The organism is Sphingomonas sp. G5, assembly GCF_052660795.1.
The window spans coordinates 2,046,101-2,103,771 of record NZ_CP109660.1; the positions used below are offsets into that span (position 1 = coordinate 2,046,101).

Here is a 57,671-nt window from a genome sequence, read left to right on the forward strand (position 1 = left end):
TTCCACGCGTACGAGGTGGACGGCCCGTGGTGGCGGAAGCGGCTCGTCCGACCGACGCTGATCGGTGATTGCCACGTGGACTTCGTCGATCTCGATGTCCGACGAACCTGGCCGGACGCTTCCCACCGGAACGACATCAAGGAAGGGCCGGTCTTCGAAGCGGAGGGCTTCGACGAACTCGATCAGGGGCGGTTCACTCTGCACGGCGTGGCGTTCTCCACCGTCAAAGTCGACCCGACCGACAGCCCGAACGAGTACCGCGCTCACTTCCGTTTCGTCGACGTCGCGCGCTAACCGCCGCGAGCCGCCGAGCCGGTGAGAGGCCGAGCCGTCAGCTCCGCAGCACCAATTCGTCGCCGACGTAGAAGAGGGCGACGTCGATCTGGTCGAGGTCGATGCCGTGCTTCGCGTGATACGCCTCGCGATAGAGCTCGAGCTGCAGCATGCGTGAGCGACGCTCGGGCTCGCTGGTGGGCGGGCGACCCGTCTTCCAGTCGACGATCTCGTACCTCTCGCCGCGGCGGTATACGGCATCCAGCTTGCAGATGACGACGTGCGCGCGACCGTCGAGGCGCGTCGTGACGAAATCGATCTCGGTCTCGACCTCGAGGGGTTGCAGCCCCGCCCATTCCGAGCGTTCGAAGCACTCCCGCAGCCGCTGCAGTTCGGCCGCGTCGGATGCGGAAGCTCCCGCCTCGTCGTCGTCCCATAGGCCGTCGTCGTCGAGCCCGACACCCGCGCCGACCAGCCCGGAGCGCTGCTCGACCCACGCGTGGAAGAGCGTGCCGAGGCGGGTCTGTCGATACGGCCGCTCTGGCAGAGGCCGATGGAGGTCTTCGACCGCGCGGCCGTAGTCGGCGACGAAGTCTTTGAACCGCGACGCCGGGATCCGTGTCGGGGCGGGCGTGTGCACGGGTCGCAACCGGTCCGAGCGCTCCGCGAGCAGGAGCTCGAGATCGTCGTCAGCGTGGGCCGGAGTACCGGCGCGCGCAGCGGCGACGGCGCTGACGGCGGCCGAGATCGCGGTGCGTCGCGCCCCGAGCGGGTCGAGCGGCCAGTGCAGCAGGCGCCGCTCACCGTCGTACGGGTCCTCCCCCGCCTCGTCGACGGTCAGCTCGATGCCGAGCGCCTCGGCGGCCTCGTCCAGGAACACACTGGGCCGACGAGGGCGCTTCGTGCCCGACCAGCTCGACCCCGAGAGCATGAGATGGTCACGCGCCCGCGTGAACGCCACGTAGGCGAGACGCCGGTCCTCGTCGAGCTGCCGAGCCCGGTTGTCGACGACGAACGCATCGATCGCCGCCTTGAGATCCTGCTGCGTCTCGGCCCCACGCCACCCGAGCACCGGGAGCCACGCGGAATCGCCTCGGAACTCCGCGGGGAGGATGCCGAAACCCAACCACCCCTTCGTGTCACGCGGCAGCGACGGCAGCTCGTCGGTCACGAGTCGCACGACGGCCACGGCATCCCACTCCAAGCCCTTCGAGCCGTGGATGGTGAGCAGTTGCACGACGTCGTCTTCCGGCGGCTCGGTGCGCGGGGCGAACTCGTCGGCCCGTTCGGCATGATCGAGCCACGCCAGCAGACTGGTGACGGAGCCCGATTCGTCGGCCGCCAGGAACCCGCGGATCTCGTCGACGAAAGCACGCAACTGCGCCGAAGCGATGCGGGCGGGACCGCGGGCTTCGTTCGCGGCGAGTTCGATGTCGAGACGCAGCTCGGCCTCGATCAGTCGGATGAGCTCCGGGATCGGAGCCCCGACACTCCGGCGGAGCGCGGCGAAGACCGCCCCGGCTTCGCGGAGACGAGCGCGCCCCTCGGGGGTGATGTCGGTGAGCCACCCGTGTCCGTCGGTCTGGCGGGTGACGAAATCGAGAGCGTCGACCAGTGACGCGCGATCGGCGCCCGGTGTCGAGCGCAGGCGGTCCACGACCTCGGGGGCCAGCGGCCGCAGGCCGACGTCGTGAGTGGCCAATCGCCGCGCGAGCTGCGCGAGGGCGCGCAGATCGGCGAGCCCCACGGCCCACCGCGGGCCGGACAACAGCCGGATCAGCGCCGACCCCGCCTCGGGGTCGCTGAGAACCCGCAGCACCGACACCACGTCGACGACTTCGGGGGTCGTCAGCAGACCGCCGAGCCCGAGGATGCGATGCGGGATGCCTCGCCGTCCGAGGGCATCGCCGAAACGCACCATGTGCTTCTTGCTGCGGAAGAGCACGGCGCCGGTCGTCGCGCGTCCCTCTGCGGCGCGGGCCGCGCGGACGCCGACGAACCATGACGCGATGCGGTCGGCCTCGGCATCGAGGTCGTTCTCGAAGGCGATCTCGACGACGCCGTCCGGAGCCCCGGGACGCGCGCGCAGCTCTTCGACGGCCACGGCCGCACGACGAGCGAGGGGCGCCAGCACGGCATTGGCTGCGTCGAGCACCCGGGCGCTGTTGCGCCAGCTGGTGAGAAGCGCGAAGCGCCGGCATCCGCCGTCGCCGGCGAAGGCCGCGGGGAAGCCGCCCAGGTTTCCCGCGCTGGCGCCGCGCCACGCGTAGATCGCCTGGTGCGGGTCGCCGACGGCCATGACACCGGTACCCCCGAAGAGCGTGGCCAACAGGTCGGTCTGGACGACCGAGGTGTCCTGGTACTCGTCGAGCAGCACGACGCGGTAGCGCCCCCGAAGTTCTTCGACGACCGCGGGATGCTCCTGCGCGATGCGCAGGGCACCGGCCACCTGATCCGCGAAGTCCATCACGCCCAGGCGCGCTTTCTCACGGTCGTAGTCGGCGGCGAGGCGAGCGAGCAGGGAGAGCGCCGACACGCGCGACGCGGCCTCAGCGACCTCTTTGTAGACGGTGACGCGCGCCGAGGTCGACGGACGATCGACGATGCGGCCGAACTCGTCGGGGAACGCCGCCAGCTCGTCGAGATCGACGAGGTTGTCGACCCCGTCGCGCGCGATGCGCAGGGCCGCATCGATGATCGTACGAGGCGACTCCTGCCGTTCCTCGAGTCGCGGGTCGTCGGAGGCGAACACGACGCGGCGCATGAGCAGCCAGGCCGCCGATTCAGAGAGCACGGCGGCCTCGGAGTCGCGACCGATGCGCAGACCGTGCTCGCGCACGATCGCATCGGCGAAGCTGTTGTACGTCGACACGGTGGGCCGATGCAGCAGCTGGTCGCCGTCATCGAGATCGTCGTCGACGCTGCCGACCTCGGCGGCGAGGGCGTCGAGAACCTCGCGGCGCGCGGCGTCTGCGCGCGCTCCCTCGAGCTGCGCCAGCTCGGCGAACACCGCAAGGCGCCCGGCTTCGTGCAGAGCCGGGAGAGCGCTCACCAACCCGCGCGTCTCGAACTCCGACAGTCGCTGCAGTCGGCGCTGGATCCGCTCGGCCAGCTCACCCGCGGCTTTGCGCGTGAACGTGAGCCCGAGCACCTCGTCGCGTCGGACCAGTCCGTTCGCGACGAGCCAGACGACGCGACCCGCCATGGTCTCGGTCTTGCCGCTGCCCGCGCCGGCGACGACGAGGGCAGGCGCCAGGGGCGCCTCGATCACGGCGGTCTGCTCGACCGTGGGCGGAAACTGCCCGAGAGCAGCGGCGATCATCGCCGCCGACAGGACCGCGCTCACGATGCGCTCACGGCCGACACCGTGTGGATGCGGCACAGCCCGTACGAGAACTCGTCGCGGCAATGCACCTCGTACGGCGCCGCGAAGCTCGTGCCGCGCATCACCTCGACCGCCCGCTGCACGCGCTCGACGAACTGCCCGCGCTGCGCGTCGTCGAAAGGTTTCTGCGTCGGCTCGGCGTAGTCCTTCTTCGCCGCCGTGGGCCGGAGCACGAGGAGCTTCGCGCCGCCCGACGGCATCCCCGCGACCTGCTCGATGGCCCCCGACGAGAATGCGAGCTGGTACGCGGCGAGCTGCGGGTTGTCGGCGACCTTGGCATCCGTCTGCGGTTCGCTCTTGCCCGTCTTGAGGTCGACGATCACGACCTCGCCCGAGGGCGTCACCTCGACGCGGTCGATGTCGCCGCTCAGCACGGCGCCGTGCTCGCCGGCATCCGGGATCGGGATCGGCACCTCGAAGTGTCGCTCGGCTCCGATCAAGCGTCCCCCCGCGTCGTCGAAACGACGGAGATACGAGGCCAGCCGGCGGACGAGTTCGCGCGCTCGCGTACGTTCGGCCCGCTCGCGCCAGACGGCGTCGAACGCCAGCTCACCCCAGCGTTCGTCGACGACGGCCCACAGATCGTCTTCGGACGACGATGCCGACGTCTCGAGCGCCGCGTGGATGATCGTGCCGATGCCCGCCGTCGTCCCGCCTCTGTCGCCGCCGAGGTCGGCGATGACCCAGTCCAGTTCGCACTCTTCGAGCGCATGCAGACGCGACGGCGAGACGCGGACGTCTTCGCGCGAGAGATCCCGCAGCGGCGCCGACGAGGTGGGAGCCGCCACGCCGTACCACTGCTCGGGAGCGGCTCCCGCGACGCCCGCCGCCGCGAGAAGAGCGAGCTGCCCCGCCGCGTGCGCACGCTCGGCAGGGCTGACGCGTGGGACCGTGAGCGAGCGGCGATGCCGCGCCACGAGACCGCGGAGCGACAGAGGATGTTCGGGGATGGATGCCGCCGGCTCGGGCGTCGGGAGCATCTCGAACAGCACACTGGGACCGGTGTCGTCGTCGTCGACCGCGGTGACCACCAGCAGCGCGCCGGCCCGGCTGAGGGCGCGAACGAACAGCCGCAGCTCGTCGTGCATCGCCGCACGGCGGCGATCGAGCATGCCCGCGGCGGGAAGATCGGGGTTCTGCATCGCGTCTGCGAGCCGCCAGGTCTCGAGCAGCCCGCCGCGCAGGCGGGTGTTGGGCCAGACGCCGTCCTGCACCCCGGCGATGACGACGGTGTCGAACGCCGTGCCGGCCGCGGCCGCGGGGGTCAGCACCCGGACCGTGTCGACCACCGCGGGCTGCTCGATGCGGTCTTCGGCGACATCGCTGTCGAGCACAGCGCGCAGGAAGACCGAGGCCTCACCGTCGGGCTCGCGCTCGGTGAACCGCTTCGCTGCGTGGAACAGTGCGACGACCGCGTCGAGGTCGCGATCGGCCTGCTCGGCGATCGGGCCGTGTCCGCGCACCGCCTCGCGCCAGGGTCGCGATAACCCGCTGCGCTCCCACGCGGTCCAGAGCAGTTCGTGCGGGGTGGCGTGCGCCCGCGTCTGCGCGCGGAGTGCGGCGAGGGTCTCGCCCAGCCGAGCGGCGCGGCGGGCCTCACGGGTGTCGACGGCCTCGAGTTCGAGCGGGAAGCGCACCCCCGACACGAGGAGTTCTGTCGCCGTGCGGGTACCGCCGGCGCCGACCTCCTCGTGCCGGAGCGCGGTGCGCAGGCGTCGCAGCTCGATCGGGTCGAGCCCGCCGAAGGTGCCGAGCAGAGCGTCGACCACCTCGTCAGCGATCCACTCCGCGGGATCCTTCATACCGAGTTCGACCAGCCCCACGAGATCGCGGACCGGGCGCTGCATGCCCAGGGCGAGGCCGGGGCCGCTCGCGCGCGCGGGCACCTCTCGCGCAGCGAGTTCGGTCTCGAGCGTGGCGACCTGCCTCGAGTCGTGCGCGATCACGGCGCACGAACCCCACGGCACGCCCTCGAGAACGTGTCGCTCGCGCAGCAGGCGCGCGATGGCGTCGGCCTCTTCCGCGGGCGACCGCAGCAGGTAGGTGCGCACCGAGCCCTGAGGCGCGGCACCCGAGGGAGCGCGGCGATGCGCGACCACCCCGGCCGCACCGATTTTCGTCACCACGCGGCGCACGAGATCGACCTGCTCCGGCGTGCCGCGATGGGGCTCACCGAGCGCGGCGGTGGTGCCGAGCTCGCGAGCGAGACGGGCGAAATTCTCGGGCGTCGCCCCTCGGAACGCCCCCGACCCCACGTCGGGATCACCGAACGCGACCACCCCGATACCGAGCGCACGACACGCGCGCAGCAGATCGATGCCGCCCGCGGTGAGCTCCTGGGCGTCGTCGACGAGGATGCAGCGCAGCGTCGCGAACCGCCCGAGAAGCCCGCGATCCACCAGGGCGTCGTCGAGGACGACGACGGCCTCTCGAGCGAGGTCGGCCGCGTCGCGGTGCGTGCCGCGCATCGCGGAGCGCACGGTGCGGTACTCGTCGGCGAACGAGGCGACCGACGCCCAGACCGGCAGGTCGAACCTCTGCGCCATCGCGATCAGGTCGTCGGAGGCGATGCCCAGGTCGGTGCACTCCGCGAGGAAGGCCCGGAGGTCGCCGCGGAAACCGCGGGTCGCGCGAACGGCGGGCCCGAGCCACGCGGGCCAGCGCGACGCACCCTCGAGCTCATCGAGGGCATCGCCCTCGAGCAGATCGCGGATGATCTGGTCTTCGTCGCCCCCGGTGAGCAGCTGCGGAGGCTCGAATCCGCGACGCACCTCGGCGCCACGGACGATCTGGAACGCGAACGAGGCCACCGACCGCGCGAGAGCGCCCGAGGTCGCCCGCTCGACCGCGAGGGCGAGCGGATCGCGCAGAGCCGTCGCCGCGGGCCGCGTGGGAGTGAGCACCAGGACCTCGTCGGGATCGACTCCGGATGCCACCAGCTGCCGCACTCGAGCGAGCAGAGTGGTCGTCTTGCCCGACCCCGGAGCCCCCACGACCACACCGCTCGCGGTCGCGGGCCAGTCGACGACGACGCGCTGCTCGGCGTCGAGGACACCTCCCCGGGAGGGAGATGCGTCGAGGGCGACGGCATCCGGGATCTGCATGTCTCCACGCTAATCGCGACCTCCGACATCGCCGGGTGCGACGCCGCGACGGCACCCGGTCGGGTCGTCGATGCGCCACGCGTTCGCCGTCCGCGAAGCGGCCCCTCCCGCGGACTGCGGTGTCGGAAGCCTGCCCTAGAGTCGAATCACGCGCCGGGCCGACCGCGGCCCGCGGGGAAAGGACGCATCGTGGAGATCCGCATCGGAATCACCAACACCGGCCGCGAGCTGAACTTCGAGACGAACGAGAGCTCGGACGCCGTCAAGTCGGCTGTCGCCGCTGCGCTCGACAACGCCGCCAGCCATGTCTCGTTCACCGATGTGAAAGGCAACTCCTACCTCGTCCCGACCGCCAACCTCGCGTTCGTCGAACTCGGCACCGAAGAGTCGCGTCGCGTCGGCTTCGTCGCCTGACACGGCCGACCCGTGCAGATTCTGCTCGGACTCGTCATCGGCGCGGTCATCGGCCTGGTTGCGCATTTCGCGCTGCCGCACCGTCACCTCCGCGGTGTCGCGCTCGCCCCTCTGGCGGGGGCGGCCGCGGCCGCCGTCGTCTGGACCGCGCTCACCTGGGTCGGTCTCGGAGCGGACTCGCCGATCCTGTGGATCGTCGCCGTCCTCGCGCCGGCCGTCACGACCTTCGCCCTCGCGTCACTGCTCACCCGGTCACGTCTAACGCGCGACGAAACCGACCGGGTGCGCCTGGGCGTCTGATCGATCTCGACAGATCGTCGGATGCCGTCACCCGACGTCCGCGATCTCGCCCGCAGGTTCGCGGGCTCTCCTCGACGGGACTCGATCACCCGCGCGACCATGACGCTCGCTACGCGGCGAGCCCCATGGCATCCATGCGCCTGGCGTGAGCGCCCATCAGTTCGCTGAAGACCGGCTCGACCTTGGCCTCGTCGGCGCGATCGAGGTGGCCGTGGCGCAGTGCCGCACGCGCGACGAGCAGGGTGTCGCCGACGAGACGGCGGCCCCAGAGAGCCAGCAGCCAGCGCCACTCCTCGTCGCTCTCGATCGTGGCGCCGAGGATGTCGACGATCGCCTGACGGTCGTCGTCGGCCTGCAGGATGCGCGCCACCCGGCGGCCGGTGTCGCCATAGCTCGACGAGAGCGCGAGGTAGAAGTCGTCGAGGAGTCCCGCCGTGATGTGCACGGTGAGCATCGTCTCCTGCGGGCGCACGCCGTGCGTGTTGCGGCGGAAGGCGTCGAGCGACTCGCGGAACGGCAGCATGAGCTGCGTCGGGTCGGCCCCGCGCTCGCGGATCAGGGCGACGAGCTCCTGGTGCTTGATCAGTGCCGCTCCCGCCGCGCGCGAGAGCGACTCCTTCTCGGCGAGCTCGGGTGTCAGGGCGATCAGCTCGCTGAGCGTCTCGAAGAACCCGAGCTGCAGGTACGCGGCTTGACCGAGGAACGTCTCGACGTCGGGGGCGAGCTCGGCGAAATCGACGCGCATGGCCTCACCGAGGTCTCCGCGCGAGCGCAACTGGAGCGTACGACCCACCGGGCGCTGTCGGCGACGGAACCACTCGAACACGTACGACAGCCTAGGCGTCGGGGGCTTCGGAAACACGCCGGGTAGAGTGGACGAGTCCCGGCGACGGATCGGGACCCCGCGCCTGTGGACGAGTGAGGCGTGGATACGACTCCCCCAGGCGGTCTCTCGCCGCCGGAACAGGCACGCACCATGACGACTTTCGCCGATCTCGGCGTCGACCAGGACATCGTCGATGCCCTCGCGACGAAGGGCATCATCGACGCCTTCCCCATCCAGGAGCAGACAATCCCCCTCGGCCTCCCCGGCCAGGACATCATCGGCCAGGCCAAGACGGGTACCGGAAAGACCTTCGGCTTCGGCATCCCCGTCGTCCAGCGTCTCGGCCCCAACCCCGAGCCCGGCGTGAAGGCCCTCATCGTGGTCCCCACCCGCGAGCTCGCTGTGCAGGTCTACGAAGACATGGACATGCTGACCTCGAACCGCCCCACCAGCGTCGTCGCCATCTACGGCGGCAAGGCGTACGAGGGCCAGATCGACCAGCTCAAGGCCGGCGCGCAGATCGTCGTCGGAACCCCCGGTCGCCTCATCGACCTCGCCAATCAGCGCCTGCTCGACCTGTCGAACGCGACCGAGGTCGTGCTCGACGAGGCCGACAAGATGCTCGACCTCGGCTTCCTCGCCGACATCGAGAAGATCTTCTCGAAGGTCCCGCCGGTGCGTCACACACAGCTCTTCTCGGCGACCATGCCCGGCCCGATCGTCGCGCTGGCCCGCCGCTTCATGTCGAACCCCATCCACATGCGCGCCAACGACCCCGACGAGGGCCTCACGCAGGCGAACATCAAGCACCTCGTCTACCGCGCACACTCGCTCGACAAGGACGAGGTCATCGCCCGCATCCTCCAGTCGGAGGGTCGCGAGAAGGCCGTCATCTTCACCCGCACCAAGCGCGCCGCCCAGAAGCTCGTCGACGAGCTCGGCGACCGCGGCTTCAACGCCGCCGCCGTCCACGGCGACATGAGCCAGGAGGCGCGAGAGCGCTCGATGGCCGCGTTCAAGGCCGGCAAGAAGGACGTGCTGATCGCCACCGACGTCGCCGCCCGCGGCATCGACGTCAACGACGTCACCCACGTGATCAACCACACGATCCCCGACGACGAGAAGACTTACCTGCACCGCGCAGGACGCACCGGCCGCGCCGGCAAGACCGGCATCGCGGTGACCTTCGTCGACTGGGACGACCTGCACAAATGGGCGCTCATCAACCGCGCCCTCGAGTTCGGGCAGCCCGAACCCACGGAAACCTACTCGTCGAGCCCGCACCTCTACACCGACCTGAACATCCCCGAGGGCACGAAGGGTCGTCTGGTGACGGCTCCCAAAGCCGTCGCGCCCCGCGCCGAGAAGAAGAGCGAGGGCCCGGATGCCGAGGGCACCCGCGGTCCGCGTCGTCGCCGCCGCGGCGGATCGTCGTCGGCTGAGGGCGCTGCCCCCGCCGGTGAGGCCGCCCCGCGCGAAGAGGGTGGCGCCGGCACGCACGACGGCGCCGGCAAGGAGCACCACGACGGCAATGCGGCGCCCCGTCGCCGCCGTCGTCGTCGCGGCAGCGGAAGCTCGGGAACGCCGACGGCCCCCGTCGCCTGACGCGCCTTCGGCGGAGACGGCGCCGATCCCCGCACGGGGGTCGGCGCCGTTCGCGGAGATAGCGGCATCCGGCATCACCCGGCGTCGTTCACTCGGTGCGGTCCGGCACAGCCACGTGCGCGGTGCCGCCGCGCAGTCTCCGCACCCTCGCATAAACGCGATCCACGCGCATAAACACGCGCTCCTCGCGTTTATCGGCGCCAACAGCGTTTATGCGTGGCTCACCACGCCCCGCCCGCCCGCGCCGCCCCCGGCACCTGCTCGCACCACATCCGCAGCCCGCGCCGCCCAACGCGCGCCCGCGCCGCGCAACGCGCGCCCGTCCGCGCCACACGACGCCGGCCTCGCCCCACGCGACGCCCGGGCATCCCCACGCGGCGCGCACCCATCCGCGCCCGGGCATCCCACACTCCGCGGGGCAGCCACCTACGGGAAGACCGGCGACGTCCCGCGTCCGCGGGTGAAGATGCGCTCCACCATGTCGTCGGCCGTCGTGTTCTCGCCCGGGATGTTCGGTTTTCCGAGGCCGTGATAGTCGCTCGAGCCGGTGACGATCAGGTCGCGGTCGGTGGCGAGATCGGCGAGCAGAGCCGTGGGCTCGGGGAGGTTCTCGCGGTGAGCGAGTTCGAAGCCCGCAAGGCCCGCGTCGAGCATCGCGTGCAGCACACTGTCGGGAAGCAGAGATCGTCCCGCAGGGTGGGCGATGATCGGCACGCCGCCCGCCGCCACGACGAGTTCGACCGCCGTCACCGGGTCGGGCGCGTACAGCGCCACGTAGTAGTCGCCGGAGGGGTGCAGGATGCCGGCGAAGGCCTCGGTCCGATCGGCGACGATGCCGCGCGCGACGAGGGCGTCGGCGATGTGCGGACGCCCCACGGTCGCGCCGTCGGTGGTCTGGGCCACGATGTCGTCCCAGGCGATGTCGTAGTCGTGCGAGATACGCTCGGCCATGATCTGCGCCCGGTCCAGCCGCGAGGAGCGGATGCGGTCGGTCATCGACCGGAGATCTGTGTCGTCGGGGTCGACGAGGTAGGCCAGCAGATGGACGCTGCGCCACCGATGCCGGGCCGACAGTTCCATTCCGGGGACGAACGTCATCCCGAGAGAGGTCGCGGCCTCGGCGGCCTCAGCCCAACCCGACGTGGTGTCGTGGTCGGTCAGGGCCGCGGTGTGCAGCCCGTGGCGGTGGGCTGCCGCCATGACCTGCGCGGGCGGCTCCGTACCGTCGGAGTGCGAGGAGTGCAGGTGCAGGTCGCTCGGACCCTCGAATCGCCGTTCACGCTGCACCCGTCGAGCGTATCGTCCCGCATTCGCAGAGGCGGCGCCCATGCGGCATCCGTGGATCTCTCAGACGTCTCCCCTATCGTCGGGTGCGTGCGTCGTCTGGTCGGTCTCCTGGTCGCGCTCGCCTTCGCGGCGGGTGCCGCGGTGCTCACGTGGCCTTCGGCGTTCGGCATCGAGCGCACGTTCCCCCTGGCGCAGATCATCTCGTTCCGCGCGCCGCTGGCGGCCGCCTTCGTGGCCGCGGCCCTGCTCATGCTGCTCTTCGCGCTGATCCGTCCGATCCGTGCCCTCGCCTTCGTCCTCGCGATCGTGTTCGGTCTCGCCGGCGGAGCCAACGTCTCGCTGCTCGCGCAGCGCGGCCTGGGCTCCGAGGATCTGCCCGCGAAGACGGCGTCGAGCCTGCGCATCATGACGTGGAACACCGCGGGTTCGGCCACCTCGGCCGAGTCGATCGCGCAATTCGCGGTGGGAATGCAGGCCGACGTCGTGACCCTCCCCGAGACCACGATCGAGACGGGTGCCGAGGTCGCCGAGCTCATGCGCGACATGGGCCAGCCGATGTGGGCGCATCACGCGGAGTACGGCGAGTACGGCATCACCGGGTGGGATGCCACCTCGACCACCGTGCTCATCAAGCCCGAACTGGGCGAATACTCCGTCATCCAGTCTTCGCTCGACGGCTCGAGCAACACCTCGACCGTCCCGAGCGCCGTGGCCATGCCCGTGTCGGGCGACGGCCCGATCATCGTCGCCGCCCACGCGGTCGCCCCGCGCGAGGAGTACATGACGCAGTGGCGCAGCGACCTGCAGTGGCTGGCCGACCAGTGCGCGACAGACAACGTGATCCTCGCGGGCGACTTCAATGCGACCCTGGATCACATGACCGGGATGGGGGTCGACGGCGGCACGCTGGGGCGCTGCCACGACGCGGCATCCGAAAGCGGCAACGGCGGCGTAGGCACCTGGCCCACGAACGCCCCCGCGCTGCTGGGCGCGCCGATCGACCACGTCATGGCGACCCCCGACTGGACGGTCTCGGCGTCTGTCGTCATGCGCACCCTCGACGGCTCGGGCAGCGATCACCGCCCGATCGTCGTGCAGCTCGAACGCACGGGCGGCTGACCGGGCGCACCTGCAGCGCTCCGGAAGCCCGACCGGATGCCGCTTCTCCGGCCGGCAGCCGACGGTCGCGTGTCGCGCTCCGGATCGTCGACCGGATGCCGGCACCCCGGCGCGCCGACAGGGACGACGCCCCGCGATTTCCCCGCGCCCGGTCCACCCACCCACCGCCTGCGGCCTCGTGCCGAACCGACCGTCGTGCGCGCGGCGCCCGACGGTGCGAGACTGGAACGATGGACGCCCCCTCCACCAGCGACACGACCGCGACGACCGCCGACCGCCAGATTGCCGACTCGCCGACTGCGGAGCCGCAGCCCGACGCGGTCGAACTCGACGCCCCCAGCAATCGGAAGGCCCCGTTCCCCCGCGGCTTCCTCGAAACGATCTCGACCGGCTGGGCCGAGCACCCCGCCGAGCTCCCCCAGCCGCGCGAGCAGGCCGCCTGGGCCGCGCGTCGCCGCGCCCGCGTGTCGGAGGCGTTCCCCGGTCGGCGCGTCGTCGTGCCCGCCGGTGGTCTGAAGCAGCGCAGCAACGACACCGACTATCCCTTCCGCGCGCATTCCGCCTTCGCGCACCTCACCGGCTGGGGGCGCGACGCCGAACCCGACGCCGTGCTCGTCTTCGAGCCGCGCGACGAGGGTCACGAGGCCGTGCTGTACTTCCGCGAACGGGCCGATCGCACGACGGCGGAGTTTTACTCGGACGCCACGGTCGGCGAATTCTGGATCGGCCCCCGCCCCGCCCTGGACGGCGTCGCCGCCGACCTGGATCTCGCCACCGCACACCTCTCGGACTTCCAGCCCGGTGACCACGACCTCACGGTCGACGTGGACGACGAGGTCACGCGTTTCGTCTCCGAACTGCGTCTGATCAAGGACGAGTACGAGCTCGCCGAGCTGGCGCTGGCCGTCGAGGTCACCGGCCGCGGGTTCGACGACATCGTCGCAGAGCTCCCCCGCATCATCGAGCACCCGCGCGGGGAGCGCGTGGTCGAGGGCGTGTTCCACCAGCGCGCGCGCTCCGACGGCAACAGCGTCGGCTACGACACCATCGCCGCCTCGGGGCCGCACGCCTGCTACCTGCACTGGACGCGCAACGACGGCGCCGTCACGCCCGGCGACCTGATCCTCGTCGACGCCGGCGTCGAGGTCGACAGCCTCTACACCGCCGATATCACCCGTACGCTGCCGGTCTCGGGGACGTTCACCGACATCCAGCGCCGTATCTACGAGACGGTCCGCGAGGCCGCCGACGCCTCGTTCGCCGCCGCGAAGGTCGGCGTCCCCTTCCGTCGTCTGCACGAAGCCGCGATGGAGGTCATCGCCGCGCGGGTCGCCGAGTGGGGTCTTCTCCCCGTGACGGCCGAAGAAGCACTGGACGCCGACAAGGGCGGTCAGCACCGCCGCTACATGGTGCACGGCACGAGCCACCACCTCGGCATCGACGTCCACGACTGCGCTCAGGCCCGCCGCGACATGTACTACGACGGTCTGCTCGAGCCGGGCATGGTGTTCACGATCGAGCCGGGTCTGTACTTCCAGATCGACGACCTCACCGTTCCCGAGGAGTACCGCGGTATCGGCGCGCGCATCGAGGACGACATCGTCATGACGGCCGATGGCCCGGTCAACCTGTCGGCGGGCATCCCCCGCACGGCGGACGAGGTCGAGGAGTGGATCGCCCGGCTGTCGCGATGACGTTCACGCCGCCGGCATCCTTCACCACCCGGCCGACGCTGCGCGGCACCTTCGGGATGTCGGCGTCGACCCACTGGACGGCGACGGCCACCGCACAGGCGGTGCTCGAACGCGGCGGCAACGCGTTCGACGCCGCGTGCGCGGCGGGCTTCGTGCTGCACGTCGTCGAGCCGCACCTGAACGGCCCCGGGGGCGATCTCGTCGCGCTCGTGCGCCCGGCCGGTGCGTCCGAGCCGTCCGTCCTGATGGGTCAGGGGCCGGCACCCGCCGCGGCCACCCTGGAGCATTTCCACGGACGCGGGCTCGACCTCGTCCCGGGCGCCGGCGGCCTCGCTGCAACGGTGCCCGGGGGTGTCGACGCGTGGCTGCTGCTGCTGCGCGATCACGGGACGTGGGAGCTCGGCGACGTCCTCGCCTTCGCGACGCGCTACGCGCGAGACGGCCATCCGCTGGTCGCGGGAGCCGCCGCCACGATCGGCCGGGTCGCCGACCTGTTCCGCGCGCACTGGTCCTCGTCGAAAGACCGATGGATGCCGACCGGCGAGCCGCCCGCACCCGACACGGTGGTCCGCAACCCGGCCTGGGCCGACGTGCTCGACTCGCTCACGGCCGCGGGGACCGGCGCCATCGATCGGGAGTCGCGCATCGACGCCGCGCGCGAGCACTGGATGACCGAGGTGCTCCCCCGGGCGGCGACTTTCCTCCGGGAGCCGCACCGGCACGCCGACGGTCGCGATCATCCCGGCATCCTCGATGCCGAAGACCTGGCGTCGTGGCGGGCGACGTTCGAGCCCGCCGTGTCGGTGTCGTTCCGCGGGTGGGACGTTTTCAAGGCGGGAGCGTGGTCGCAGGGCCCGGCGCTGCTGCAGACGCTTCGACTGATCGAGGACGCCGACGACGTCGACCCCGGGTCGGCGGACGGCGCCCACCTGTTGCTCGAGGCGCAGAAGCTCGCCTATGCCGACCGCGACGCGTGGTTCGGCGACACCGACGACGCCGTTTCGGTCGAGGCCCTGTTGACCGACGAGTACATCGCGGCCCGACGCGCGCTCCTCGGTGCCGACGCGTCGCTCGATCTGCGCCCCGGCTCCCCCGATGGTCGCGAACCGGTCCTGCCGGCTCTGCGGACGACGCACGCCATGGCCTCGGGCTCGACCGGCGAGCCGACGGTCGATCGCTCGGGCCAGACCCGCGGCGACACGTGCCACCTCGATGTGATCGACCGGTGGGGCAATGCGATCTCGGCCACCCCGTCCGGCGGTTGGCTGCAGTCCTCCCCCACGATCCCCGAGTTCGGGTTCTGCCTGGGCACGCGACTGCAGATGGTGTGGCTGGAGCCGGGGCACCCGGCATCCCTCGTCCCCGGTCGTCGTCCGCGGACCACGCTCACCCCGACGCTGCTGACCCGCGGCGACGAGGTCATCGCGATCGGCTCCCCCGGCGGCGATCAGCAGGACCAGTGGCAACTGCCGGTGCTTGTACGGATGCTCGTCGGCGGCTACTCCCCGCAGCAGGCGATCGACGCCCCGACCTTGCACACGACGGCGCTCGTCGACTCGTTCTGGCCGCGCACGTGGTCACCGGCGGGTGCGGTGGTCGAAGACCGTTTGGGCGACGATCTGATCGCCGAGCTCGAGCGGCGCGGGCACCGCGTACGCCGGGCCGGTGACTGGGCGTTGGGCCGAGTGAGCGCGGTCGGCCGAGACGCCGAGGGACTGCTGTGGGCCGCCGCGAATCCGCGGGGCGCGCAGGGGTATGCAGCCGGGCGCTGAGCCCCCGTGCCGTGCCCGCCCACACGTGACCGGTCGCGCAAGCGGACGGCCGCCGCAGAAGCGAGGTCCTCGTCTCTCCCGAGCGGGGCGGGATTCACGCGCGACGCGCACCGACCGATGAATGGTTTCGACCGGACGGCGGGGGCATCCGCCGGGCTGCGCCGATCAGGCCCCGCGCGCGAAGTCCGCGACGACGAGCGCCAGACCGGCGCCGATCTCATCGGCGGGGCGGCGGGCGCCTTTCACCTCGAAAGAGTGGTTGCCGCCCGCGATCCAGTGCACCTGGGCGTTGCGACATGACGCAATCACCTCGTCGAACTGGTCCCGCGGATCGATGAACGGGTCGTTCTCGCCCTCGACGAACAGCTGCGGCACCGAGATCGCCGACAGGTGCTCGCGGCGCGGTTTGTCGGGCCGCCCGGGCGGGTGCAGGGGGTAGCCGAGGTAGACCAGCCGGGCGGGAGCGATCACACCCTCGGAGGTGGCGACGGATGCCATGCGCCCGCCGTACGACTTGCCCGCGGCGACGTAGCGGCCGGGGGCGGCCGAGGCGAGCCAGGCCTGCACGCCCGCCCAGGTGGCGACGGCGTGCGTCGCGGGACCGGGCATGCGCCGGCCCGCCTCGACATACGGGAAGACGAAGCGCAGGACGGAGATGCCCTCGGCGACGAGCGCATCGGTCAGACCGGCCAGGAACGGATGCTCCATGCCGGCACCCGCGCCGTGCGCCAGAGCGACGGTCGCCGAAGAGTCAGGGGCCGCGGACCACAGCCCCGATACCTCGGTGCCGCCCGTCGGCAGCGCGACGGCGATGCGGACGGCCTCGGCGCTCACCGCTCGGTCGGGGCGGGGTGCTCGTCGGAGCTGTCTCGAGCGTCGGCGGGGCGCTCTGCGTTTTCCCGGTCCCCAGCGGTGCGCTCGGACGGGGGCGCGATCCGCTCGCCGTACCGCGGCGGCTCGTCGTCGCGCGGGGAGGGAGCCTGAGTCGGGGCGGGCGGACGCGGCGGAGCGACCGGCGCAGCGGTGCCCGGAGCGACGCGCTCTCCGTACTGCGGAGGAGCAGTGTCAGATGCCACCGGACGCGAGACGACGGCGCCTCCGCCGACGGCCGAGGGCCCGACGATCCCGCGGGCCTTGTGGACGCTCGGGGCCGCGACGCACACGTCGTAGTGGTCGGCGGCGACCTGCATGACCGAGGCGAAGTCGCGGCGGCGACGCACGATCGAATAGGTGCCGATGCTGAGGATCATGCCCAGCGCCATACCGACCAGCAAGACACCGATGAAGGCGGAGATCTGCACGGTCGGCATCCCGAGCACGAAGATGAAGGCGAACAACAGGCCCAGCATGAGGCCGTTCAGCGCCCCCGAGCGGGCCGCCGTGGCGTACCCGAGCCTGCCGGTGATGCGTTCGATCGATCGCAGGCCCGAGCCCACGATCGCGATGTCGCGCGCAGGCACTTCTCCGGCGATCAACGAGGACACGGCTTTCTGCGCCTGCTCGTAGGTCGGGAACGAGGCGATCTTCTCGCCGACCTCGTCGCGACCGGCACCCGGACGCTGCGCGAACATACTCATTTCACCATCCTGTCATGCGCGCCTGACCGTTCCACCGGCGTTGCATAGGAGGCGCGGACTACGCTGGACCAGTGAGCACGCAAAGGGTATTCGTCGCCCGCTTGGCGGGCTGCACGGTGTTCGACCCGGCGGGAGACCGTCTGGGTAAGGTGCGCGACGTCGTGGTGATCTACCGCGCCTCCGCCGCACCGCGCGTCGTGGGGCTCGTCGTCGAGATTCCCGGACGACGACATGTGTTCGTGTCCATCGGACGCGTCACCTCCATACAGGCCGGTCAGGTCATCACGACCGGCCTCATCAACGTGCGCCGTTTCCAGCAACGTGGTGGCGAAGTGCGTGTGATGGCCGAGATGCTCGGCCGCCGCGTCAGCCTGGTCGACGGTTCCGGTACTGCCGTGATCGAAGACGTCGCGATCGAGCGCAACCGGCTCGGCGAATGGGACGTGGGGCAGCTGTTCCTCCGACGCCCGCGCACGAGCGCGTCGCCCTTCGCCAAGGGAGCGACGACCTTCGCGGCCTGGGGCGAGGTGCGCGAGAACCAGACGCCCGGCGAGGCGCAGTCCGCCGAGCAGCTGGTCGCGACCTACTCCGAGCTCAAGCCGGCCGACCTCGCCAACACGCTGCTCGACCTTCCCGAGGAGCGACTCATCGAGGTCGCTGAGGAACTCAGCGATGACCGACTGGCCGACGCCCTCGAAGAAATGCCCGAAGACGAGCAGGTTCACATCCTCGAACAGCTGGGCGATGAGCGCGCCGCCGACATCCTGGATGCCATGGAGCCCGACGACGCGGCCGACCTCCTCGGTCAGCTTCCGGAGTCGCGCTCCGAGCAGCTGCTCGACCTGATGGAACCGGAGGAGGCCGACGACGTCCGCGCCCTCCTGCAGTACGGCCCCGACACCGCCGGTGGTCTCATGACGCCGGAGCCCATCGTGCTCTCGGCCGACGCGACGGTGGCCGAGGCCCTGGCCCTCATCCGCCGGCACGAGCTGCACCCCGCCCTCGCGGCATCCGTCTTCATCACCCTGCCCCCGTACGAGACGCCCACCGGGCGGCTGCTCGGGACGGTGCACTTCCAGCGCATGCTGCGGTACCCGCCGCACGAGCGCCTGGGGGCGATCATCGACGACACGCTGGAGCCGGTCACCGCCGACGCCACCGCGGCCGAAGTCGCGCGCCTGCTCGCGAGCTACAACCTCGTGTCGCTCCCCGTGGTCGATCAGGCGCACCGCCTCGTCGGCTGCGTGAGCGTCGACGACGTGCTCGACTACCTGCTGCCCGACGACTGGCGTACGCACGACAGCGACGATCCGAGACCCCGGACGACCACGAGGTCCACCGCGACCTCGAGCATCCCCCAGATCACCCCGCAGACCCCGAGGAGGCGCTGATGGCACGCACCAACCGCAAGCCCGCTCTCGACGCCCCGCGCGGCCGCACCGGCGTCCTGGCCCCCCGCGCCCCGCAGCCCTCGCGTGACCGCTTCGGACGGTTCACCGAGTGGGTCGCCCGTGCGATGGGGACGCCCACCTTCCTGCTGTCGTTGACACTGTTCTGCGTGGTGTGGATGGGCTGGAACTCGATCGCGCCCGACGAGTTGCGTTTCGACTCCGCAGCGATCGGCTTCACCGCGCTGACACTCGTGCTGTCGCTGCAGGCCTCGTACGCCGCCCCGCTGATCCTGCTGGCGCAGAACCGGCAGGACGACCGCGACCGCGTGCAGATCGAGCAGGACCGGCAGCGCGCCGAGCGCAACCTCGCCGACACCGAGTACCTCGCCCGTGAGATCGTGGCGCTGCGCATGGCGGTGCGTGACCTGACCGACGAGGTCATCACGAAGGACACGCTGCGGGCCGAGCTCAAGGCCGCCCTCGAGCGCCTCGACGAGCACGACGACGCTCCTCGGCCCGCCTCGTGAGCGACGCCCTCACCGAGAGCGTTCGCGCAGCGGTCGCCGCCGTCACCGATCCGGAACTGCGGCGTCCGCTGGGCGAGCTCGACATGGTGCGCGACATCGCCGTCTCGGGCACGACCGCCGAGGTCGGCATCGCCCTGACGATCGTCGGCTGCCCCGCCGCGGATCGCATCGAGAGAGACGTCCGGGATGCCGCGGCCTCGGTCGCGGGCATCGAGGCGGTCGAGATACGGGTCGGCGTGATGTCGCCCGATGAACGGAAGGCGCTCACCGCGAAGCTGCGCGGCGGACGCGCGAAGCGCGAGATGCCGTTCGGGCCGGATTCGCTGACGCGCGTGATCGCCGTCACCAGCGGCAAGGGCGGCGTGGGCAAGTCCACCGTCACCGCGAACCTCGCCGTGGCCCTCGCGGCGAAGGGGCTGCGTGTCGGGCTGATCGACGCCGACGTGCACGGCTTCTCGATCCCCGGGCTGCTCGGGCTCGTCGACGCCGACGGCCTGCCGCCCGCCCCCACCAAGCTCGACGACCTGATCCTGCCGCCGGTGGCGTACGGGGTGAAGGTCATCTCGATCGGCATGTTCCTGCGCCGCCCCGGAGAAGATGCGGCGGGCGCTGTCGCGTGGCGCGGACCGATGCTGCACCGCACCGTGCAGCAGTTCCTCACCGACGTGTTCTTCGGCGATCTCGACGTCCTGCTGCTCGACATGCCACCGGGCACCGGAGACGTGGCCATCTCGGTGGGCCAGCTTCTCCCCCACGCCGACGTGCTGGTCGTGACGACCCCGCAGGCCGCGGCCGCCGAGGTGGCCGTGCGCTCCGGCCTGGTCGCTCGTCAGACCGGCCAGCGCCCCATCGGGGTGATCGAGAACATGGCCGCGATGACACTCCCCGACGGCACGGTGCTCGATCTGTTCGGCGCCGGCGGCGGCGCCGAGGTGGCCCGCGCTCTCTCGAGCGCCGATGCAGACGTGCCGCTGCTGGCATCCGTGCCGCTCAGTCCCGCCCTGCGTGCCGGCGGAGACGATGGGCGCCCGGTGGTGCTGTCGCACCCCGACGACCCGGCCGCGCGCGCGATCGACGCGGCGGCATCGGCCCTGGCCGTTCGTCCGCGTGGCCTGGCGGGCAAGCCGCTGCGACTCGGCGTCTGACCCGAGCCGCTCCCGTCACGAGAACAGGGCGCCGCCGCGAGAACAGGGCGTTTCGCGCCGAATCGGCCTGTTCCGGTGACATCCCCTGTTCTCGTGACACGCCGTCGTCCGACGCCGCCCCAGGCGGAGGATCCTGTCGAAGCCACCGCGCAGACCCCGCCCTTCGACAGGCGGAGGAACCTCCACCCGATTCAGAGATGACTGCCCGGGTCGGCCGCCGAATCCGCGTCAGGTCGCCTCGTCGTCGAACGGCGGCCGCTCACCCGCCACGAAGGGAGCGGATGCCGGCTTCTCGCGCGCCGCGAGGGCTGCGGCGCCCGCGGCGCGCATGGTCGCCGTCGGGGTGTCGTCGAGCAGTGCCTCTCGAATGATGCGGCGCGGATCGTACTGCCGCGGGTCGAGCTTCTTCCAGTCGACGTCGTCGAACTCGGGGCCCATCTCGTCGCGCATGCGCGTGCGGGCACCCTGCAGCGTCTCTTTCGCGCGCTTGGTGAACTTGGCCAACGCTTCCGCATAGCGCGGGAGGCGCTCGGGGCCGACGAGGACCGCCGCAATCACGCCGATCAGCATCAGCTTCTCGATCGTGAGGCCGAAGAACATGCGTCCAGATTACCGGCCTCGCCTAGGGGGTGAGCGACCATCCGCCGTCTAGCCTGATCTGAGGAGGTCCACGTGAGCGGTCATGAGGCGAACGAACGGTTCGTGCAGGAGTCGACGGTCGAGCCCGAGCACATCGCTCGCGCCCGGGCGCACGCACTCGAGCTCGGAGCGGCGCCGATCAGCCCCGCGGTCGGAGCGCAGGCGGCCGTGATCTCGGCGGCATCCCGCGCTCTCAACATCGTCGAGGTCGGCACCGGCGGCGGGGTCTCGGGACTCTGGCTGCTGCACGGCTCCCCTCGCGCGACCATCACGACGATCGACAGCGAGCCCGAGCACCTCGGAGCCGCACGGTCCGCGTTCCTCGACGCCCGGGTACCCGCCGCACGGGCCCGGTTCATCACCGGTCGGGCAGCGGATGTCCTCCCGCGCATGAACGAGGCCTCGTACGACATCGTCTTCATCGACGCCGATCCCGAGGGCGTCATCGAGTACGTCGAGCACGGCCTGCGCCTGGTGCGCGCCGGTGGCACGGTCCTCATCCCGCGAGTGCTCGCGCACGGTGCGGCCGACCCGGTTCGCCGTGACCCGGTGACCACGGCCTACCGCTCTCTCATCCAGGAGGTGCAGTCCTCCCCCGCTGTCATCGGCGCGCTGTCGACCACCGGCGAGGGTCTGCTGCAGCTCACCACACGGCCGCCCGAGGACTGAGCCTCCCCCAGTGCACGAAGAAGGCCGGCCCCCGCGGGGACCGGCCTTCTCTGCGTCGATGGGCGTCACGCGGTGACGACACCACCGAGCACGTCGTAGAGTTCCTTCGCCTCGGCGTCGTTCACCGAGACGACGAGTCGCCCGCCGCCCTCGAGCGGCACGCGCACGATGATCAACCGGCCCTCCTTCACGGCCTCCATCGGTCCGTCGCCGGTACGCGGCTTCATGGCTGCCATCGCGGCCCCCTTTTCGTCGTTGGTCTGCCTGAGAAGTTTACCGGTATCCCGCGTGGCGAGTCGTACCGAGCGGGCAGCAAGGGTCGACGGGCCTCAGGGAATCTGCCAGTACGCGTTCGCGAGGGCGTACATGTTGTAGATCCACCACCACTGTCCGAGCAGCGCCACAGCGAGCACCGCGAGCCTCCACCCGCGGGACCGGGGCACCGCCAGAGCCCCCCAGAGCGGCGAGATCGGCACCAGCAGCCGGAAGATACTCGACTGCGGGAAGAACACCAGCAGCAGGTAGACCAGGTAACTCGCCGACCACAGCCGTACTTCGATGCCGAGGCGCTTCACCTGCGGCGAGAACAGCAACAGAGCGGCCACGGCCAGCACGAGCAGCGCGAGGAACACGTACCCGGTCACGGCGCCCAGCCCCCAGCGGGTGAACCAGAACCCGGCGGCCTGCACGAACCCGTCGAAGGGGACGAACCCGCCGTTCGAGTCCCCGAGCCAGTTGCGTCGCCAGGCCAGTTCCGTGGCCAGGTACGCGCCCGGGTCGCCGGTGACGAACCCCGCGATCGCCTGCCACGCGAATCCGACGACGACCGAGAGCCCGCCGAGCGCCACGAGGTGCGCGATGTCGCGTGTCGGCAGCGGATCCGCGCGTCGACGGAAGAGTCGATGGATGCCATAGAGCCCGAGGAACAGGGCGAAGGCCAGGATGCCGGGACGCGTGAATCCCATCGCCGGCACGAGGAGGTACAGCCAGGCCCACTGGCGCCGCTGGACGCACCGGAGGGCGAGGAAGAGGAAGAAGAGGAACAGCGCCTCGGCGTAGCCCACCTGGAACAGGGCGGCCAGCGGCCCGCACGCGAAGAAGATCACGGCCCACATCGCGGCCGACGCGCCGATGCGTTCGCGCAGCAGCGAGTGCAGCACGAGACAGGCGCCGTAGCCCGCGGCCAGCGAGATCGCGACGGCCCCCGCGCCCCACGACCCGAGCAGGAAGCCCAGTCCGGCCGAGAGATACGAATACAGAGGCATGAACGCCCAGGCGTTCTCGGCGACGTGACCGCCGGCGGCGAGCGGCAGGTCCACCGGGTACCCCGAGACGGCGGCGAACCAGTACCACTGCGCATCCCACCCCAGGGCGAGCTTTTCGAGCGAGGGGGCGATTCCGTAGCGCGAGCCCGGGCCCGACAGCGCCGACGCGAGAAGGAAGAAGCCCGTCGTGACCACGCGCGCCACGGCGTAGACGATGGCGATACGTGCCGCCACGGGCAGGCGATCCGCCCATCCGACCCGCGTGCGCGTCGTGGCCGCGGTGGTCACGACCCGCTCAGCCAGGCACGCAAGCCGCGCTCGACGGCGTCGATCTGCGCGAGCGGCACGCGCTCCTCGTCGTGGTGCGCGAGGTGCGGGTCACCGGGGCCGTAATTGACGGCCGGAATGCCGAGGGCCGAGAACCGCGCGACATCGGTCCAGCCGTACTTGGGTTTCGGCGTGGCGCCCACGGCATCCACGAATTCCTTCGCGAGAGCCGCGTCGAGGCCGGGGCGAGCGCCCTCTGCCACGTCGACGATCTCGACGTCGAAACCGGTGAACACGTCGGTGACGACACGGGTCGCGGCTGCGGCGTCACGGCTCGGAGCGAAGCGGTAGTTGACCTCGACGGCGCAGGCGTCGGGGATGACGTTGCCCGCGACGCCACCCGAGATGCTCACGGCGTTGAGCCCCTCGCGGTAGACCAGTCCCTCGACCTCGATCTCGCGGGCGCGGTACTCTGCCAGGCGCGCGAGGATCGGGGCCGCCTTGTGGATCGCGTTCTCACCGATCCACGATCGCGCGCTGTGGGCGCGGACACCTTCGGTGCGAACGATCGCACGGAGCGTTCCGTTGCAGCCGCCCTCGACCTCGCCGTTGCTGGGCTCGCCCAGGATGGCGAAGTCGCCCTCGAACAGATCCGGGCGGTTGCGCGACAGCCTGCCGAGGCCGTTCAGGGCGGAGTCGACCTCTTCGTGGTCGTACCACATCCACGTGATGTCGACCGGGGGCTCGGTGAGCTCGGCGGCGAGCTTCAGCTGCACCGCGACACCGGCTTTCATGTCGACCGTCCCGCGCCCCCAGATCACGTCGACGCCGTCGACAGAGCGGTCCTCCACCGGGAGGTTGCCGTTGATCGGCACGGTGTCGATGTGCCCGGCGATCACGACGCGACGGTCGCGACCGAGGTTGGTCCGGGCGACGATCGTGTCGCCATCGCGAATGATCTCGAGGTGGGCGTACGCGGAGACGGCGGCCTCGATGGCATCCGCGAGAGGGGTCTCGTCTCCCGAGACGCTGGGGATGTCGCAAACGGCCCGGGTGAGGGCGGCCGAGGACTGGGTGAGGTCGAGCGCGGGCATGCCCCGATCTTCCCACAGGCAGTGCCCCAGTACCCTGGGACGGTGAGCAACGAACGACGCATCAGTGCTGCCGGCCTCTCGACGCGGACCACCGGGGGCACGGTGCTCGACGCCTGGTTCCCGAACCCTGTCCTGGGCGATTCGACAGACTTGGATGCCGAGAAGGCGGCGCTCGAATCCTCCGCGGGCCCCGATGAGCGACGCGGTGTCGTCGTCGAGAGGGTGGCGCTCACGATCGACGCCGACGAGCCCCCCGCCTCGACCGCGGACGCCTACCTGCGTCTGCACGCGCTGTCCCACCTGCTCGTGCGCCCCAACGAGATCAACCTCGACGGGATCTTCGGCCACCTCCCCAACGTCGCCTGGACCAACGGCGGTCCCGTGCACCCCGACGACGCGGCTCGACTGCTGCCGCAGCTGAAGCGTCACGGCATCGAGCTGCAGGGCCTCGACAAGTTCCCGCGCCTCACCGACTACGTGCTCCCCGCGGGCGTGCGCATCGCCGATGCCTCGCGCGTGCGCCTGGGCGCGCACCTCTCCCCCGGTACGACCGTGATGCACGAGGGCTTCGTCAACTTCAACGCCGGCACGCTCGGTTCGTCGATGATCGAGGGCCGCGTCTCACAGGGCGTCGTCATCGGCGACGGCACCGACATCGGCGGCGGAGCCTCGATCATGGGTACCCTCTCGGGCGGCGGAACCCACCGTGTCTCGATCGGCGCGCGCACCCTCCTCGGTGCGAACGCGGGCATCGGCATCTCGCTCGGTGACGACTGCGTCGTCGAGGCCGGTCTCTACGTCACCGCCGGCACGAAGGTGCGCGTCGGCGACGAGACGGTCAAGGCGGGCGAGCTGTCGGGTCGCGACGGCATCCTGTTCCGCCGCAACTCCCTCACCGGCGCCGTCGAGGCCTCGGCCCGCGCCGGTGTCGGTGTGACGCTGAACGAGGCTCTGCACGCCTGAGGCCTGCTCGCGAGGGCGTTTTTCGGATCGCCTCAGTCGCGCACCCGCACCGACAGGCAGGTCACGCAGCCCTCGAGCTTCTCGAACTCGCTCACATCGACGGTCACGACCTCGAGGCCGCGGAACCGGTGCTCGTCCGCCGTCGCGGGGGCGTCCGACGACATCAGCACCGTGTCGTCGTTGAGCACGACCACGGCCGTGCCGTGCTCCTCGGGCACCCCCGCGAACACGGGGAACAGCGACGGATCGTCGACCAGCGGCTCGAACCCCACGACCGTGCCATCGGGAAGCGCCGTCACCCCCGACTTCAGGTGCAGCACCTTCGTGACCGGGATCTCGCGGACCTCCCACCCGCGCGGCTCGAGCAGCGCCCGCAGCTGGGCGATGCCCTCGGCGTTCGTCCGCGACGACGCGCCCACGTAGACGGTCCGTCCGACCTTGAGCACGTCGCCCCCGTCGAGGGTTGCGGGTTCGACGATCTCGGCAAGCTCGATTCCGGATGCCGTGACCCCGGCGCGCACGCTCTCCGCCTCGCCGCGGCGCGAGACGGCGCCGGCCCGGCAGAGCACGGCGAGGTCGCCGAAGACGACGACCGCATCCTCGACGAACACCCCGTCGGGATGCTCATCGGCCGGGTCGATCTCGACGATCTGCCACCCACGGGTGCGGAAGGCATCGACGTACCCCTGCCACTGCTGCAGGGCGAGAGAGGCGTCGACCGGCACACGGTCGAGGTGCGTCAGCTCCCCTTCGGCGAGCGACGGGGAGGGGCGGCGGACGATCAGACGCGGCATGACCCGACCCTACTGGGTGGCCTCGTCGACCCCCGCGCGGGAGGTGCGGCATCCACTCCCCCGCCCCGCTACCCCACGTCCCGCTTCGCGCGGGGCATGTTCCGCTTCGTGCGACAACAGGCCCCTCAGGCGGCGGCATCCGCCCTCCCGCCACGACAGACGAAGCACGCACAGCGAGACGCCCCGCCCCTCGCGAGAGGGACGGGGCGGCGATCCTGTCAGCGCAGGTGCTGCTCGTCGAGCTCGAGCGACTCGGCGGCATCCGCCCCGCCCTCGTCGATGACGCGCGGCGGCCAGGCACGGAACACGAGCACGGCCCCCACCCCGGCGATCGCCACCGTGACGAGCGGAGCCAGCGAGGTGAGGACTCCCGCGTTGACCTCGGTGAGCACGATCCCCACCGCCGCGGCGACGATCCAGACGATCGCGCCCGGGGTGATGGCCGAGAGGCGATCGCGCCTCACCTCGGGGAGCGCCCCCGAAGCGCGGGTCAGCGCGATGGCGACGAGCGCGATGGTCACCCACGCGGTGACGAACACTCCCTGCCAGGCGAGCGCTTTCAGCAGCCACGTGACGACGTTGGTGAGCATGAGCAGGTACGCGATGCCGCCGCTGACGATCACCCAGACCCAGCGCGGCAATGCCAGGCGGAACACGCGCGTCGCGAAGGCATCGAGGTTGGTCGAGGCCAGGTAGTAGTTGGCCGTGTTGATGCGCGTCTGCGACACGAAGATCACGAGCAGGCCGAAGAAGCCGAGCGTGCCGAGGAAGGCGTCGACGACTCCGGTCTCGCTCCCCTCGTGCCCCGTGGCCGCGATCACGTAGATCCCGATCAGTCCGTTGACCGCGAACGTGAAGAGGTAGAACACCCACCCGAAGGTGATCGTGCCGTGGAACTTCCGATCGGCCGGGCGACCGAGACGGGCGTAATCGAAGGTGTACATCATCATGATCCAGACGCCCATGTAGATGAGGTACGAGGTGAGCCAGCCGGGCAGCGGCCCCGCCGCGGCGACATCGAAGATCGCCGTCGGGGCGCCGTGCTGCACGGTCGCCGCGACGACGACGGCGACGAGGCCCACGACGTAGATGGGGAGCAGGATGCCGTTGAGCCGGTCCAGCCACCGTTGCACCGGGCCCACCGCGAGCGGGATCGCGTACACGACGACCAGGAGATACCAGAGATTGATCTGTCCGCCGAAAGACTTCTGCAGGGCGACGGCGATGATCGAGCCCTCGAAGACGGCGTAGTAGATCGCCGTCGCCGCGAAGATCAGGGTGGCCAGGGCCGAACCGAGGATGCCGAACAGGCTGCGGGAGAACAGCTCGACGGTGAGACCCGTCCGAGCGGCGTACCGCGACAGCACGAGGTTGACCACTCCGTAGGTCGCCACCGTCAGCGCCATGCCGATGAGCGTGTTGCCGAGGCCCACCGCGCCGGCGGAGGCGACGGCGACGTAGATCCAGAACATGGCCGAGAACAGGGCCCACCAGGCCATGGTGAGCGACCACCGCGGGACACGATCGGTGTCGCGGACGAGGTACGACGAATACGACAAAGAGACCTCCAAGGGAGAGGGTCGGGTGAGCTCGCTCGGAAGGTCAGCGAGGCCGGTCGTACAGCGGAGGACGACCGAGGGGCGCTGGCGAGTTGTGGAGGAGTCTATGGACGCGGGTCGCGGCGGCCGCATGGGCTATTCGCCACAGTTCTCGCCTGGTCTTGTGCAGAACGCTCAACGCCGCCCGCACCGGATCGTCGTCACCCCGCGTGGCGCAGCCGGAACGCCAGGAGGAGGACGGCGCGAGCCTGCCCGTCTTCGAGGTCTACGCCCAGCAGCGTCTCGATGCGCCGCATGCGGTACGCCAGGGTGTTCCGGTGAATGAACAACCGCTCGCATACCGCCCTCGTCGAGCCGCTCGTCTCGAGATACACCTCGAGCGTCTCGAGCAGCACCGGCTCGGCGTCGGCGAGGGGTTCGAGGGCGCGACGCGCCAGTGTCGCCACGCCCGTTCGCGGCAAGCCCTCGACCAACGAGAGCAGATCGGCGACCGGTGCCGGCGCGACTCCCGACTGCATCGGTGCGCGCCGCGAGACCTGCAGGGCGATCGCGATCTCATCGAACGCGAGGTCCCGGTTGTAACGCACGTCGAGCCCCGTCTCGACGTCCGCGACCTCGGCGAGGACGTCCCCGAGAGGGCGGTCGTTGCGCGCACCCTGCGCGAGCAGCGTCGCCCGATCGGCTTCGTCGTAGAACCGGACGCGGGCGTACTCCCGCTCCAGGAGCACCCGCAGCCTCCAGGTCAGCAGGCGCAGCGTCGCCAGCGAGACCTCCTCGGGCCGCCGCACCGTCACCGCGTCCCACGGCGCCTCGGGGACGAACCCGGCGGAGACGGCCGCCGCGCGCTGATGCTCGAGGTCGGTGCGCGCGTCGAGCAACGTCTGGAAGAACACCCCGGCCGACTGCGAGTGCATCGGTGAGCGGGCCGTCAGGGTATTCGACAACTGCATCGCCACGACGGCGAGCGCCGGTCCCAGAAGCGGCTGGAGCAGCATCGTCTCGTCGCGCGCTTCGACAGCCAGCTGGAAATGCTGGTGCTCACCGCCGGGCAGGCGCAGTCTCGCCCGCGTGGTGCGGCCGGGCTCGTTTCGCGACTCGCCCGCAGCACCGATCTCGAACCCCGCGGGATCGAGCAGCTGAACGCGTCCGCCGACCGTGTCGCTGAGCCGGCGCAGGAGTTGATTGAGGGGCGCCCCTTCGGTCGCCTCGTGGATGCAGTCGTCGGCGAGCTCCCACCCACGGCGGGCGATCTCGTAGCGCTCGGCGGCGAGCTCCTGCCAGACGTGGCGAGACAGCTTGATCAGCGGAAAGTCGGGGGCGAGCTCGATCAGGGGCAGGTCGTAGTGCGAACACGCGAGGGCGAGTCCCTCGGGGATCGAGGCGTGCACCGGGCCGAGTCCGAACCCCAGGGCGGTCGCTCCCGCGCTCACGATCCGCTCGACGTACGCGTCCCAGGTGCGCACGTCGCGCACGTTCATCCCCATTCCGAGAGTGAGGACGAGCTCGCCCCGGGCCAGGTACGGCGAGGGGTCCATCAGCTCGGACTGCGAGCAGCCCGTGACGTTGCGCTCGAGACGATCCGACGGCGGGTCGCCGACGAGACGGAGTCCGAGAATCTCGTCGCCGATGAGGTCCGCGAGTCGCATTCGCGCCGTCCTCCCCCGCCGTCGACCGGAACACGTTGTGCACCTTGAACAATCGAACAGTCGATGTTGAGCATACGGCCGAGAGGACCCGGCATCCCGGAAACGTACTCTGTGGGAATGTCCCAGCACTTCACGATCAACGCCGATATGGGCGAGGGCATCGGTCTGCACCGCTTCGGGTACGACGCCGACCTCATGCCTCTCGTCGACCTCATCAACGTCGCGTGCGGATTCCACGCCGGCGACCCCCAGGTCATGCGGACGACGGTCTCGCTCGCCGCGGAGCACGGGGTACGTGTCGGCGCGCACCCCGGCCTTCCCGACCTCGTCGGCTTCGGGCGGCGACGCATGGCGCTGACCCCCGACGAGGTCGACGACCTCTTCACCTACCAGGTGGGAGCCCTCTGCGGCTTCCTCGAGCGCGCCGGGCACCCGCTGTCGCACATCAAGCCCCACGGCGCCCTGTGGGGAATGCTCGCCGACGATCCCGAGCTCATGCGTGCCGCCGCTCGTGCCACCAAGGCCTTCGGCGTTCCGTTCCTCGGATTGGCGGGCACCGCCCACGAAAGCGTGTGCCGCGAGGAGGGCGTGGACTTCGTCGCCGAGATGTACGTCGACATGGACTACGACGCTCGCGCTCGACTCATCCTCACGCGGTCCGCGCACGAGACCGATCCGGCCGCGGCCGCCGAGCGCGTCTCTCGCGCCATCCGAGGCGAGACCGTCGCCGCCGCCGACGGCACCCCGTTGACCCTGAGCTTCCAGACCGTGTGCGTCCACTCCGACGCACCCTCCGCCGTCGTCGTGGCCCGCGCCGTTCGCGAGGTCCTCGACGATCACGACCGCTCCACCACGTCCCCTGAAGGAGACAACGCATGACCGACATCATCTCGCCGCTTCCCGGTGTGTTCTATCGCCGTCCGGGTCCGGGCAAGGACCCCTACATCGAGACGGGCGACACCGTCGAGGCCGGTCAGACGATCGGCGTCATCGAGATCATGAAGCAGTTCTCCGAGATCCCCGCGCCCGTTGCCGGCGTCGTGGGCGAGTTCCTCGTCGCCGACAACGGCGCGGTCAACCCCGGCGACGTGATCGTCACCATCTCCGAGACGTGAACATGAAGCGTCTGCTCATCGCCAACCGAGGAGAGATCGCGGTGCGCATCGCCCGCACCGCGCGCACCCTCGGCATCGAGACCGTCGCCGTGGTGTCGGAGGCGGACCGCGAGGCCCTCATCACCGAGGTCGTGGACGCGGTCGCCGTGATCGGCCCGGCCCCCGCCGCACAGTCCTACCTCTCGCAGGACGCCATCCTCGACGCGGCCCGCACCCACGGCGCGGACGCGATCCACCCCGGCTACGGCTTCCTCAGCGAGAACGCCGGCTTCGCCCGCCGGGTGATCGACGCCGGACTGGTGTGGGTGGGTCCCGATCCCACGACCATCGAGCTGATGGGCGACAAGGCCCGCGCGATCGTCGCCGCACGAGCGGCCGCCGTCCCCACCCTCCCCGGCAGCGACGGAGCCCTGGGCGACGACGACGACGCGCCGGCTGCGGCCGCCGCCGTGGGCTTCCCCCTCCTGATCAAGGCGCGCGCGGGCGGCGGGGGCCGCGGCATCCGTCTCGTCCGCTCCCCCGACGAGTTCGACGAGGCGCTCTCCATCGCCCGCAGCGAAGCGCGCGGCTCGTTCGGCGACGACGCGGTGTACCTCGAGCGCTTCGTGAATCACGCCCGTCACGTCGAGGTGCAGATCCTCGGAGACGGTCGGGATGCCATCCACCTCGGCGACCGCGACTGCTCGATGCAGCGTCGATCGCAGAAGGTCCTCGAGGAGGCACCGGCGCCGGGACTCTCCGACGCCACGCGCGAACGCATCCGCCAATCGTCGGTCGATCTGGCCCGCGCGTGCGGATACTCCGGGGCCGGAACCGTCGAGTTCCTCTACGATCCGGCATCCGGAGACGCGTTCTTCATCGAGATGAACACGCGTCTCCAGGTGGAGCATCCCGTCACCGAGACGCTGACCGGGCTCGACCTGGTGGCAGAGCAGCTGCGCATCGCCGATGGCGAACCGCTCTCGCTGACGCAGGACCAGGTCGAGCTGAACGGCCACGCGATCGAATGCCGCATCAACGCCGAGGACCCCGCGCGCGGGTTCTTCCCGAGCCCCGGCACGATCGAGCGCTTCTCGTGGCCCGAGGGCGTGCGGATGGATGCCGGCTTCCGCACGGGCTCGGTGGTGACACCGTTCTACGACTCCCTCGTGGCGAAGCTCATCGTGCACGCCGACGATCGCGACACGGCGATCCGCGCCATGTCGAGCGCTCTCGCGGACACCGTGATCGACGGCATCCAGACGACCCTCCCCCTCCATCGCGCCCTCGTGGACGCCCGCGCGTTCCGGGACGTGGCGCACTACACGACGTTCATCGAAGCCGAACCGGAAGCGTGGAACCGCTCATGACCGATGTCTCGATCGCCCCCGCCCGTCTGACCTGGGGAGGGGATGAGTTCCTCTTCGCCGAGATCGACGAGGCGATGGGGCTCGCCGCCAACTTCCGCGCTATGACCATCGCGCGCGGGGTCGCCGACCGCGCCCTGCCGGGGGTGATCGACATCTGCCCCGCGAACGCGTCGTTGCTCATCCGCTTCGATCCCGATGTGCTCTCGGCGGAGACGCTCGAGAGCGTCGTCCGAGAGATCGAGGCCGGCGCGACGGATGCCGACGACGTTCTGCGCACGCGGATCATCGAGGTGCCCGTCTGGTACGACGATCCCTTCACCGCAGAGACCGCGCAGCGCTTCCGCGAGGGGTACCACCAGGACCCGTCGTCGGGCGATCTCGACTATGCGGCACGGGTGAACGGGCTCAGCGACAAGGCGGAGTTCATCCGACGCCATCATTCCCAACCGTGGCTGGTGTCGATGGTCGGCTTCGTGGCGGGGCTTCCGTTCCTGTACCAACTCGTCGATCGCGAGCAGCAGCTGGAGGTGCCGAAGTACCTCAGCCCGCGCACCGACACGCCCCGGCTGACCCTCGGTCACGGCGGGTGCTTCGGGGCGATCTACTCGGTCCGCGGGGCGGGCGGCTACCAGATGTTCGGCATCGTCGCCCCACCCATCTATCAGCCCGAGCAGACGTTGCCCGACTTCGTCGAGTCGTCCGTGCTCTTCCGCGCCGGAGACATCGTGCGCTTCCGCCCCGTTGACGAGGCGGAGTACACCCGCATCCAGGATGAGGTCGAGGCTGGCACCTACCGCTACCGTCAGGCTCCCGTCACCTTCTCGCTCGGCGCCACGCTCGCCGACCCGCTCGCCGCCAACCGCACGATGATCGAGGTTCTCGATGGCATGTGAAATCCGCCAGCCCGGACTGGCCACCACCGTTCAAGACCTCGGTCGCATCGGGCATTACGCGCTGGGGTTCCCTCAGGGCGGGGCGATGGACCAGGAGTCCGCGCGCCTCGCGAACGCGCTCGTCGGCAATGGTCCCGAGGCGGCCGTGCTCGAGTGCGCGTACATGGGTCCGGTCATCGCCGCGACCGCTCCGATCGAGATCGCCGTCACGGGCGCGCCCATCGAGGTCCGCGTGAACGGTGCGCCGCGCCCCGCCTGGACGCGTCTGCGGCTCGAGGCGGGCGACGAACTGTCCTTCGGCGTCATCCAGGGCGGCACGCGATTCTTCATCGCCCTGCGCGGCGGGATCGATGTTCCTCTCGCCCTGGGGAGTCGCTCGACCTACGCGATCGGCGGGATCGGCGGAATCGAGGGCCGGGCGCTGCGCGCCGGAGACGTCGTGGAGACCCTCGAGCCGACCCACCCGCTACCCGCCGGCGACACCATCGCCGAGTCCGACAGGCCCGTCTTCTCTCGCGAGCAGGAGGTGCGCATCATGTTCGGCCTCTACGACCACCTGCTCTCGAGCGAGGGGCGCCGTCGCCTCGTCGAGGAGGACTGGACGCTCACCCCCACCGCCGACCGCATGGGACTGCGCTACTCGGGTCCCGGCGTGGAGTGGAGGGAACGCGAACAGCCCTTCGGCGCGGGTCAGGACCCCTCGAACATCGTCGACGCCGGGTACGCGGTCGGCTCGATCCAGATCCCGGGCGGTACGCAGCCGATCGTGCTGCACCGCGACGCTGTGTCGGGCGGCGGCTACGCGATGGTCGCCACCGTCATCAGCGCCGACATGGACCTCGTCGCTCGCGCCGCTCCCGGCACGCGCACCCGGTTCGTCGCGGTGGACAGGGAGTCGGCGTTGAACGCGCGGGCGGAGCGTCGCGCACGGGTCGCCCGCATCGTGACCTCGCTCTGACGCCACGCCGACCTCGTGGCATCCGCCCCACCCCACGCGTGAACGCGACTCGCACCCGGGAGCACGACCTCGCTGCGTTCTCGTGCGCGGACCGCGTTCGTGCGTGAACGGGGCCGGCGCACGGTGCCCGCACACCGGAACGCCCCGCCCCTCGCGAGAGGGACGGGGCGTTTCGAGCCGGGTCAGATGCCGGGGTAGGTGCGCTCGGCGGCACCCGTGTACAGCTGCTGCGGGCGGCCGATCTTCGTCTGGGGGTCGCTGATCGCCTCGCGCCACTGGGCGAGCCAGCCGGGCAGACGGCCGATGGCGAACAGCACCGTGAACATGCGGGTGGGGAAGCCCATCGCCTTGTAGATCACGCCGGTGTAGAAGTCGACGTTCGGGTAAAGGCGACGCTCCTTGAAGTAGTCGTCCTCGAGGGCGATCTGCTCGAGCTCCTTCGCGAGGTCGAGCAGCGGGTCGCTGACGCCGAGTGCAGTGAGCACCTCGTCGGCCGACTCCTTGACGAGCTTCGCGCGCGGGTCGTAGTTCTTGTAGACGCGGTGACCGAAGCCCATGAGCTTGACGCCCTGCTCCTTGTTCTTCACCCGCTCGACGAAGCGCTCGACGCTCTCGCCCGAGTCGCGGATGCGCGCGAGCATCTGCAGGACGGCCTCGTTCGCGCCACCGTGCAGGGGGCCGGACAGCGCCTGGATGCCGGCGGAGATCGACGCGAACTGGTTCGCTCCGGTCGAGCCGACCAGTCGCACGGTCGAGGTCGAGGCGTTCTGCTCGTGGTCCTCGTGCAGCATCAGCAGCAGATCGAGGGCCTTCGTCATGACCGGGTTGGCCTCGAAGGGCTCGCTGTGCACGCCGAAGTTCAGCTTGAGGAAGTTGTCGACGAAGCCGAGCGAGTTGTCGGGGTACAGGAACGCCTGTCCGATGCTCTTCTTGTGCGCGTAGGCCGCGATCACGGGGAGCTTCGCGAGCATGCGGACCGTGTTCAGCTCGACGTGCTCGGGGTTGTGCGGGTCGGACTCGGCCTCGTAGTAGGTCGAGAGTGCGGCCGTCGCCGCCGAGAGCACCGACATGGGGTGCGCGGTGGGCGGCAGCGCCGAGAAGAGGCTCTTCAGGTCTTCGTGCAGCAGCGTGTGACGGCGGATCCGCTCGTCGAAAGACGCCAGCTCGGATGCCGAGGGCAGCTCGCCGTAGATGAGCAGCCACGCGACCTCGAGGTAGGTGCTGTTCTTCGCCAGCTGCTCGATGGGGTATCCGCGATAGCGGAGGATGCCCTGGTCGCCGTCGATGTAGGTGATGTCGGACTTCGTCGAGGCCGTGTTGACGAAGCCGTAGTCGAGCGTGGTGTGACCGGTCTGCTTCGTCAGCGACGCGATGTCGATGCTCGGAACGCCGTCGGTGCCTCGCAGGACCGGGAATTCTGCGGTGGTGCCCCCTACCGTGAGAGTGGCCTTGTCCTGCTGCGTGCCCGCGTCGCTCACCGCGCCTCCTTGCGATTTCTGGTCGCCCGTGTGGTCGACCGCGGGGCTTGCGGCACCCCGCGATCTTCTCGCCCGCTGAATGCCACGGGAATGGCATTCGGGTCGGCGGGGCGCACGGAGGATGACCCCGGACGACCTGCCTTTACAGCCTAGTAGGCACTCCGGCGTACAGATGACACCGCTAAAGGTTGCCCCCATCGAATGGAGGGAACCTCCTGGTCAGGCGCGTAGACGCTCCGCGGCGGCCGCGATGCGCTCGTCGGTCGCGGTGAGCGAGAAGCGCACGTGGTTCGGGAAGTGGGTGCCGTAGAAGTGCCCCGGTCCCACCAGGATGCCCAGATCGGCGAGCCGGTCGACGCTCTCCCACGCGTCGCGCCCCTCGGTCGCCCAGAGGTACAGGCCGCCCTCGCTGCGGTCGATCGTGAAGCCGGCGGCCTCGACGGCGGGCTTGAGGACCGCGCGACGACGAGCGTAGCGCTCGCGCTGCGCGGCGACGTGCTCGTCGTCGCCGAGGGCGACGGTCATCGCGCGCTGCACGGGCGCGGGAGGCATGAGTCCGAGATGCTTGCGCCCGGTCAGCAGACGCGAGACGAGCGCGGGGTCGCCCGCGAGGAACGCCGCGCGATATCCCGCGAGGTTCGACTGCTTGCTCAGCGAATAGACCGAGAGCACGTCGGTGAGGTCGCCGTCGACGACAGCCGGGTCGAGGACGCTCGGGACGGGCTGCGCATCCCACGGGGCGTCCCAGCCCAACTCGGCGTAGCACTCGTCGGAGGCCAGGACGGCTCCGATCTCGCGCGCTCGGGTCACGGCATCCCGAAGCTCGTCCGTCGACAGGACGCGCCCGTCGGGGTTGCCGGGTGAGTTGATCCAGATCAGGCGCGCGTTCGCGGGCCACGAGGAGGGATCGTCGGATGCCACGGCCTCGGCACCCACGAGACGCGCTCCGACCTCATAGGTGGGGTAGGCGGCGCGCGGGTGGACGACGGCGTCGCCCGGGCCGAGACCGAGGAGCAGGGGCAGCAGGGCAACGAGCTCTTTCGATCCGACCGTGGGCAGGACGTTCTCGGCCGAGAAGCCGGGGACGCCGCGACGGCGGTGATACCACTCGGCGATGGCCTCGCGCAGGGCCGGGGTGCCCGCAGTCTGCGGGTAGGCGTGCGCGTCTGTCGCGTCAGCCAGAGCCGCGGCGACGACACCGGGAGTCGGGTCGACGGGCGAGCCGATCGACAGGTCGACGATGCCGTCGGGGTGGCGTCGGGCGCGTTCCGCGTACGGGGCGACCGCGTCCCACGGGTAGTCGGCGAGGTCGGCGACGCCCACGGGTCAGTGCGCCTGCGGGGGCAGTGCGGTGATGACGGGGTGGTCCTTGGCGATCACGCCGACCTTGGCGGCACCACCGGGCGAGCCGATGTCGTCGAAGAACTCGACGTTGGCCTTGTAGTAGTCGGACCACTCTTCGGGGAGGTCGTCCTCGTAGTAGATGGCCTCGACGGGGCAGACCGGCTCGCACGCACCGCAGTCGACGCACTCGTCGGGGTGGATGTAGAGCGATCGTTCACCCTCGTAGATGCAGTCGACAGGGCACTCATCGATGCAGGCGCGGTCTTTCACATCGACGCACGGGAGGGCGATCACGTAAGTCACCCGCCCAGTCTAATCGTGCGGGGGCGACCCACTCCGCCGCCGAGCCCGCGGGCTTAGGATTCGGCCGGGCGCGCGGGCGCCTGCAGCTTCGAGAAGTCGGGCCACAGGGCGACGAGCACCATCAGGGCCGGGCCGACAACCGTCCAGACCAGCGGAACCCACTCGGTTCCCGCGGTGGGAGCCGCCACGATCGCGGAGCCGCCCGGCCCCACCTGCGAGAAGAGGTACGTGGCCGCGGTGATGCCGAGTCCCCCCGCGAGGGCGTTCACGCGATCGCCGGTGAGGGTGCGCAGCGCGATGAGCAGGGCCGCGCTGCCGATCGTCGCGAGGATCAGGCCGACCGGCACGGGACCGACGAGGAAAGCCTGGCCGACGGTGCCCGCGGCTCCGTAGAAGGCTCCGACGAGAAGAGCCACCACCCAGCCGACGACGCGAAGAATCGTGGAAGTCACCGCCCGAGTCTAGGCGGGACGGCTATGGGTCGGCCGGGGCGCGTCACGCCGCCCACCCCCAGAGCCGCAGCAGCGCCGCCGTGAGGGCAGCCGCGGCGACCACGACGAGAAACGGAGCACGCGCCCAGAGCAGCAGGGCCGCGACACCGACCGCCGGAAGTCGCGCGTCCACGACCACCGCCGACCCCGCGCCGAGCGTCTGCACCATCACGAGGGCGGAGAGCAGGGCGACGGTGAGGAGATCAGCGATCCGCGCGGGGCGCGGCTTGTCGAGCCAGTGAGCGGGAAGCAGATAGCCCGTCGCCTTGAGGGCGACGCAGATGATGGATGCCGTGAGCACCGCGGTCCACAGGGTCATGGCATCCGCTCCCCTGTCGCCGGCGGCGTGGCGGGCCGGGCGTCGAACAGCCCCACCGCGACCGCGACTCCCGCCGCCGCGATCACCGGAATCCCCAGCATGAGCCACGACGTGAGCAGCGCGGCGACGATCGCCGCTCCCGCGGCCACCGCCAGCGGCTGACGTCCGCGAAGACGGGGCCACAGCAGCGCGAGGAAGGCGGCGGCCGCTGCCGCATCGAGACCGTAGGCACGGGGGTCGCCGAGCACGTCGCCGAGGAGCGCGCCCACGAGGGTCGAGAGGTTCCAGCCGACCCAGATCGCGATGCCGGTGACCCAGAAGCCCGCCTGTCGGGCTCGGGGTTCGTCCTGCGCGAGGCCCACCGCGACGGATTCGTCGATCGTGAAGTGCGTCGCCGAGGCCTTCCGCCAGAATCCCCCCGCGATGACCGGAGCCATGCGCATGGCGTAGGCGGCGTTGCGCACCCCGAGCAGCACCGACGACGCGATCGCCGCGGGGGCTGCGGCCACTCCCCCGGCCGCGATCACGCCGACGAAAGCGAACTGCGACCCGCCGGTGAACATCAGCAGGCTCAGCACGCAGGTCTGCCAGATGTCGAGACCGGATGCCACGGACAGGGCGCCGAACGAGATGCCGTACGCGCTCGTGGCGAGGGCGACGGCAAGGCCCTGCCGAGCGGCGACGCCCTCGGGTGTTCGGTGAAGCGAACGCATGGACATCATCGTGAACGATCGGACGCTCGTTCGTCAAGTCGAACATCCGGATGCTATAATGAACACATGAGCGACCTCAGCGACCGCATCGCCGTGAGCCTGCGCCGCGAGCGAGAGAGACGCGACCTCAGCGTCTCGGAACTCGCCCGGCGGGCGGGAGTCGCCAAGGCCACCGTCTCGCAGCTCGAGAACGGGGGCGGCAACCCCAGCGTGGAGACCCTCTGGGCGCTGGCCTCGGCGCTCGAGATCACCTTCGCCGACTTCGTGGACGAGGGAGCGCACTCCCCCACCCTCATCCGGGCCGGCGGAGCATTCACGGCCGTGGCCTCTGCGGCATCCGATTACGTCGCCGTCCTGCTGTCGGCGAGCCCCCCGCACGCTCGGCGCGACATCTACCTGCTCTCGGCCGAACCGGGAGCCCCCCGCCGATCCGAGCCGCACCCCCGGGGCACGATCGAGCACCTCGTGATGGTCTCGGGTCGAGGACTCGTCGGCCCGGCCGACGCCCCGTTCGAGCTCGCGCCCGGCGACTACCTGTCGTACGCCGGCGACGCCCCGCACGTCTTCGAAGCACTGACCCCGGGCCTGAGCGCCGTCTGCGTCGTCGAGTCCCGCTGACACGGCATTCGCGCCGGCAGGGCCGGGCACGGGAATCTCGTGCGGGCACGTCCCGCGTCTTCGAGATGCCCTTCTCCTCGGTGTATCCGCTGTGCGTCGCGAAGGTCGAACGCTCGGGGCGCACGACGAACGAGCTCGAGACGGTGATCCGCCGGCTCACCGGCTTCGCTGAGGTGATGCGCGCGGGGGCGTCCGTCGAGAGCTGACGCCCGCGGGTCCGAGCACAACCGCGGACGAATTTCCCGACACGCCGCCCGCCCCCACCAGATCCCCGCGTGTCGCCGAAATCCCCCGCCGTTGCGTACGCCCCGGCATCCGGACGCCACACACCCCGCCGACCCCCAAACGCGAACGGTCCCGCCGAGCACCAGGCTGGGCGGGACCGTTCGGGACGCGGGTGCTTACGCGTTGGCATCCTGGCGCTTCAGGCGCGAGGCGGTGCGGCCGCGCTCGGTCGCGTCGAGCACGACCTTGCGGATGCGCACCTTCTCGGGCGTGACCTCGACGCATTCGTCGTCGCGGGCGAACTCCAGCGACTCCTCGAGCGTGAGGATGCGCGGGGGCGTCATCGACTCGAAGGAGTCGGAGGTCGACGAACGCATGTTCGTGAGCTTCTTCTCCTTGGTGATGTTGACGTCCATGTCGTCGGCGCGCGAGTTCTCGCCGATGACCATGCCCTCGTAGACCTCTTCGGTGGGCTGCACGAAGAAGCTCATGCGCTCCTGCAGGGCGATCATGGCGAACGGGGTCACGACACCCATGCGGTCGGCGACGATCGAGCCGTTCTGACGGGTCGTGATCGAGCCCGCCCAGTCGTCGTAGCCGTGCGAGATCGCGTTGGCGATACCGGTGCCGCGGGTGATCGTGAGGAACTCGCTGCGGAAGCCGATCAGGCCGCGCGAGGGCACGACGAACTCCATGCGCACCCAGCCGGTGCCGTGGTTCGTCATGTTGTCCATGCGACCCTTTCGGGCGGCCATGAGCTGCGTGATCGCACCGAGGTGCTCTTCGGGAGCGTCGACGGTCAGGTGCTCGAAGGGCTCCTTGAGCTTGCCATCTTCACCGCGCTTGGTGACCACCTGGGGCTTGCCGACGGTGAGCTCGAAGCCCTCGCGACGCATGTTCTCGACAAGGATCGCCAGGGCGAGCTCGCCTCGACCCTGGACCTCCCACGCGTCGGGGCGTCCGATGTCGACGACCTTGAGCGAGACGTTACCGATCAGCTCGCGGTCGAGGCGGTCCTTGACCATGCGGGCGGTGAGCTTGTGGCCCTTGACCTTGCCCATGAGGGGCGAGGTGTTGGTGCCGATGGTCATCGAGATGGCCGGGTCGTCGACGGTGATCGCCTTCAGCGGGCGCACGTCCTCGGGGTCGGCGATGGTCTCGCCGATGGTGATGTCGGGGAAACCGGCGATGGCGACGATGTCACCGGGGCCGGCGTCTTCGGCCGGGTAGCGCTCGAGGGCGCGGGTCTTCAGCAGCTCGGTGACGCGGGCGTTGCTGGTGGTGCCGTCGGCACGCACCCAGGCCACGGTCTGGCCCTTCTTGAGCGTGCCGTTGAACACGCGCAGCAGAGCGAGGCGACCGAGGAACGGCGAGGAGTCGAGGTTGGTGACCCAGGCCTGCAAGGGCGCCTCGTCGTCGTAGGCGGGAGCCGGAACGTGCTCGAGGATCGCGCCGAAGAGCGGCTCGAGGTCTTCGTTGTCGGGCAGCGAGCCGTTGTCGGGGCGGTTGAGCGACGCGGCACCCGCGCGGCCCGAGGCGTAGACGACGGGAACGTCGAGCAGGGCGTCGACGTCGAGGTCGGGCACATCGTCGACCAGGTCGGACGCGAGGCCCAGCAGCAGGTCGTGCGCCTCTTCTTCGACCTCGGCGATGCGCGCGTCGGGGCGGTCGGTCTTGTTGACCAGCAGGATGACGGGCAGCTTCGCCTCGAGAGCCTTGCGCAGCACGAAGCGCGTCTGGGGCAGCGGGCCCTCGGACGCGTCGACGAGCAGCACCACGCCGTCGACCATGGACAGACCGCGCTCGACCTCTCCGCCGAAGTCGGCGTGACCGGGGGTGTCGATGACGTTGATCGTCACCGGCACGTCGGAGTGGATGCCGTTGTACGTGATCGCCGTGTTCTTGGCGAGGATCGTGATGCCCTTTTCGCGCTCGAGATCGTTCGAGTCCATCGCACGCTCTTCGACGTGCGCGTGGTCGCCGAACGAGCCGGTCTGGCGGAGCATGGCGTCGACGAGAGTCGTCTTGCCGTGGTCGACGTGCGCGACGATCGCGACGTTACGGAGGTCAGGACGAAGGGCGTGCGCCATGGAGGGTCTCCAGGAAAATTCGGGGTGATGCCCGGAATCGGGCCTGCCTAGTCTACCGGGCGCCTGCGACACTCCCGGGCAGAAGACGTTCAGGAAGCGACGCGCCAGGAAAAAGGGGCGGGATCCCGCAGGATCCCGCCCCTCTTCGTCACCGGATCAGGAGTTGGCGAAGCCCACGATCGTCCAGTCGATGGTCTCGAACTGGGTGGCGCCCCAGTTCACGAGACCCTGCTTGACGGCGTAGACGTTCGGCAGCGGCGCGATCGGGATGATCGGCACGGACTCCCAGAGCACCTTGTCGATCTCCTGTGCGGTCTGCAGGCGCGCGTCGGGGTCGAGCTCCGAGTTGGCCTTGGCCCACAGGGCGTCCAGGCGCGGGTCGGCGATGCCGGTGTAGTTCTGCGCCGAGTCGACGGGCGTGAACAGCGAACGGCTCGACGAGATCGGATACGCGGTGCCCTGCCACGAGAACGTCACCATCTCGAAGTCACCCTTGATGATGTAGTCCGAGAAGTAGCTGCCGACGGGAACCGAGACGAGCTCGACCGGGATGCCGACCTCGGCGAGGTCCGCCTGGATCTGCTCGGCGCGCTGGATGTTCGTCGTCGTGTCGGCCGGGACCGTCACCTTGAACGAGAGCGCGGTGCCGTCCTTGGTCCAGGAGTCGCCGTCCTTCGTGTAGCCGGCGGCCTCGAGGTACTTGGTGCCCGCATCGACGTCGTAGGGCAGGGAGTCGTCGGTGTACCCGTCCTGGCCGGGCATGAAGATGTAGCTGCCCTGCGTGATGGCGGGAACGCCGACCGGCGAGTTCGCGTTGTTCGCGATCTGACCGCGGTTGACGATGGATGCCACGGCCTTGCGGACGTTGACGTCGGCGAGCGGTCCGCTCGAGGCGCGCATGGTGATGTGCGTCCAGGTCAGACCGTTGGACGCCTGGATCTCGGCGCCCGGGACGTTCTGGGCCGTCTGGTACAGGTCGGCGTTGGAGCTGATGTTCAGCGCGTCGATCTCACCGTTGCTGAACGAGGTGCCCTGTTGGCTCTGGCTCACGGCACGGAACACGACCGAGTCGAGCTTGGGCTTGTCACCCCACCAGTTGGGGTTCGGCTCGAGCGTCGCGACACCGGCCGTCGAGTCGAAGCTCGCGAGCTTGAAGGGGCCCGAGGACGGGAGCGCCTTGGTGAGGTACCCGGTGTTGAAGGTGTTCGGGTCGTTGGCGACGCTCGCGGGCAGCACCTGGCCGAACAGGCTCTGCCAGTCGGCGAACACCGACGAGAAGGTGATGACGACGTCGAACTGGTCGGTGCCCTGCTCGACGGAGGAGATCTGGTCCCAGCCGGTCGTCGAGATGACGACGTACGCAGGGTTGCTGCCGTTGTTGGCCTTCCAGGTGGCCTGGTAGTCGGCGACGGTGATGGGCGTGCCGTCTTCCCACTTGGCATCCGGGTTGAGCTTGATCTCGACCTTCTGGGGGTCGGTGCTGGTCAGTTCGACGGAGGACGCGTAGTTCTTGTCGACGACGGGCTTGCCGTCCTCGCCGATCCGGATGGGGCCACCCTGCATCGCCGCGACGATGTTGTTGGTGTTGACCTCGTTGCCGTCGATCTGGAAGTTGTTCCAGTTCACGGGCATGGAATCGACCGCGAGAGTGAGCGTGCCGCCGTCCTTGACGTCGGAGGCGTCGGCGCGAACCCACGCGGTCGAGGGCAGCGAGTTCTGGTCTTCGGGGTTGGCCGAAGGGGCCGCCGTGTTGCCCGGCGCGCACCCGGCGATCGCCAGGGCCGCGGCGCTCAGCAGCGCGAGAGCGCTGAGAGCCTTCGCTTTACGCATTCTCATGTGATCAATCCTCTCGTTGGTGATCGGGAAGGGCCCCCGCCGACGTGGTGCCGTCGGTCGGGGACGTTCGGGGGGATCCGAGCGGCACCGTCTCGAGGACGAGGTCGGATCGTTCGGCGTAGTGGCACGCCACCTGGGAGTGCGCCTGGGTGCGCAAGCCCGGGTCGTCGTTGTCGCACCGGCGCCGGTCCGCGTCGGGCAGCAGGCGGTAGAGCGGGCACCGCGTGCGGAAGCGGCATCCCGAGATCTCCTGCGTGGGACTCGGAAGGTCGCCGTCGAGCAGGATGCGCGTACGCGCACGCTCGATGCGCGGATCCGGGATGGGAGCCGCCGAGATGAGGGCCTTGGTGTACGGATGCCGTGGGTCGTCGAACACCTCGTCGACGGGGCCCTGTTCGACGATGCGTCCGAGGTACATGACCGAGACGTCGTCCGCGATCTGACGCACCACCGCGAGGTCGTGCGCGACGAACAGGAACGAGAGCCCGAGTCGCTCCTTCAGGTCTTCGAGCAGGTTGATCACACCGGCCTGGATCGACACGTCGAGCGCCGAGACCGGCTCGTCGAGGACGACGACCGCGGGGTCGGTCGCCAGGGCCCGCGCGATGCCGATGCGCTGACGCTGCCCGCCCGAGAACTCGTGCGGATAGCGGTCGGACATGTTCGGGTCGAGCCCCACGAGGTCGAGCAGCTCCCGCATCTTGCGATCGCGCTCGGCACGCGGGACGCCCTGCACCAGCAGCGGTTCGGTGATGACTTCGCCGACCGGCAGGCGCGGGTCGATCGCGCCCATCGGATCCTGGAAGACGATCTGGATCCCCTTGCGCAGCACCGCCTTGTCTCTGCGGTTGACCGTGGCGACGTCGGTGCCGTTGATGTGGATGCTGCCGCTCTGCGGGGCGACCATCTCCATGATCTCGAGGATCGTGGTGGTCTTGCCGCAGCCCGACTCCCCCACCAGGCCCATCGTGCGACCCGGTTGGATCGAGAACGAGATGCCGTCGACGGCGCGGACCGTGCCGACGCGACGAGGGAAGACCGAGCCCTTCATGAGCGGGAAATGCTTCACGAGGTCGGTGACCTCGACGGCGGGGGTCACGTCGGGGCGGAGCGGCGGGATCTCACCCAGCGCCTCGGGCCGCGGGAAGATATCGGGCCGCGCAAGGGCGCCGGAGGCGATCTCGCCCGAGCGGATGCACGCCGCGACATGGTCGGGCACCGTCCCGTGGACCTCCAGGACGGGCTCGATGTCGTGGCACGCGTCGATCGCGATCGGGCAGCGCGCGGCGAACGGGCACCCCTTCGGGAGGGCGGCGAGGGACGGCGGGCGCCCCTCGAGCGGGACCAGTCTGTGCGAACCCGCGGTCTGCATGTTCGGCACCGAGCGCAGCAGGCCCACCGTGTACGGCATGTGCGGATCGTGGAAGATCTCGTCGACCGTCCCTCGCTCGACGAGCTTGCCGGCGTACATGACCGCGACACGGTCGGCGTGACCGGCGACGACGCCCAGGTCGTGCGTGATGAGCACCACGGCGGCGCCCGTCACCTCCCGGGCCTTCTGCAGCACCTCGAGGATCTGGGCCTGAATGGTGACGTCGAGAGCGGTGGTCGGCTCGTCGGCGATGATCACGCGCGGGTCGTTCGCGATCGCCATGGCGATCATCGCGCGTTGACGCATACCGCCCGAGAACTCGTGGGGGTACGCGCGGGCCCGACGCTCGGCATCCGGGATGCCGACGAGCTTGAGCAGCTCGACGCTGCGGGCCTGCGCCGCCTGGGCGCTCAGAGCGCGATCGTGCAGACGGAGTCCCTCGGAGATCTGGTCGCCGACCGTGTAGACCGGGGTCAGTGCCGACAGGGGGTCCTGGAAGACCATCGCCAGCTCGGCGCCGCGGATCTTCGACAGCTGCCCGTCGTTCATCCCGAGCAGGGAGCGCCCATCGTAGAGGATGTCGCCCTCGACCTGCGCGTTCGAGGGCAGCAGCCCCATCACGGCGAGCGACGACACGCTCTTCCCGGAGCCGGACTCCCCCACGATGCCGAGGAACTCGCCCTCGTGCACGTCGTACGAGATGCCGCGGACCGCACGGACCGGAGCGCCGTCACGCTGCGGGAAAGTGACGCTGAGGTCGCGGACCGACAGCAGCGGCGAGCGGCCGGTCGAGGACAGCATGGTGGCGGATCGGGTGTCAGTCACGGTTCGCTCCCGAGGTGGGGTCGATGGCGTCGCGCAGGGCGTCGCCGATGAGGCTGATGGCCAGGAGCAGCACGATCAGCACGCCGGCGGGGTACACGAACAGCCACGGGCGGGTCACCGCGGCCGACGTGCCCGACGCGAGCAGTGTGCCGAGCGAGACGTCAGGCGCCTGGACGCCGAAGCCGAAGTAGCTGAGCGAGGTCTCGGCCATGATGGCCGAGACGATGCCGAGGGTTGCGTCGATGATGAGCAGCGACGCGATGTTGGGAATGATGTGGCGGCCCAGGATCTGCCGGGTCGGCATGCCCATGTAGCGCGCCGCGCGGACGAAATCGCGGTTGCGCAGCGACCGCGTCTGGTTGCGCACGACCTGGGCGAGGATCATCCAGCTGAACACCGCGAGGAAGAACGTCAGCGCCAGCCACGACAGGCCGCGTGTCAGCGGGCTCAGCAGCACGAGGATGAAGAACGACGGGATGACGAGCAGAAGGTGGATGAGCCACCCGATGACCGCGTCGATCTTGCCGCCGAGGTAGCCGGCGAGCGAACCCACGGCCGCCGCGATCAGCGTGGCGCCGATACCGGCGAGGGCGCCGATGATGAGCGACTTCTGCAGACCCACGAGGGTTTGGGCGTAGATGTCCTGACCGATGCCGTTGGTGCCGAACCAGTGCAGTTGGGTGGGCCCGAGACCGACGTTGAGGAAATCGCGCTGGGTCGCGTCGTAGGGGTACAGCAGCGGGCCGACGAAGGCCCAGAGCACGATGAAGACGAGGATGCTCGCCCCCACCCAGAAGCGCGGCATCTTGCGCAGGCGCGAGCGGACGAGCGCTCCGCGCGAGAGCGGCTTGCGGTCGCGGGTGACAGGGCTGGTGGCGACGAGCGATCCGTCGAGGGCCTCTTCCTGCATGGTCATGTCAGCTCCTCACTCTCGGGTCGAGTGCGGCGTAGAGCACCTCGGACAGAGTCGACGACAGCAGCACCAGCACGGCGACGAACAGGGTCGAACCCGCCACGGCGTTGATGTCCTGCTGAGTGACGGCGTTGAGCTGGAACTGCCCCATGCCTCGCCACGAGAAGACGATCTCGAGCATGGTGGAACCGGCGATCAGGGTGCCGAAGCTGTAGGCGAAGAAGGTGGACATCGGGATGAGCGCGATGCGCACCCCGTGGCGGAAGAGCGCCTGGGTGCGCGGCAATCCCTTCGCGCGGGCCGTGCGGATGTAGTCGGCCCCAAGCACGTCGAGCATCATGCTGCGCTGGTACCGCGAGTACGACGCGGCGCTGATGAGCACCAGCGCGAGGGTCGGCAGCAACAGGTGCACCGCGCGGTCGGCGACCATCGGCCAGAACCCCTCGACCCCCGCGGTGTACTCCCCCGTGAAGCGGATGAGCTGAGTGCCCGCGGCGTTGTTGAGGTTGGTCGCACCGATCATCAGGAGAACGCCGATGACGAAGGTCGGCGTCGCGAAGACGAGGTACGAGGCATAGGTCGTCACCTGATCGGTGGCACGGTACTGGCGCACCGCTCCCCACACGCCGATGAGGACACCGACGACGGCACCGATCAGCGATCCGATCAGCAGAAGACGAAGGCTGGTTCCGGCGCGCGTCGCGATCTCGGTCATGACGTCCTGGCCGCCGATCGTGTTGCCGAGCGAGAACTTCGTGAACAGGTTCACGAGCCAGTTCCACAACCGCACGAGGATCGGCACGTCGGGGTTGGCGCCGAGAGCATCCAGGCTCGCGACGATCGACTCCTGAGGGGGACGCGGGTTCATACCGTAGAAGCGGTCCTGGGGTCGCAGCAGAGCGCTACCGAGCACGTACGCCAGGCACGTCGCCAGCAGGCTCAGGACGGCGTAGTTCACGAACCGTCGTAGAACGTACAGCGTCATGAGGTGCGCGAGCCCGTCCGGAACACATCGGGGGTCAGCATCATGGGTGGTCCTCTCGCCTTCGAGATCCCCGCCTATTCGTTTGCCTGGCTAAGGATCTTCAGCGACCCTACGTCGGCTTCCCATGAAACGCGTGCCGGGGGAACACACTTTTCACGACCGTAACAAAGCTCTTACATGGCGCTTTGTCACCACGGTCTCCATCGAGCGCAGCATCGCGCTCAGCCGAGACCGCCTGAGATGAACAAAGCGATGATAACCCAGCAGATCAGAACCAGCAGGGAAATGACCGAGGGAATGTCCCACGAGCGGCGCACGACACCGCTCTTCGAGGCAGTGCGGCGCGCGGTCTCCCACGCCTCCTGAATGAGCTGCAGATCACGGATCGCGGGAGGCTCGCGACGACCCCGTGAGTCGTCGCGACGCAGCGGCGGTCGGCCGGGACGCCCCGCGACGGGGCCGCCGAACGCCTTCACGACGCGCGGCTCGTCGGTACGGATCTCGAGCTGCCAGCGCATGTCGATATCGGCGACACGCGCCCAGGCGACGTCGACGACGCGCAGCGGATTGTGGATGCGGATGCCATCGGCATCGATGCGCACGTGAGGGGCGAAGAGCAGGGCGTAGACGGCCCACAGCGCCAACAGCACCCACGGCGCCAGCAGGAGCATCTCGCCGACGCCGGCGCGGAGCGCGGCATCCCCCAAGAGCACGACCGCGAGCACCGCGCCGACGATCAGGCCCACGATCGACGACGGGGCGCGGAACACCCGTGGGTGCTCCGCGCCCCGAAAGCGCTCGTCGCGTGTCACGCGCCGCCCAGTGAGAGCGAGGCGCCGGGAATGGCGTCGAGCAGGCGCTGCGTGTACTCCTGCGACGGCTGGGCGAAGATCTCGTCGACCGTGCCCTGCTCCACGAGTTTGCCGCGCTCCATGACGCACACCAGGTCGGCGGCGACGCGGACGACGGCGAGGTCGTGCGTGATGAACAGGTACGTCAGCCCCAGCTCGGACTGCAGCTCCGCCAGCAGCTGGAGGATCTGCGCCTGCACGAGCACGTCGAGAGCCGAGACGGCCTCGTCGAGCACGAGGATGTCGGGCTTGAGCGCGAGCGCACGCGCGATGGCGACGCGCTGACGCTGTCCGCCGGACAGCTCGTTCGGATAGCGGGATGCCAGCTCCTGCGGCAGAGCGACCTGCTCGAGCAGCTCTTCCACACGGGCGCGGCGCGAGGCACCGTCACCCACCTTGTGGATGTTGAGCGGCTCCGCGATCAGGTTGCCGATGCTGCGGAGCGGGTCGAGCGAGCCGTACGGATCCTGGAAGACCGGCTGCATGCGGCGGCGGAGGTTGAAGGTGTCCTTCGCGTTCAGCTTGCCGGTGTTGACGCCGTCGACCTCGATCGAGCCCGAGGTGGGTTCCTCGAGCTTGAGCACCATCTTCGCGATCGTCGACTTGCCGGAGCCCGACTCGCCGACGAGGGCGAGCGTCTTGCCACGCGGGATCTCGAACGAGACCCCGTCGACGGCGCGGAACTGCTCGCTGCGGAACCCGCCCTGGCGGATCTTGTACTCCTTGACGAGGTCGGTGACCTTGACCGTCGCGGGAGCGTCGATGTCGGACTCGCGCAGGATGCCGCGGTCCTCCACCTTCGCCTGGATGCGCTGCGAAGCGATGCTGGGGGCGGCCGCCACCAGTCGCTGCGTGTACGGGTGCTGCGGGTTCTCGAGGATCTCGCGGCTGGGACCCGACTCGACGATCTCGCCCTGGTTCATCACGACGATCGTGTCGGCGCGCTCCGCGGCGAGCCCCAGGTCGTGCGTGATGAGCAGCACCGAGGTGCCCCGCTCGCGAGTGAGGGATGCCATGTGGTCGAGGATGACGCGCTGCACGGTGACGTCGAGAGCCGAGGTCGGCTCGTCGGCGATCAGCAGCTTCGGGTCGGCCGCGAGGCCGATACCGATGAGCGCGCGCTGGCGCATACCGCCCGAGAACTGGTGCGGGTACTGGTGCAGTCGACGCTCGGCGTCGGCGAGACCGGCCTGCTTCAGCACCTCGATCGCGCGCTGCTCGACCTCTTTGCGGCCGGTGGCGATGCCGTTCGCGCGGATCGCCTCCTTGACCTGGAAGCCGATGCTCCACACGGGGTTCAGGTTCGACATCGGGTCCTGCGGGACGTAGCCGATGTCCCTGCCGCGTACCGACTCGAACTGCGTCTGGCTGAGGTCGGTCAGCTCGCGCCCGTCGAGGGTGATGCTGCCGGCGGTGACGTGTCCGGTGCCGGGGAGCAGACCGATGACCGCAGACGCGGTCGTCGACTTGCCCGAACCGGACTCACCCACGATGGCGACGGTCTGACCGGGATACACGTCGAGGCTGACTCCGTGCAGGACCTCGCGCGTACCGCCTTCTCCCTCGAACGCGACCTTCAGGTCGCGCACGGACAGCAGCGGCGTCATGGTGGCGTCGCTCATCGGCGGGCCCTCGCTCTCGGGTCGATGGCGTCTCGGATGAGCTCGCCCAGCAGGATGAAGGCCAGCACCGTGACCGTCAGGGCGACAGACGGCCAGATCAGGGCCAGCGGCGCGATACGCAAGGACTGCTGCGCCTGACTGATGTCGTTACCCCACGACATGGTGTCGCCGCCCAGGCCGACACCGAGGAACGACAGCGTCGCCTCCGCGACGATGGCCGCCGCGAGGCTGATCGTGGTGACCACGAGCAGAGGGGCGATCGCGTTCGGGATGACGTGCGTCAGCAGCGTGCGGAAACGCGTCTGACCGAGCGCCTGCGAGGCCGCGACGTAGTCGGCCTGACGCACGCGCAGTACCTCGGCGCGCACCACGCGCGCCGTCGACGCCCACGCGAACCCGCCGATCGCGAACGCCAGGGTGACGACGTTGCGGTACTGCGAGAACACGCTCATCACGACGATGGCCGCGAGGATGTAGGGAATCGAGAAGAAGATGTCGCCGACGCGCGAGATGACCGCGTCGAGCCATCCGCCGTAGAAGCCCGACAACGCACCCATGATCAGGCCGATGATCGTGCCGATCGCGGTCGCGAGCAGACCGACCGACAGCGACGTACGCGCTCCCCACACGATGCGGGAGAAGGTGTCGCACCCCTGGAACGTGAAGCCCAGGATGTGGCCCGAGGCGGGACCGGCGTTGCTGTTGGACAGCTGGCAGTCGTTGTTAGGCGGCACCTGGGTGAACAGCGTCGGCCACACGGCCATCAGGATGACGACGGCCATGACGGCCAGCGCGATCCAGAACGTGGGGCGGCGACGGAGGTCGCGCCACGCGTCGAGCCAGAGGTTGCTCTTACGGGCGGCGACGCGAACGGCGTCGACCGAGATGGTCTCGGTCTTGATCGGCGCGACATAGTGCGGCGCCGGGAACTGACTACTTGACATAGCGGATCCTCGGGTCCAGGAGGCCGTACAGGAGGTCGACGACGAGGTTGACCAGCACGTAGATGATGACGAAGACGGTCACGAACGAAACGACCGTGGGTCCCTCGCCGCGGATGGTGGCCTGGTACAGCGTGTTGCCGACACCGGGGATGTTGAAGATGCCCTCGGTGACGGTGGCGCCGACGAGGAGCACCCCGAAGTTCGTCGCGGAGTTCGTGATGACCGGGATGAGAGAGTTGCGCAGCACGTGCACGGGGATGACGCGGCGACGCGACAAGCCCTTGCTGTAGGCGGTACGCACCCAGTCCTGGTTCAGCGTGTCGATGACCGAGCCGCGCATCAGGCGCATGCTCGTGGCGAAGAGGCTGAAGCCGAGCACGATGGCGGGCAACCACAGGTCGCCCCAGTTGTTCTGGGCACCCACGGTGGGTTTGAACCAGCCGAGCTGGATGGCCAGGAAGTACTGAGCGAGGAAGCATGCCACGAAGATCGGCAGGGCGACGAACAACAGGGCCACGATGAGCGCGACGTTGTCGAACAGCTTGCCCTTGCGGATGGCCGAGATGGTGCCGACCACCACAGCGAGGACGAGCTCGATGGCCAGGGCCATCACCGCGAGGCGACCGGTCACGGGGAGCGTGCGTGCGAGCACCTCGTTGACGGACTGACCCGAGAAGGTGGTGCCGAGGTCGCCCCGGAAGATCCCGCCGATGTACAGGAAGTACTGGACGATGAAGGGCTGGTCGAGGTGGTACTGCGCGCGCAGGGCTTCGACGACCTGGGGCGCAGGGGTCTTGTCGCCGAAGAGACCGAGGATCGGGTCCCCCGGCATGGCGAAGACCATGAAGTAGATCAGCAGGGTGGCCCCGAAGAACACGGGGAGGACCTGCAGCAGACGTCTGAGGATGTAGCCGAGCATCCGCTCTCTTTTCGAACGTGGGAAACGCCTCATCCGACGTTGTCAGGGGGGCATGGACCGCGAAAGGACCCGTGCCGTTTTATCACACGTCGTGATGAGGCCTGGCTGGCAGACCGCGAGGCGGTGACGAATCCGTCACCGCCTCGCGGGTGAGATCGGAAGGGTTACTTCGTGATCTCGTAGTACAGCGGAACCGAGTTCCACCCGAACTGGACGTTGTTGACGCCCTCGGCGTAGCCGCCGGTGACGTTCGAGTACCAGAGCGGGATGGCCGGGAGGTCCTTCAGCAGGATCTCCTGAGCCTTGGCGAAGTCGGCGTTCTGCGCCCCGAGGTCGGTCTCGGCGATGCCGGCCGTGATCTGCGCGTCGAACTCCGGGTTCGAGTAGTCACCGTCGTTCGACGAGGCGCCCGTGGCGTACAGCGGCGCGAGGAAGTTGTACGCACCGGGGTAGTCGGCCTGCCAGCCCGAACGGAACGTGGTCTCGATGCTGCGGTTGGTGACCGCCGAGCGCAGTTCCTTGAACGTCGGGTAGGGCGCGCCCGAGGAGTCGATGCCGAGCGTGTTCTTCAGCGAGTTCGTCACCGCGTCGACCCAGGACTGGTGTCCACCGTCGGCGTTGTAGGCGATCTGGAGCGAGCCGCTCCAGGGCGAGATGGCGTCGGCCTGGGCCCACAGCTGCTTCGCCTTGTCCGCGTTGAACTTCAGCACGTCGGCGCCCGAGAGCGAGTCCGACCAGCCCGCGATGACCGGCGAGGTGAAGTCGCTGGCCGGGGTGCGCGAGCCCTGGAAGATCGTCTTGGTGATCTCGTCGCGGTTGATGGCCATCGAGATGGCCTGACGACGGAGCTTGCCCTCTTCGCCGCTGAAGTGCGCGAGACGCTCGGGGATCGTGAACGACTGGAAGATCGCTGCCGGCTGGTTGACCGCGCGGTCCCCCAGGTCGGACTGGAACGTGGCCAGCGACGACGAGGGAACCCCGTCGATCACGTCGACGTTGCCGCCGAGCAGGTCGGCGTATGCGGCATCCTGGGTGGCGTAGAAGATGATCGAGAGACCACCGTTCTCAACCGTGCGACCGCCCTGGTAGTCGTCGTTCTTGACGAGGTCGATCTGCACGTTGTGCTGCCAGGCACCCTCGCCCTTGAGCTTGTAGGGGCCGTTGCCGATGGGGTTCTCACCGAAGGCGGCCATGTCGTTGAACGCGACGTCGGGCAGCGGGAAGAACGCCGAGTAGCCCAGGCGCAGCGCGAAGTCGGCGGCCGGCTTCGACAGAGCGATCGTGAAGGTGTAGTCGTCGACCTTCTGGAGACCGGTGAGCTCGGAGTCAGCGTCGTAGCTGAAGCCCACGATGTCCTCGAAGAACGAGCTGCTGACCTGGTTGTTCGAGAGCTGGGCGCCGTAGTTCCACGCCTTGATGAAGTTGTCGGCCTTGACCTCGGTGCCGTCCGTGAACTTCTGGCCCTTCTTCAGGGTGACCGTGAGGTTCTGGGGGTCGTTGGTGACGATGGACTCGGCCATGTCGTTGACCGGGGCGCCGGTTCCGTCGTAGTAGACCAGACCCGCGAAGATCGAGTCGAGGATCTTTCCTCCACCGACCTCGTTGGTGTTGGTGGGGATCAGCGGGTTCTGCGGCTCGGAGCCGTTCGTCCGAATGATCGCCGTGGCGTCGCCGCCCGATGACGAGCCGCCGCCGTTGTCTCCGCCGCCCGAGCAGCCGGCGAGCATAAGCCCGACAGCTCCCAGCAGGGCGAGGCCGGAGAGGGCAATCTTGTTGCGCTTCACAGTTCCTCCAGGGAAGGGATGATCGTCGCCCATGCAGGGCTTTCGCGCAGCACAAGGCGCGGGAAAGATCCGTCGGGCAGGATGAGAACACACTAGGCACGTTTACCCAGGTGCCCCAAACTCCTCTGAAAAACGTTACACAGCATTTACTCGAGAGGCTCTCCATGGAGCAATCTGACAAGCCGGTCCGGTCACGCGGCGGCGCAGACTGGACGTATCCTCCCGCCATCGCGCGCACGGAGACCTACCGGCGACGCCGGCTCGGGTGGGAGATCGCCATCGTGCTGCTCGTCAGCGTCGGTCAGTCCGCGATCTACTCGGTCGTCTCCTTCGTGCGTGCGGCGACGCGTGCGCCCATCTCGCAGCAGCAGACGCAGCTGAACCCCTCACGCAGCGCCGAGCCGCTGTGGGACGCGATCTACCAGTTCCTCGACATCTTCTTCTCGCTGGCCCTCGTGGCCCTGGCCGTCTATCTGCTGTGGGAACCGACGAGCAACGCCCTCCGCCGCATCGGCCTCGATTTCCGACGCTTCGGCGGCGACGCCGCGCGCGGGCTGCTGCTGGTGGTTCTCATCGGCGCCCCCGGGATCGGCGTGTACGCGATCGGCCGGGCACTCGGGCAGAGCATCGCGGTCATCCCCGCTCCCCTGGACTCGTCGTGGTGGGTCATCGCGCTGCTCGTCCTCGCGGCACTGCGAGCCGGCCTCACCGAGGAGGTCATCTTCCTCGGGTTCCTCTTCGACCGCCTGCGTCGTCTCGGCTGGTCGTGGACGGGGATCATCGTCTCGACGGCCCTCCTGCGGGGTAGCTACCACCTCTACCAGGGATGGCCCTCTGCACTCGGCAACGTCGTGATGGGGCTGGTCTTCGGCTGGTGCTACAAGCGATGGGGTCGCGTGATGCCCCTGGTGGTCGCACACACGATCATCGACATCGTCGCCTTCGTCGGATACCCCCTCGCGGCAGCGTGGTGGCCAGGGATCTTCGCTCCCACCCCCGCGCCGTCTCCGAGCTCCTGAGAGTCAGGACTGAGGCGGCGACCAGGTCCAGAACGCCGGCGGCAGCCCGTTGGGCTCGGAGGTGTAGGTCACTCCCCCGACGCCCGCTGCGCTGACCACGGCGCCCGTGCGCTCCAAGAGCGGCACTCCCGCGTACGCGGCGAACAGCGACCGGTCGATGAGCTTCGCCTCCGACAGCACGTCGACGGGATCGGTGTGCGTGGTGAGGTCGTCGAAGAGCTCCTGGGTGTCTCCCCCGTCGATGCCCTCCGCGATGCGGTCGCGGGCCGAACGATAGAGGCTCTCGTCCTCGCCGACCCACGAGAGGGTGGCATCCGGAATCTCCGTCGCCGTGGCGGCTCGAACGGCGATGCCCGCCTTGGCGGCCATCGACACGATCCGCGGGAACACCAGCGAAGACGTGGGATCGGTCGCGTCGTAGGCCACTCGAAGCACGGCCGCCCGGTCGTTCAGGGCGGAGCGGGCGGCGTTCACGTCGGCTCCGGTCCCGGGAGCGCCGTTCCCCGACACGAGATCGTTGTAGAGCTGGCCGGTCGCCGGCGAGGAGAGGAAGGACTGCAGCGGCTGCGCGTTGGGACGGACGGCCCCGAGCACGTCTTGGACGAGGGATGAACGGTCGAGCGACAGAGTCGTCGCCTGACGAAGATCGGATGCCGTCGTCGTGGCGAACCGCAGCTGCAGCGTCTCTGACGTCGGCCCTACCTGGACGGTGAAGCCCGCATCGGTCAGCGTCTTCTGCTCCGCGACGTCGAGGTCGCCGACGTTGGCCACATCCACCGTCCCCGCTTCGAGAGCCGACAACTGCGCGGCTCGATCCGGGAAGAACCGGACGGTGAGGCCTTCGAGGCCCGGAAAATGCGCGCCCTGGTAGCTGTCGCGTCGAGCGAGCTGGAGGGTGTCGGCCGTGATCTCCGAGACGGTCCACGGGCCCGAGGAGACGACGCCCGCGGGATCGGGGGTGGTCCCCGGTGCGACGTCGAAACCGGTGTTCCATGCCTGAGCGGCGGCGGCCAGCACGGGGTTCGGCGCGACCGGCGCCTGCGGGTCGCCCTCGGGCACGGTGAGGATCGCGGTGAGCAGGTCCTTGACGCTGACGCCCGCGCGCTGCGCGACGACGTGCACGGGACGATCGAGCAGCCATTGGCGATTCCAGTCGGCGAACGGCTGGTCGTAGGTGAGCGTGAGCTTGTCGTTCGCCCGGTCGAGACGGGGTCGCGTCGTACGAGCGTTGGGATCCGCGGGCAGCGCGGTGTCGAAGTAGCGCGTGCCCGAGACCAGCTGGCCGTTCGCGTCGTAGGTGGCGTCGTCGAAGAAATGCGAGGTGACGGCCCACCCGAACAGGAGATCGTCGAGCGTCACCGGAGTGCCGTCCGACCACACGCGGTCTGAGAACAGCTCGTAGCTCACGGTGAGCGGGTCGCCTTCGACGCGCGTGATGCGGCCGAGGCCGTTGTTCGGCACGACCTGCAGGTTTCCGTCCAGCGATCCGAGCTTCTCGTCGAGGAGAGCTGACACCGCCCGGTTGGCGGCCGTGTCGCCCGTAGCGCTGGCCGCGTTGAAGCTCGTGAGAGAACCGACGACACCGACCGTCAGACTCGTGCGCTGCTCCTTCGCCGGCTCGGGCGCGGGGTCGGCAGCCGAGCAACCGGCCAGCGCGAGCCCTGCGGCGACGAGGAGCGCGATCACGCGTCCCGGCCCGCCACGGCGTCGAGTCGGTCGAGGAACGTCGTTCAGCCCGTGGTGCACAGGGGCACTTTACTAAACGCCTCCTGAGGATCTCCCGGTCTCCTGCGGGCACCGGTCCGGCTCTGTCCGCCGGGGCGATGTTTCGCGGGCCGCGAGGCTGCATCCCGCTGACAAACCTTCGTCACGCTGCAACGCACTTGTCGGCGGGATGCAGTCTCGCGAGATCAACGGGTCCGCGAAAGGAGCGAGACGAGCGCGGCGCCGAACCCCGGATGCCGGGAGTCGACGCCGCGCGCGGGTCAGGCGAACGCCTCCGGCGGCGGGCACGAGCAGACCAGGTTGCGGTCGCCGTAGGCCTGGTCGATGCGCCGCACGGGAGGCCAGTACTTGCCGCGGATCAGCGAGCGGACGGGGTACACGGCGGTCTCGCGAGAGTACGGGTGGTCCCACTCCCCCACGACCACGGTCTCCGCCGTGTGCGGAGCGTTCACGAGGGGGTTGTCGTCGGCGGGCCACTCGCCTGCCGCGACGGCGAGGGCCTCGCGCTTGATGGCGATCATGGCATCCACGAAGCGATCCAGCTCGGCGAGGTCCTCGCTCTCGGTGGGCTCGACCATCAGGGTGCCGGCGACCGGGAACGACATCGTGGGCGCGTGGAAGCCGTAGTCGATGAGGCGCTTGGCCACGTCGTCGACCGTGACACCCGTCTGCTCCTTGAGCGGACGCAGGTCGAGGATGCACTCGTGCGCGACCAGACCGCCCTCGCCCGCGTACAGCACCGGGTAGTGCTCGCGCAGGCGCGTGGCGATGTAGTTGGCCGAAAGCACCGCCGCGGCCGTGGCCTGGCGGAGCCCCTCGACGCCCATCATGCGCACGTACGCCCATGAGATGGGCAGGATTCCGGCCGAGCCGTGCGGGGCAGCCGAGACCGGACCGCCGTCGAACGTCCCCCCGGCGTGGTCGGCGCGCTGCGAGAACGGGTGCGAGGGCAGGTACGGCGCGAGATGCGCTTTCGCCGCCACCGGACCGACACCGGGTCCGCCGCCGCCGTGCGGGATCGCGAACGTCTTGTGGAGGTTCAGGTGCGACACGTCGCCGCCCAAGTCGCCGAACCGAGCGAAGCCGAGCAGGGCGTTGAGGTTGGCACCGTCGACGTACACCTGTCCACCGGCGTCGTGCACCGCCTGCGTGATCTCGAGCACATCGTGCTCGTACACCCCGTGCGTCGAGGGGTACGTGATCATCAGGGCCGAGAGCGTCTCCGCGTGCTGGGCGATCTTCGCGCGCAGGTCGACGAGGTCGACGTTGCCCGCCTCGTCGCAGGCGACGACGACAACCCGCATGCCCGCGAGGATCGCGGAGGCGGCGTTCGTGCCGTGGGCCGACGACGGGATGAGGCACACCGTGCGCTCGGTGTCGCCGTTCGCGAGGTGGTAGCCGCGGATCGCGAGCAAGCCCGCGAGCTCACCCTGCGAACCGGCATTCGGCTGCAGCGACACCGCATCGTAGCCGGTCACCTCGGCGAGCCAGCGCTCGAGCTGGTCGATCATCTCGAGGTAGCCGTGCACGTCGGCCTCGGGCGCGAACGGGTGCACGCGCGAGAACTCCGGCCACGACACCGCCGCCATCTCGGTGGCCGCGTTGAGCTTCATCGTGCACGAGCCCAGCGGGATCATGCCGCGGTCGAGCGCGTAGTCGCGATCG

The 57,671-nt window shown here is 69.7% G+C and carries 51 protein-coding genes (2 of these 51 running past the window's edge); 20 read left to right on the forward strand and 31 right to left on the reverse strand.

The genetic code is table 11. The annotated features are described in order from the left end of the window. A protein-coding gene (locus tag NE358_RS09965; protein WP_289938106.1) for a hypothetical protein crosses the window boundary here: on the forward strand, positions 1–294 show its 3' portion. 123 nt of this gene lie to the left of the window's left edge; 294 of the gene's 417 nt are visible here — the last part of the coding sequence; the start codon falls outside the window, past its left edge; it ends in the stop codon at positions 292–294. 37 nt (positions 295–331) lie between these two features. Here NE358_RS09965 and NE358_RS09970 read toward each other — a convergent pair whose 3' ends face one another. After that, positions 332–3,619, reverse strand: coding sequence for an ATP-dependent helicase (locus NE358_RS09970; protein WP_499317736.1), 3,288 nt, complete (start codon positions 3,617–3,619; stop codon positions 332–334). Continuing rightward, the gene (locus NE358_RS09975) at positions 3,616–6,762 is read right to left on the reverse strand and encodes an ATP-dependent helicase (protein WP_289938109.1); all 3,147 of its coding nucleotides are present in this window, start codon (positions 6,760–6,762) and stop codon (positions 3,616–3,618) included. Before NE358_RS09975 ends, NE358_RS09970 begins: the two co-directional genes overlap by 4 nt. A 189-nt stretch (positions 6,763–6,951) precedes the next feature. Between NE358_RS09975 and NE358_RS09980 the strand changes: the two genes are divergently transcribed. Then, positions 6,952–7,176: a DUF3107 domain-containing protein gene (locus tag NE358_RS09980; RefSeq protein ID WP_103210882.1), complete on the forward strand. Its 225-nt coding sequence runs from the start codon at positions 6,952–6,954 to the stop codon at positions 7,174–7,176. A 12-nt stretch (positions 7,177–7,188) separates the two neighbouring features. After that, entirely contained in the window at positions 7,189–7,476 is a 288-nt protein-coding gene (locus tag NE358_RS09985) for a hypothetical protein (protein ID WP_289938112.1), read from the forward strand. A gap of 109 nt (positions 7,477–7,585) precedes the next feature. Here NE358_RS09985 and NE358_RS09990 read toward each other — a convergent pair whose 3' ends face one another. Further along, on the reverse strand, positions 7,586–8,302 hold the full coding sequence (locus tag NE358_RS09990; protein WP_103210884.1) for a ferritin-like fold-containing protein: 717 nt from the start codon (positions 8,300–8,302) through the stop codon (positions 7,586–7,588). A gap of 150 nt (positions 8,303–8,452) precedes the next feature. Here NE358_RS09990 and NE358_RS09995 point away from each other — a divergent pair, with 150 nt between their 5' ends. Further along, a complete protein-coding gene (locus NE358_RS09995; RefSeq protein ID WP_103210885.1) occupies positions 8,453–9,907 on the forward strand; it encodes a DEAD/DEAH box helicase in 1,455 nt (484 codons plus the stop codon). A gap of 426 nt (positions 9,908–10,333) precedes the next feature. Here the strand turns inward: NE358_RS09995 and NE358_RS10000 are convergent, their stop codons facing one another. After that, complete coding sequence (locus NE358_RS10000; RefSeq protein WP_246078216.1) at positions 10,334–11,194, reverse strand: PHP domain-containing protein; 861 nt, start codon at positions 11,192–11,194, stop codon at positions 10,334–10,336. A gap of 87 nt (positions 11,195–11,281) precedes the next feature. Here NE358_RS10000 and NE358_RS10005 point away from each other — a divergent pair, with 87 nt between their 5' ends. From NE358_RS10005 to NE358_RS10015, 3 genes are all read left to right on the forward strand, one after another. Then, a complete protein-coding gene (locus tag NE358_RS10005) occupies positions 11,282–12,313 on the forward strand; it encodes an endonuclease/exonuclease/phosphatase family protein (RefSeq protein WP_103210887.1) in 1,032 nt (343 codons plus the stop codon). A 230-nt stretch (positions 12,314–12,543) separates the two neighbouring features. After that, positions 12,544–14,007: an aminopeptidase P family protein gene (locus NE358_RS10010; RefSeq protein WP_289938121.1), complete on the forward strand. Its 1,464-nt coding sequence runs from the start codon at positions 12,544–12,546 to the stop codon at positions 14,005–14,007. Beyond that, a complete protein-coding gene (locus tag NE358_RS10015) occupies positions 14,004–15,779 on the forward strand; it encodes a gamma-glutamyltransferase family protein (RefSeq protein ID WP_289938123.1) in 1,776 nt (591 codons plus the stop codon). The genes NE358_RS10010 and NE358_RS10015 overlap by 4 nt, the downstream gene beginning before the upstream one ends. A 165-nt stretch (positions 15,780–15,944) precedes the next feature. On the opposite strand, the gene NE358_RS10020 is transcribed toward NE358_RS10015, so the two are convergent. Both NE358_RS10020 and NE358_RS10025 read right to left on the reverse strand, forming a co-directional pair. Continuing rightward, on the reverse strand, positions 15,945–16,613 hold the full coding sequence (locus NE358_RS10020; RefSeq protein ID WP_258027982.1) for an alpha/beta hydrolase family protein: 669 nt from the start codon (positions 16,611–16,613) through the stop codon (positions 15,945–15,947). Continuing rightward, positions 16,610–17,356, reverse strand: coding sequence for a YflT domain-containing protein (locus tag NE358_RS10025; RefSeq protein WP_289938124.1), 747 nt, complete (start codon positions 17,354–17,356; stop codon positions 16,610–16,612). Before NE358_RS10025 ends, NE358_RS10020 begins: the two co-directional genes overlap by 4 nt. Before the next feature lie 71 nt (positions 17,357–17,427). On the opposite strand from NE358_RS10025, the gene NE358_RS10030 reads away from it, so the two are divergent. From NE358_RS10030 to NE358_RS10040, 3 genes are read left to right on the forward strand one after another with little or no spacing between them, the layout of a single operon-like run. Further along, positions 17,428–18,747 carry a magnesium transporter MgtE N-terminal domain-containing protein gene (locus tag NE358_RS10030; protein WP_103210890.1) on the forward strand — a complete coding sequence of 440 codons (1,320 nt, stop codon included), beginning with the start codon at positions 17,428–17,430 and terminating at the stop codon, positions 18,745–18,747. Further along, entirely contained in the window at positions 18,747–19,274 is a 528-nt protein-coding gene (locus NE358_RS10035; protein ID WP_103210891.1) for a DUF1003 domain-containing protein, read from the forward strand. The genes NE358_RS10030 and NE358_RS10035 overlap by 1 nt, the downstream gene beginning before the upstream one ends. After that, positions 19,271–20,419 carry an Mrp/NBP35 family ATP-binding protein gene (locus tag NE358_RS10040; protein ID WP_103210892.1) on the forward strand — a complete coding sequence of 383 codons (1,149 nt, stop codon included), beginning with the start codon at positions 19,271–19,273 and terminating at the stop codon, positions 20,417–20,419. The genes NE358_RS10035 and NE358_RS10040 overlap by 4 nt, the downstream gene beginning before the upstream one ends. A 228-nt stretch (positions 20,420–20,647) precedes the next feature. Here NE358_RS10040 and NE358_RS10045 read toward each other — a convergent pair whose 3' ends face one another. Beyond that, positions 20,648–21,019 (reverse strand): twin-arginine translocase TatA/TatE family subunit, encoded by a 372-nt coding sequence (locus NE358_RS10045; protein WP_103210893.1) that lies wholly within the window; start codon positions 21,017–21,019, stop codon positions 20,648–20,650. 72 nt (positions 21,020–21,091) lie between these two features. On the opposite strand from NE358_RS10045, the gene NE358_RS10050 reads away from it, so the two are divergent. Further along, entirely contained in the window at positions 21,092–21,727 is a 636-nt protein-coding gene (locus tag NE358_RS10050) for an O-methyltransferase (protein WP_289938126.1), read from the forward strand. A 65-nt stretch (positions 21,728–21,792) separates the two neighbouring features. Here NE358_RS10050 and NE358_RS10055 read toward each other — a convergent pair whose 3' ends face one another. The 3 genes from NE358_RS10055 to dapE all read right to left on the reverse strand — a co-directional run bounded on the left by NE358_RS10055 (position 21,793) and on the right by dapE (position 24,353). Beyond that, positions 21,793–21,963 (reverse strand): DUF3117 domain-containing protein, encoded by a 171-nt coding sequence (locus tag NE358_RS10055; protein ID WP_074615842.1) that lies wholly within the window; start codon positions 21,961–21,963, stop codon positions 21,793–21,795. 93 nt (positions 21,964–22,056) lie between these two features. After that, positions 22,057–23,280, reverse strand: coding sequence for a putative hexosyltransferase (locus tag NE358_RS10060; RefSeq protein ID WP_289938130.1), 1,224 nt, complete (start codon positions 23,278–23,280; stop codon positions 22,057–22,059). Then, on the reverse strand, positions 23,277–24,353 hold the full coding sequence (gene dapE / locus NE358_RS10065) for a succinyl-diaminopimelate desuccinylase (RefSeq protein WP_103210896.1): 1,077 nt from the start codon (positions 24,351–24,353) through the stop codon (positions 23,277–23,279). Before dapE ends, NE358_RS10060 begins: the two co-directional genes overlap by 4 nt. A 42-nt stretch (positions 24,354–24,395) precedes the next feature. Between dapE and dapD the strand changes: the two genes are divergently transcribed. Continuing rightward, entirely contained in the window at positions 24,396–25,316 is a 921-nt protein-coding gene (gene dapD / locus NE358_RS10070) for a 2,3,4,5-tetrahydropyridine-2,6-dicarboxylate N-succinyltransferase (protein ID WP_289938133.1), read from the forward strand. Between the two features lie 32 nt (positions 25,317–25,348). Here dapD and ddaH read toward each other — a convergent pair whose 3' ends face one another. The 3 genes from ddaH to NE358_RS10085 form a co-directional block, all read right to left on the reverse strand. Beyond that, on the reverse strand, positions 25,349–26,110 hold the full coding sequence (ddaH, locus tag NE358_RS10075) for a dimethylargininase (RefSeq protein WP_289938135.1): 762 nt from the start codon (positions 26,108–26,110) through the stop codon (positions 25,349–25,351). A 218-nt stretch (positions 26,111–26,328) separates the two neighbouring features. Beyond that, positions 26,329–27,681: a purine-cytosine permease family protein gene (locus tag NE358_RS10080; RefSeq protein ID WP_289938138.1), complete on the reverse strand. Its 1,353-nt coding sequence runs from the start codon at positions 27,679–27,681 to the stop codon at positions 26,329–26,331. A gap of 188 nt (positions 27,682–27,869) precedes the next feature. Next, complete coding sequence (locus tag NE358_RS10085) at positions 27,870–29,315, reverse strand: PucR family transcriptional regulator (RefSeq protein ID WP_289938140.1); 1,446 nt, start codon at positions 29,313–29,315, stop codon at positions 27,870–27,872. A 117-nt stretch (positions 29,316–29,432) separates the two neighbouring features. On the opposite strand from NE358_RS10085, the gene pxpA reads away from it, so the two are divergent. The 5 genes from pxpA to NE358_RS10110 are packed head-to-tail and all read left to right on the forward strand — an operon-like array spanning position 29,433 to position 33,630. Further along, complete coding sequence (gene pxpA, locus NE358_RS10090; protein WP_289938141.1) at positions 29,433–30,194, forward strand: 5-oxoprolinase subunit PxpA; 762 nt, start codon at positions 29,433–29,435, stop codon at positions 30,192–30,194. Further along, entirely contained in the window at positions 30,191–30,430 is a 240-nt protein-coding gene (locus NE358_RS10095) for an acetyl-CoA carboxylase (RefSeq protein ID WP_279366688.1), read from the forward strand. Before pxpA ends, NE358_RS10095 begins: the two co-directional genes overlap by 4 nt. 2 nt (positions 30,431–30,432) lie before the next feature. Next, complete coding sequence (locus tag NE358_RS10100) at positions 30,433–31,779, forward strand: acetyl-CoA carboxylase biotin carboxylase subunit (protein ID WP_289938147.1); 1,347 nt, start codon at positions 30,433–30,435, stop codon at positions 31,777–31,779. Then, positions 31,776–32,672 carry a 5-oxoprolinase subunit B family protein gene (locus NE358_RS10105; protein WP_289938149.1) on the forward strand — a complete coding sequence of 299 codons (897 nt, stop codon included), beginning with the start codon at positions 31,776–31,778 and terminating at the stop codon, positions 32,670–32,672. The genes NE358_RS10100 and NE358_RS10105 overlap by 4 nt, the downstream gene beginning before the upstream one ends. Next, positions 32,662–33,630, forward strand: coding sequence for a 5-oxoprolinase subunit C family protein (locus tag NE358_RS10110; protein ID WP_289938151.1), 969 nt, complete (start codon positions 32,662–32,664; stop codon positions 33,628–33,630). Before NE358_RS10105 ends, NE358_RS10110 begins: the two co-directional genes overlap by 11 nt. A gap of 182 nt (positions 33,631–33,812) precedes the next feature. Here NE358_RS10110 and NE358_RS10115 read toward each other — a convergent pair whose 3' ends face one another. The 6 genes from NE358_RS10115 to NE358_RS10140 all read right to left on the reverse strand — a co-directional run bounded on the left by NE358_RS10115 (position 33,813) and on the right by NE358_RS10140 (position 38,278). After that, entirely contained in the window at positions 33,813–35,108 is a 1,296-nt protein-coding gene (locus NE358_RS10115) for a citrate synthase (protein ID WP_289938153.1), read from the reverse strand. 219 nt (positions 35,109–35,327) lie between these two features. Continuing rightward, positions 35,328–36,431, reverse strand: a complete 1,104-nt coding sequence (dapC, locus tag NE358_RS10120) for a succinyldiaminopimelate transaminase (protein WP_289938155.1) — start codon at positions 36,429–36,431, stop codon at positions 35,328–35,330. 3 nt (positions 36,432–36,434) lie between these two features. Then, entirely contained in the window at positions 36,435–36,755 is a 321-nt protein-coding gene (fdxA, locus tag NE358_RS10125) for a ferredoxin (RefSeq protein WP_055836218.1), read from the reverse strand. Positions 36,756–36,808: 53 nt separating this feature from the next. Further along, complete coding sequence (locus tag NE358_RS10130; RefSeq protein WP_289938161.1) at positions 36,809–37,207, reverse strand: histidinol dehydrogenase; 399 nt, start codon at positions 37,205–37,207, stop codon at positions 36,809–36,811. A 43-nt stretch (positions 37,208–37,250) separates the two neighbouring features. Next, a complete protein-coding gene (locus NE358_RS10135; RefSeq protein WP_289938163.1) occupies positions 37,251–37,565 on the reverse strand; it encodes an AzlD domain-containing protein in 315 nt (104 codons plus the stop codon). Then, positions 37,562–38,278, reverse strand: coding sequence for an AzlC family ABC transporter permease (locus NE358_RS10140; RefSeq protein WP_289938166.1), 717 nt, complete (start codon positions 38,276–38,278; stop codon positions 37,562–37,564). Before NE358_RS10140 ends, NE358_RS10135 begins: the two co-directional genes overlap by 4 nt. A 66-nt stretch (positions 38,279–38,344) precedes the next feature. Between NE358_RS10140 and NE358_RS10145 the strand changes: the two genes are divergently transcribed. Continuing rightward, positions 38,345–38,896: a helix-turn-helix domain-containing protein gene (locus NE358_RS10145; protein WP_289938168.1), complete on the forward strand. Its 552-nt coding sequence runs from the start codon at positions 38,345–38,347 to the stop codon at positions 38,894–38,896. Positions 38,897–38,961: 65 nt separating this feature from the next. Continuing rightward, positions 38,962–39,102, forward strand: a complete 141-nt coding sequence (locus NE358_RS10150) for a DUF2200 family protein (RefSeq protein WP_289938170.1) — start codon at positions 38,962–38,964, stop codon at positions 39,100–39,102. 195 nt (positions 39,103–39,297) lie between these two features. Here NE358_RS10150 and typA read toward each other — a convergent pair whose 3' ends face one another. The 10 genes from typA to NE358_RS10200 all read right to left on the reverse strand — a co-directional run bounded on the left by typA (position 39,298) and on the right by NE358_RS10200 (position 53,262). Beyond that, positions 39,298–41,211: a translational GTPase TypA gene (gene typA, locus NE358_RS10155; RefSeq protein ID WP_289938172.1), complete on the reverse strand. Its 1,914-nt coding sequence runs from the start codon at positions 41,209–41,211 to the stop codon at positions 39,298–39,300. A 156-nt stretch (positions 41,212–41,367) separates the two neighbouring features. Next, positions 41,368–43,047, reverse strand: coding sequence for an ABC transporter family substrate-binding protein (locus tag NE358_RS10160; protein ID WP_180993491.1), 1,680 nt, complete (start codon positions 43,045–43,047; stop codon positions 41,368–41,370). 4 nt (positions 43,048–43,051) lie between these two features. Next, the gene (locus NE358_RS10165) at positions 43,052–45,244 is read right to left on the reverse strand and encodes an ABC transporter ATP-binding protein (RefSeq protein WP_499317749.1); all 2,193 of its coding nucleotides are present in this window, start codon (positions 45,242–45,244) and stop codon (positions 43,052–43,054) included. Next, complete coding sequence (locus NE358_RS10170; RefSeq protein WP_103210907.1) at positions 45,237–46,160, reverse strand: ABC transporter permease; 924 nt, start codon at positions 46,158–46,160, stop codon at positions 45,237–45,239. The genes NE358_RS10165 and NE358_RS10170 overlap by 8 nt, the downstream gene beginning before the upstream one ends. A 1-nt stretch (position 46,161) precedes the next feature. Beyond that, positions 46,162–47,115: an ABC transporter permease gene (locus NE358_RS10175; protein WP_499317751.1), complete on the reverse strand. Its 954-nt coding sequence runs from the start codon at positions 47,113–47,115 to the stop codon at positions 46,162–46,164. A 248-nt stretch (positions 47,116–47,363) separates the two neighbouring features. Next, complete coding sequence (locus tag NE358_RS10180) at positions 47,364–47,912, reverse strand: PH domain-containing protein (protein WP_246078222.1); 549 nt, start codon at positions 47,910–47,912, stop codon at positions 47,364–47,366. A gap of 38 nt (positions 47,913–47,950) precedes the next feature. Beyond that, positions 47,951–49,615, reverse strand: coding sequence for an ABC transporter ATP-binding protein (locus tag NE358_RS10185; protein ID WP_103210910.1), 1,665 nt, complete (start codon positions 49,613–49,615; stop codon positions 47,951–47,953). Next, positions 49,612–50,559 carry an ABC transporter permease gene (locus tag NE358_RS10190; protein WP_103210911.1) on the reverse strand — a complete coding sequence of 316 codons (948 nt, stop codon included), beginning with the start codon at positions 50,557–50,559 and terminating at the stop codon, positions 49,612–49,614. The genes NE358_RS10185 and NE358_RS10190 overlap by 4 nt, the downstream gene beginning before the upstream one ends. Beyond that, positions 50,549–51,478: an ABC transporter permease gene (locus NE358_RS10195; protein ID WP_103210912.1), complete on the reverse strand. Its 930-nt coding sequence runs from the start codon at positions 51,476–51,478 to the stop codon at positions 50,549–50,551. Before NE358_RS10195 ends, NE358_RS10190 begins: the two co-directional genes overlap by 11 nt. A 164-nt stretch (positions 51,479–51,642) precedes the next feature. After that, entirely contained in the window at positions 51,643–53,262 is a 1,620-nt protein-coding gene (locus NE358_RS10200; protein WP_219728538.1) for a peptide ABC transporter substrate-binding protein, read from the reverse strand. Between the two features lie 164 nt (positions 53,263–53,426). Between NE358_RS10200 and NE358_RS10205 the strand changes: the two genes are divergently transcribed. After that, positions 53,427–54,281 carry a CPBP family intramembrane glutamic endopeptidase gene (locus tag NE358_RS10205; RefSeq protein ID WP_258027984.1) on the forward strand — a complete coding sequence of 285 codons (855 nt, stop codon included), beginning with the start codon at positions 53,427–53,429 and terminating at the stop codon, positions 54,279–54,281. Positions 54,282–54,284: 3 nt separating this feature from the next. Here NE358_RS10205 and NE358_RS10210 read toward each other — a convergent pair whose 3' ends face one another. After that, entirely contained in the window at positions 54,285–56,027 is a 1,743-nt protein-coding gene (locus NE358_RS10210) for an ABC transporter substrate-binding protein (RefSeq protein ID WP_289938203.1), read from the reverse strand. Positions 56,028–56,266: 239 nt separating this feature from the next. Further along, a protein-coding gene (gene gcvP, locus NE358_RS10215) for an aminomethyl-transferring glycine dehydrogenase (RefSeq protein WP_289938205.1) crosses the window boundary here: on the reverse strand, positions 56,267–57,671 show its 3' portion. Its footprint extends 1,475 nt past the window's final position; the window shows 1,405 of its 2,880 coding nt (coding positions 1,476–2,880); the start codon falls outside the window, past its right edge; its stop codon occupies positions 56,267–56,269.

Bases quoted from the DNA above. Each gene is read 5' to 3' on its own strand.
- NE358_RS10095 (WP_279366688.1), top strand. From the start codon at position 30,191: ATGACCGACATCATCTCGCCGCTTCCCGGTGTGTTCTATCGCCGTCCG.
- typA (WP_289938172.1), bottom strand. From the start codon at position 41,211: ATGGCGCACGCCCTTCGTCCTGACCTCCGTAACGTCGCGATCGTCGCG.
- ddaH (WP_289938135.1), bottom strand. From the start codon at position 26,110: ATGCCGCGTCTGATCGTCCGCCGCCCCTCCCCGTCGCTCGCCGAAGGG.
- NE358_RS10195 (WP_103210912.1), bottom strand. From the start codon at position 51,478: ATGCTCGGCTACATCCTCAGACGTCTGCTGCAGGTCCTCCCCGTGTTC.
- NE358_RS10205 (WP_258027984.1), top strand. From the start codon at position 53,427: ATGGAGCAATCTGACAAGCCGGTCCGGTCACGCGGCGGCGCAGACTGG.
- NE358_RS10105 (WP_289938149.1), top strand. From the start codon at position 31,776: ATGACCGATGTCTCGATCGCCCCCGCCCGTCTGACCTGGGGAGGGGAT.
- NE358_RS10145 (WP_289938168.1), top strand. From the start codon at position 38,345: ATGAGCGACCTCAGCGACCGCATCGCCGTGAGCCTGCGCCGCGAGCGA.
- NE358_RS10140 (WP_289938166.1), bottom strand. From the start codon at position 38,278: ATGCGTTCGCTTCACCGAACACCCGAGGGCGTCGCCGCTCGGCAGGGC.
- dapE (WP_103210896.1), bottom strand. From the start codon at position 24,353: ATGCCCGCGCTCGACCTCACCCAGTCCTCGGCCGCCCTCACCCGGGCC.
- NE358_RS10055 (WP_074615842.1), bottom strand. From the start codon at position 21,963: ATGGCAGCCATGAAGCCGCGTACCGGCGACGGACCGATGGAGGCCGTG.
- NE358_RS10170 (WP_103210907.1), bottom strand. From the start codon at position 46,160: ATGACCATGCAGGAAGAGGCCCTCGACGGATCGCTCGTCGCCACCAGC.
- pxpA (WP_289938141.1), top strand. From the start codon at position 29,433: ATGTCCCAGCACTTCACGATCAACGCCGATATGGGCGAGGGCATCGGT.
- NE358_RS10035 (WP_103210891.1), top strand. From the start codon at position 18,747: ATGGCACGCACCAACCGCAAGCCCGCTCTCGACGCCCCGCGCGGCCGC.
- NE358_RS10185 (WP_103210910.1), bottom strand. From the start codon at position 49,615: ATGAGCGACGCCACCATGACGCCGCTGCTGTCCGTGCGCGACCTGAAG.
- NE358_RS10190 (WP_103210911.1), bottom strand. From the start codon at position 50,559: ATGTCAAGTAGTCAGTTCCCGGCGCCGCACTATGTCGCGCCGATCAAG.
- NE358_RS10110 (WP_289938151.1), top strand. From the start codon at position 32,662: ATGGCATGTGAAATCCGCCAGCCCGGACTGGCCACCACCGTTCAAGAC.
- NE358_RS10135 (WP_289938163.1), bottom strand. From the start codon at position 37,565: ATGACCCTGTGGACCGCGGTGCTCACGGCATCCATCATCTGCGTCGCC.
- NE358_RS10015 (WP_289938123.1), top strand. From the start codon at position 14,004: ATGACGTTCACGCCGCCGGCATCCTTCACCACCCGGCCGACGCTGCGC.
- NE358_RS10160 (WP_180993491.1), bottom strand. From the start codon at position 43,047: ATGAGAATGCGTAAAGCGAAGGCTCTCAGCGCTCTCGCGCTGCTGAGC.
- NE358_RS10100 (WP_289938147.1), top strand. From the start codon at position 30,433: ATGAAGCGTCTGCTCATCGCCAACCGAGGAGAGATCGCGGTGCGCATC.
- NE358_RS10025 (WP_289938124.1), bottom strand. From the start codon at position 17,356: ATGAGTATGTTCGCGCAGCGTCCGGGTGCCGGTCGCGACGAGGTCGGC.
- NE358_RS10045 (WP_103210893.1), bottom strand. From the start codon at position 21,019: ATGTTCTTCGGCCTCACGATCGAGAAGCTGATGCTGATCGGCGTGATT.
- NE358_RS09975 (WP_289938109.1), bottom strand. From the start codon at position 6,762: ATGCAGATCCCGGATGCCGTCGCCCTCGACGCATCTCCCTCCCGGGGA.
- NE358_RS10085 (WP_289938140.1), bottom strand. From the start codon at position 29,315: ATGCGACTCGCGGACCTCATCGGCGACGAGATTCTCGGACTCCGTCTC.
- NE358_RS10010 (WP_289938121.1), top strand. From the start codon at position 12,544: ATGGACGCCCCCTCCACCAGCGACACGACCGCGACGACCGCCGACCGC.
- NE358_RS10150 (WP_289938170.1), top strand. From the start codon at position 38,962: ATGCCCTTCTCCTCGGTGTATCCGCTGTGCGTCGCGAAGGTCGAACGC.
- NE358_RS09995 (WP_103210885.1), top strand. From the start codon at position 8,453: ATGACGACTTTCGCCGATCTCGGCGTCGACCAGGACATCGTCGATGCC.